The following is a 50108-nucleotide window of genomic DNA, read 5'->3' as shown; positions in this document are numbered from 1 at the left end:
GAAATAGCTAATTAACCAAGGTTTTACCCCACCCTAACCCTCCCCTTATAAAGGGGAGCAACTGCGTTGGGCGGCTTCGCCGACTTGAAGCATGTGGCGTGAGGGAACTAGATTTTCCGGTTTCCCCCCAATATATCGGGGGGATTAAGGGGGGTAATTCGATTTGTGTGTACACCGTAGGCTCTTCATGAGGGGAGACAAAGCTTCGCTTTGGCGGGGTGGGGTTCTTGGGGTGCAATGACTGTGGGAATCATAACTAATTATAGGGACATGATATCAAATCAAACGGTCGCTAGGAGACGGAGACGAAGATAAATAACTTTTGACTACAATCTTTAGTTTGCTTTTAGCGAGAGGCTTTTATGAATTTGGCTCTCTAACTCAAGAAAAATTTTCCAGAGATTGGATCTTGTTTGAGGGATTGAATAAAATCTCTCAAAGTCATCATGCTGCCGGTTAACGTGAACTTAGGAGTACCATTTTGAGCAACGATTCTCACCTCACTGTCTTGGATCTGAATCTTATTTTTAATAATATCCCATAGAGCATCGAAGCTCTCATCATCCTTACAACCATTCGCTTCCAGGAATTTTTGGCGTACTTCTGTTTTTAGTGCCAGTGCTTCTGCTGCTTGAGTACGCGCCTCAAAGTGCTTAACTACATCTTCATAGGTACTTTCTCTCAGAGTTTTGTTTTCAGCCAGAACTTGTTCTAACTGAGTTTTGATGGCTTTCAGTTGGGATGCTAAAGCGGCTGATTTTTGATATTCAACTTTTAGGGCTTGCTTTGCATTGGCTAACAAGGCTTTATAATCTAGCTGATCTTGATTTTTTTCGGATTGCATTTTTATCTCTCGATCAACACATTTTCGGCGATCAACTCTCGTCAGTTATATAACAAAACTGGCGAGAGCTTAGTAAATATTGTCTGTGTTATCTGAGCGTCAGCTATTGCACCAATAATGGTGATTCAGAGTGAGGATTCTCCTGAATACTACTCAAACTAGAACTAATGTGGGAGCGGATAGCTCGTTCATAAACACTAGTCTGCTGAGTGCGTACCCCTACAGCCTGATATATTAAGTTAACTTCCGGGAACTCAGACCAATACATCAAAAAGATGTCTTTAGCTGGAGTAATAATTTCATAATTATTCTCTTGTCTTTTCTTTCTAAGTTTACAATTATTTAGTTGTAATTTTTGTCTGAATAGTTTTTCAAATTCTAGAATTAAATCTGAAGTAGTTTTCATGGTTAATACACGTTAAAACGTGCTAATTATGCAAAGACTATCTGGTGATATTACTAAGTATGACACTTCAGATACCTCTTACAATATAGTGTATCAGTTATCGGGTATTTGAGAAGGGTATTCAGAGGCAGGGTAACTTGTTGGTGTAAACTCTCATAGAGAAGTCGGCTGTGCGATCGCTGCAACCTTTTAATCAAGATTTTTATGGTACAGATATACTATTTGCTAACTTATACTTACTAAAAGTTTAACCGCTTGTAATATTACGTCAGTATAGCTAGTACAGCAGGAAGTTTGCCTAGCTCTAACCAGTTGCTCAAAACAACTTGTCTGCCTATTGTCTGCTGAATTGAGATGGTAAGTGGATTTACGCGCTCACTGTACTAGTTAGTAGAAACACCTTGTATAATTACACCACTAAATCATTTTTTGAGTCAAACTTTACCAGGTATTCACTACCCAATACTGTTCGGTTAAGGCAAGAGACGCGATGAATCGCCGTCTCTACAATCTACCTACAGGCTACAGCCTGGGACTTCAAGACCCTCTGCAAAACTGATTAATTCTAAGTACTCTGGATTTTCCACCAGCTTTTTAGCAGCTAGCAATCCCGCAATGCTCCAAGTTTGATAAATTCGGGCTTCTTTGCCAATTAAACGACCATTGTTGCCATCGTAATATTCCGGGAATTTATCTCTAAATAAACGCCTTTCGGCAATAGCGATCGCTGCTTGAGCAAGTTCTGTTCGACCTGCTTTTAGTGCCGCACCAGCAAATAACCACAGCAAAACAGGCCAGTTACCGCCGTTGTGATAAGACCAAGCCCTGTTTTTAGAGTCACATCCTGTAACAATTCTCCACTCTAAACCTTCTAAAGCGGGAAAGCAAATTTTAACAGGCATATAGCCGATTAAGTCTTGCCAACGTTGGGCGAATAAATTCATAATGCTTTGAGATTCTTTTTCGCTTGCTAAGGAAGTTAAAATTGCCATCAGATTTCCCAGAGCAAAAAAGCGAAAATCTATCCGTCCCGGCCCCAGATTTCCAGCTAAATATCCTCCAGCTTCGGGCAACCACTCGGTCAACCAACTAGGAATTGATTCTGAGTTGATGTTGAATTTATTAACAATTTCTTTACCAAATTCGTTATCTTTGTAACGATAGATTTCCCCCAATCGCTTCAGGTCTAGCCAATAATAGTTGCGGATATGATATTTCAAAGATCCCAATCGCCTATTGACTTTGCCAAGGTAGCTATCGCCATTTTCATCTGGTAACAGCAATTCACCAGCAGCCCTCAAAGACGCGTAAAATAACACCTGAATTTCTAAAGGATGTTCGTAAACTCCCATGCGACGGTCAATCATAAACGCGCCATCGGGAACTAACATTGTTGGGTACATGGAAAACCGATGTACTAAGCAAAGATCCAAAATTAGTTTGATTCCGGCTTGAAAATCTGGCTGACGCGCTAGTGACAAATCGCCTGTAGATTTTTCATAAGCTCGTAACAAGAGAATCCACCACATACAAGAATCAATCGGGGGAACACGAGCGATCGCCAGTTCACCAAAATCAGCGACCAAAAATTCCTCATTCCCCTTAGAATGTACTTTGAAACTGGCAGGCATTAATCCCGCTCCTGGTTCAAAGCAGTCTATCTGCTTTTCATGACTTTGTAATTTCAGTGTTTCTACCAAGAAGTTACGCACAATCTCTGGTTTCCCATACATGAGAAACACCAAGGCAGAAGGGACAAAATCGCGGAGGAAGCACTGGTCATAATTGAGTGCATCTGCCTCCGCATCGTGGGCGGCTACAGTCCCAATGGGTTTTCCTTGGTAATAAATTACGGAATCTTCCAATAATTCCCAAGCTTCTGTTTCCATCTGACTGTTCTTATCGATCGCGCTAGTCATGGGCGTTTAATTCCACTAATGGTATGTATCGGCTTAATTGTGGAAAGTACGCAAGCCTTATCTCAACGGGGGGGCAGGGGAAAATCACCTCATCAGTAACTGCTGTAGAGCAGAGCCTCTCCAAGAGTTGGGTCGAAGTGTCGAATCCCCTTTCTGCTCCCTGCTCCCTGCTCCCTGCTCCCTGCTCCCTGCTCCCTGCTTCCTGCTCTATCCCCCTTGCCCCCTGCTCCCTGCTCCCTTGCCTCTTTTTCAAGCTGACCAAGATTCCCGGAAGTCAGCATATAGAGTCAATCCACCATCTACAAATAGCGTTTGTCCGGTGATGTAGGCGGCTTCATCCGAAGCTAAAAAAGCTACTGCGGCTGCCATTTCTTCAGAGGAGCCAGCACGCCCCATTGGGATGTGACTTTCCACGATCGCCTTTTTTTCAGGATCGTCTATCCAGGCTTGATTCATTCGCGTGATTGTTGCTCCGGGGCCAATGGCATTGACACGAATACCTTGGCTTGCATATTCCAAAGCTAAAGTTTTGGTTAGGTTTTCCATCCCGCCTTTGCTAATGGAATAACTGATATACATCGGTCGCGGAATAATTTCGTGAACGCTGGAAATATTAATAATCGCTCCTGGACGATTAACAGACAGGAGGTGTTTAATAGTTTCACGGGCGCAGAGATAAGCACCCCGGAGATTGACTGCAATTACCCGATCAAAGTCTACTGTGGTAACTTCGTGGGATGGACTTTCTGTTTGAATGCCAGCATTATTAACTAGAATATCTAAACTGCCAAATTCCTTTACTACGGTGTTGACCATCTCAATAATGTCTGATTCTTGGGAGACATCACCCTGAAGTAGCAGCGACTTCACACCACAATTTTCGATATTTCCGCAGGATTTTTGCAATACCATCTCTTCCGTGTCTGCCGCGGCATCAGGGTCTTTACGGTAATTGATGGCGATGTTGCACCCTTCTTGAGCGAGTCTGATAGCGATCGCCTGACCGATACCTGAAGTTGCACCTGTAATTAAAGCATTCTTTCCTTTTAAGCCTATCATATTTCCTCCCGAAGCTGCTTGATTTGAATTTGCACCAGTCAAACAATTGTGGATTTTAGATTACTCTTTTCCATATTTAAGGCTGGTACTGTCAACCCCCATTGGAGGGAATTTAAAGTTAAAAATAAGTATCTGATAATTTTGAATTTCTGAAAACAATTCTCAAAAATCAGGCTACAGATTCAAGAGATGGAAATTTATATTGCAAGAATAAGGCATAGGTAGGACTGCTCGGACGTTGTTGCCAGTGTCCCATAAAACCAAATAGCGAAAAATCCTGTCCCAGTGCGTAATTGGTACGCGCTCCAGTAAAGATTGTGGCGTTGGTTGCTCCCAAAGTAGCGATCGCAATCAGCACACTGATAAACAAAGCTCCCGGTTCACCCCAAAGAGAGCGCATTAAATCTGCCGCTACTGCTTCTGACTGTGCCATGTTTGCTAATCCCAGTCCCCGTAGGTAAGCCAGATTGATTAGCAGATAAATGGCAGTGATTATACCAATACTCCACATTAGCGATCGCACAATATTACGTCGTCCATCTTGAATTTCTGCGGAGATGTAAGCCGCCTCATTCCAACCACCGTAAGATAGCAACACAAAAACCATCGCTAGTCCCCAGGTTCCCGATGATGCAGATTCTACAGGAGTGGCAGAATTGGGAATGGCGGTAAGCCCAATAATTACTACCAGCAACAAACCTAGAACTTTCGCAACACTCAGCAAGTTTTGTGTCCACTTACCCTGTTGCAAACCAACGATGTTCAAAGCAGTTAAAAGTGCGATCGCTATGGCTGCATATATAGAAGACGAAAATGTGCCTAGCCGCCATAGTTGAGAAATATAATCACCAAAAACAAATGCCAAAAGAGCAATGGAACCAGTTTGAACCACTGTCATCCGCGCCCAGGCAAATAAAAAGGCGACTCCCCGCCCAAATGCACGTTTCAAATAATAGTAGACACCACCAACGTCGGGATAGACAGTGGCCAACTCTGCATAACACAGTGCTCCTACCAGAGATATCACACCACCCATTAGCCAAAAAAGCAGTACAGCAATATCGCTACCTGCTTGACTGGCCACTAAAGCCGGGGTTTCAAAAATCCCCGCTCCAATGACAATACCGACAATTAGAGCCACTGCGTCTGGTAATGTCAGGGATGGTTTGGGTGTTGCTACTTCATCTGATGTTGTCTGATCGAGCAAATTGAAGTTTTTACGTCTACTCACATTACTTCCTTATTAGTGTTGAGTTGGGACTTTTGGCTTTGTTTTACAGTCTTTGTTCAACAGAGGAATCATCTATGTACTCCAGATTTGGGAACTCACGATTCAATAAGACCTTAAATCACTGTTTTACCTGTACTTCTATGGTTAACAATAAATGTGACGAGAAAGTGACAGTCAGCAGTGATACAGCAGATTGCAAGTTATATTCATCTGGTTACATTAAGATTAACCTCCCTGCAATCGCTCTAAATTCTCTTGCTAGACAACATCATTCTGCAAATAGAGTAAGAAATCTGAATTGGTAAAACGTCTTCCACTAGTGAGATTTATAGTCATCTAAAGAATGATTGACTCATAAGGGGTAATCGTGCCTTGTTTGATTAAAAAACTGATACTGCTATGCGTAATTTTTATACCGCAAACGTTTCATTGATTTAAACCCTGCTGTACTACAGACAGCGATCGCTCCATAGTTTCGATTAAGTATGGATGCACATCTATGCGCTGTTAATTAATAAATAATGTATCAGCTTTTTAGCCCTAATTCTTTAGTATCTGCTACTGGGAAAAAGTAAAATATCTATTACTTCACCTACTACCAAACCCAATACAGCTAGAACAGTTATAATCCAAAATGAATCTAGTTTATTGCAGCCAGAAAATCGCATTTCCAAATCAGCTAAAAGCGTAGTGGCTAAGGGGATAATGAAGAGCCTTAATAATATCGACCAAGTTGCTACCAAAGCAATTGATATACTTAAAAACAAGATGACAACTAAAGTTTTCGAGCCAAACTCAACTAAACGCTCGAACCAAGAAAAGCTCTTTCGTACTACAGCTATAACCATAGCAACAACAAAAGCTCCTACTAACCAAATAATATGATTAGCAGCAAGATACCATCCCAGGAGAATGTAAGCCAATAAGAGTAATACTAAAGGCATCAAAGGAATCCTGTTAAAAAATTCCATATTCATACTGCCAAGGCTTGTAAAAATACCAGGTTAATCTCTTAATTCTATTCAAAAAATGTTACTACTAAAACTTGTAAATATACCAGCTTTGCTCAGGATATTTCTCTATCTATAGAGCCGTTCGCGTAGCGTCTCGCAGAGAAGTCCGCCTACGCGGACTCAAAGAATTTGAAACCCACGGAGGTGGGTTTTGTTTGTATAGCCAAGCCAGTGCGGTCTTCTCCCTTGGCGCTAGCCTCTCCCTTTAGGAGAAGGGGAGACGCCAAGGCGATAGCGAGTCCGCGAGCGTCTGGGGGTTTTCCCCATGAGCAACCGGCGCGCGAATTCCATTCGCCAGGACAGGTGTGTTTTTACACTCATTGAGATACTCCCGACATCAGGTCAATTGGAGTGCGAAGGGACTTCCAAAAAATAAAATCAGCAATAAATAGAATAATAATCAATTAAAAAAATGGGAGAAAGGAGCAATCAATGGCTGCTTCTCTCTCCCACAAGTTTCTACCAATATTTCTTTGTCGCTACTAAATTCAAAACATTTATCCTAAATCAAAGGGTTTAAGACCCCTACCTCTACAGGTAGCGCCAGTTTCAGGCGGGGTTTAAATCCCCGTCTAAAAATGTCTTTAATTTTGAATTTTGTTAGTGCAGCGTTAGCGAGTCCGCGTTCGCTTTTAGCGTCTCGTAGAGAGCGTCATTTTGAATTTTGAATTGTTAATTGTTTGTATGCTTTAGCCCAAGATTGAGTCTGAATCAAGTTCCCACTGATGTTTGAGCAATTCTTGATAAGTCGTTTCTCGAATTATCATCTGCTTATAGAGCATAAGCAAAAACTCTTGAGCTTGTTCGCGGGACATCTGCTCCACTTGGTCCGCAAAAGTTCTAAGGCTAAATTCTTGTTCTAAGGATAATGTAATGGGTTGATTCATCGCAGTGTCAATCGCCCAACTAGGCGAAAACTAAAGGGTCAATGTTGGCAATCTTGAGAAGAAGCTTTCATATCTAGCTGCCGTTAGCAGTAATACACTCATCAAGCGACCTACTGGGTATTCCCTTACTTAGCGGTGTCAAACCTAAATATGAACTTCTGTTAACAAGTATAACAAAATATTTACAAAACTGAGATGATGGCATATTAATGCTTTAGTACATTTTGTGTCACTGATCCCCCAAATATTCGAGTCATCATTTGTCATGAATCCTTACACTATCCTTAATCAGACCGGACTTCAGCGTGTTAGTGATGGCATGACCCGCCCCCTACTAGAAAATTGCGAGACTGCCTCATATATCCTTGTTTTAGTCTGGCCCCAACTTGGAGATTTTGATAGTCTTGAATATGCGTGGTGGTTACAGCGCGAAGCTAAGAAATTGTCAGATGAAAAACTCGCTATTCGTGCGGTGGGAATAGGTAATCGCGCCTCTGGAACAAGATTCTGTGAATATACAGGATTTCCACCTGAAAATTTATTTGTTGAACCTAATGGAGAACTACATCACCAACTCAAACTTTATTCAGGTCTCAATCTGACTCTGGCTGGACTTTCCCCCGCTCAAAAAGCTTGGCTAAATCTAGTGTTAATGTGTGCAGGGTTTGGAAGTCCTGGAACGCTAAGAGAAGTTTTTCGGGGATACAGAGGAGATCGTCAAGCCCCTCAACTCATTGAAGATGATGAAATTATTCAAGGTACTCCTCTACCTGCTTTTCAAGGCTCGTTTTTCAAATTAGCTGGCGGAAGTGGGTTTCAACGTCCCTTTGAATTAGCTACTCTACGGCTACGGAATATGGTAGAAGTTCTCAGCAATTGGCATACTTATGTACCTAATTCTGCCTACTTAACTCAGCGTGGTGGAACTTTTCTGTTTGATACCAAAGGCCAGTTACTTTACGAACATCGAGATCCAGGAATTCTGGGCTTTGCTGCTAATATGAGTCAGCCCCTATCATTTTTATCCTCGATCGAAACGGATAGCTTTACTTCAACTCACTAATTCCTAAACCTTGTCTACCTTGAGAACCGTAGTTTTGTAGGTTGGGTGCAGCGATAGCGTAACCCAACATAAAATTTGGTGGTAACGTTGGGTTGCGTTTCACTCCACCCAACCTACATAAATATATCTTTTAAAAAACTCTAGGTTTCAACATAGATCAGGTTTAATTGCTATAGCGGTTCTCAGTTGAGTGAAGTACAAGAACCCCACCCCCAACCCCCTCCCCGCTCTTGGAGAGGGGACTATGATGTACCTCATGTGATTAGTAAACGCTATATTTCAATAATATCTAACACAACAAAAGTTTGAAGAAGAATTCAGAAGCGGAGCCGGAAATGATCTGCCTCCGGTCAGAATCAAGACGCTTTGCATAGCTTGATTCTCTGTAATAGTACGCGGACTTACTACCGCTCCGCTACCAGTAGGGCATACCCTGCGGGATCTCGCTACAAACCCGCCATTGATTGAAAACAACTAAATCTTCTCTTTTAGAGACGCTGTTCGCGTTTGATTTAGTGGGGGTTTTAAACCCTCTTGTTCAGGCGCTACGCAAATAGCAGACTCAGGCTATGCTGAAAATCGAGATAAGTGAGGACTTTCTAACGAGGCTTGAATTTCATTTGTGCGAAGTGGTCTTCCAGTAGGAAAATAGATGAAGGAGTAGTAACCATCAAGCTATATGTTTGAAATTATGGTGTTAAATCATTTCTTGTTAAAAGAGCCTGCTTCGGTATCTCATCAACACTCCGAGCACATCAATCTACTTTTGTAAATCTAAAATCTGCTCTAAAAGAAGCTCTAATGGGTGTAAAAGTCATAATAATTCGTAATTGATAATGACGCTTGCTGACTCGCTAACGTAATTCGTAGTTGTAATCACTGCTTGCTCTGTACTCTTAATTACGAATGACAAATATAGCAAGTAAGGATAAATAAAATGTCATTTATTATGCAAACTTCTGGAACTCTTACTGGTTTAGATATCTTGGTAGTTGAGGATGATGATGATACTCGCTTTTTTATCACTACTGTCTTGGAAATGGATGGAGCAACAGTTATAGCAGTGATATCAGCAGCAGATGCACGTAATGTATTGTCCGAATTGCAACCCGATGTTTTAATTAGTGATATCGGGTTGCCTGGGGAGGATGGCTACACTTTCATTTCCAAACTCCGTGCGCTTAAACCAAATAATTCTGGACGAGTCCCGGCTATTGCTTTAACAGCCTTTGCTGATAGTGAGGCTCGTATTCGTGCCTTGGAAGCTGGCTTTGACACTCATATATCTAAACCCATCGCTCCAGAAGAACTAGTTGAGATAGTAGCTAATTTGGTTGCTTCTTGTCATTGGTAATTATTCTCATCGGTCTTGATAATCTTCAGAAGACTTTGGATCTAACTCCCAGCGATCGCCATCACGATCCTCTAAAATATCGTTGGTATGCAGAAACTCAGAATCAGCCATTTCTAGCCCCACTGCTGCTTCTAAGTCCTCTGTGACATTTTTATCGGGAGTGGAAGTACTACCACCAACAGCTTCATCTCCAACTGCATCTGCATCTTGCCAATAAGCATCAACATCCCCACCAGTCAGTTTCGGACTAGTTTCTGTGTACTCGTCTCTTTCATCCTGCATGGAGCGTCCGCCAATATTGTATCCCGGCAAGTCTTTTACACCAGTACCGTAGGATTCGGTAATCTCTTGTGGCAAATCATTACTTTTAATTTTGTCATTATGATTTTTTTCTGCCATGATACTAGCCCTTTTCTGCATTCTCACAATAACGTTTTCTTGTCAGCAATTTGTCTAACTAGAGATGTATAACTTATAAAATAATCTATCCCCTGGGTACGACGCTAAACTAGCGATCGCGCCATAAGATTGTAGCTATGAATTCATGGTCAAGGAACTTGTAGTTGAAGTTATGAGTTAGAAGTTATCCAACCGAAATTATTCATTAGCGAAGTTTTAACTCATAACTATTTTTTGTTCGGCAAAAATAAGCAAACACAAACAAAATTTTAAGTTTAGTATTTTAGATTAGTATTCATATTTCTAATTACCTAAATGCTAAACAATAGAACACTCAAAATTATTTGAGTAAAAGAGGCAGATAATGCGGATAAGTAATTCAAAATCATTTATTCAGTAAAAATTCTGGCTGTTTAACTGTCTTCATCGAGAAATATTTTTGTAACTAGTTAGAGACTAGAGAAATAAAAACGTAATACCATTTATGACTGAACATAACAATCACTCCGGTAATAAAAAAGTCGCTATCCTCATTGAACAAGCAGTAGAGGATGCAGAATTTACAGTTCCATATAATGGATTCAAACAAGCAGGAATGGAGGTAGTAGTCCTTGGTTCCCGAATGAATGAAAAATATAAGGGTAAACGCGGCAAACTTAGCATACAAGCCGACGGTACCACAACGGAAGCGATCGCAGCTGAATTTGATGCAGTAGTGATTCCCGGCGGTATGGCTCCCGACAAAATGCGACGGAACCTTAATACAGTACGTTTCGTACAAGAGGCTATCCAACAAGGAAAATTAGTCGCTGCTGTTTGTCACGGGCCACAAGTTTTGATTGAAGGTGACTTGCTCAAAGGCAAACAAGTCACTGGGTTTATTGCTATTGCCAAGGACATGATTAACGCTGGCGCGAATTATTTAGATGAGCCGGTAGTAGTTGACGGGAATTTGATTACATCTCGCGAACCTGGAGACTTGGCAATTTTCACCACAGCTATTTTGAGCCGTTTGGGTTATGGTGGCAAAGATGCTGCATTACCAAATGAGAAAGACACAAGTGCTGAATGGTGGAAGCTTGCAGATGCTTGGGGTGGCTCAACTAAAGGTGATATCACCAGAGGCTTAAATAATGCTCTTGCTGGTGAACGTTATTCGCTAGAAGCATTTGAAAACTACTTGCAAAAGGAATCAGATAACGAAGTTAACTTAGTCTTTCAAGAAATAATTACTAATAAACAGCGCCACATTCAAAAACTGGAAACCTATCTTCAGTTATTGGGCGAAAAACCTTCTTTAGGTGCAAATATTGCCAATCAGTATGCCAAAGTCAAAACTGCCATGACCGGAAGTGATGACATATATCAGTTACGTTCTGCTTTAGGTGATGTGCAAACTGGTATCGGCGATATTGGCAATTTGTCTGCGATGTTTACCGACCCAGTAGCAACTGCTATTTTCAAAGAAATTTACCAAGATTTATTGAAATACGAACAGCGATTAGCACAGTTATATCGGGCACGGATAGGCGGTCAGATTCAGCCTCCTAAGCCGACTACAGGGGCTGCTGTGTCAATGTAAGGTTTTTTGAATGTAGACGGCTACCGAAGAGGCGCAAATAACACACAAATAAAAAGAAGAGGGTATTTGCGCCTCAATGGTGAATTTACAGTAATGGAGATAAAAAGAGTGACTTCAACATCAGGGGATAAATCAAGTACAAACCAGCCAGAAGCTAGTGAAGTAGAGCGTTGGGCATCCCTTATCGGTGGTGGTGCGATGGTGCTGATGGGTTTAAGGCAAGGTTCATTGCGAGGAGCGCTGACGGCTTTAGCTGGTGGCGGTTTGGTTTATCAAGGTGCAACCAAGCAAAGCACAATCCAGAAAGCACAGGAAGCAATCGGTCTAAACCAGCCCATCAAAGTTGAAAAGACGGTAACTATCAATAAATCGGCAGAAGAATTGTATCGCTTCTGGCACGACTTTGAGAATTTGCCTACATTTATGAAGCATCTCAAATCTGTCAAGGTGTACGACGAAAAACGTTCTCATTGGATTGCCAATGCACCTTTGGATAATACAGTAGAATGGGATGCAGAGATTCTCGAAGACCGAGAAAATGAATTTATTTCTTGGGCTTCTGTAGAAGGTGCAGACATAGATAATTCTGGTTTTGTTCGCTTCAAAAAAGCACCAGGCGATCGCGGCACTGAAGTTAAGGTGGTTTTGGAGTATAACCCTCCCGGTGGAGCGTTGGCAGCTACCGTAGCCAAACTTTTTGGTGAAGAACCAGAACAGCAAATTGGCGATGAATTGCGCCGCTTCAAGATGCTAATGGAAGCAGGCGAAATTGCCACAACCGAAGGTCAACCTTCTGGACGCAGCTAGTTATATGCCCAATGCCCAATAACTAATAACTATGAAAGCAGTCTGCTGGAACGGTGCTAATGATGTGCGGGTACAGTCGGTACCAGATCCGACAATTCTCAACCCGCGTGATGCAATTATTAAAATTACTTCCACGGCGATTTGTGGCTCCGACCTACATATTTATGGCGGCTATATTCCCACGGTGCAACAGGGTGACATTATTGGTCACGAATTTATGGGAGAAGTCGTGGAAGTTGGTAGAGGAGTCAACAATTTAAAAATAGGCGATCGCGTTGTTGTTCCTTCCACCATTGGCTGTGGTAATTGCCATTATTGCCAACGTGATATGTGGTCTTTGTGCGATAATTCCAATCCCAAAGGTTGGATTGAAGAAAAATTATTTGGCAATATTACCTCAGCCATTTATGGCTACTCCCACATGTTAGGTGGTTATGCAGGCGCACAAGCAGAATATATCCGTGTGCCTTTTGCTGATGTGGGTGTCGTCAAAGTTCCGCCAGACTTGCCGGATGAGATGTTGTTATTCATCTCCGATGCCATTCCCACAGGTTATATGGGCGCAGAATTATGCGATATTCAACCGGGTGATACTGTAGCCGTTTGGGGTTGCGGTGCTGTTGGACAATTTGCCATGATTAGCGCCTACATGATGGGAGCCGAAAAAGTGATCGGTATAGATCGCTTTCCCGAACGCCTGGAAATGGCGAAAAAGTTTGCCAAAGCAGAAGTGATTAACTACGAAGAAGTTAATGCTGGCGAAGCGTTGAAAGAGATGACTGGTGGTCGTGGCCCCGATGCTTGCATTGATGCCGTTGGTTTAGAAGCACACGGTGTTGGTTTAGAAGACTTCTACGACCAGACAAAACAAAAGCTCAGATTGGAAACCGACCGTCCCCACGTTCTGCGGGAAATGATGGTCGCCTGTCGTAAAGGCGGGACTCTTTCAATTATGGGTGTTTATGGTGGTTTTGTTGATAAAATGCCATTTGGTGCAGCTTTCAATAAAGGTCTAACTTTTAGGATGGGACAAATGCATGGACAAAAGTATATGCACTTGTTATTGCAGATGATTTTGGATGGAAAACTCGATCCATCCTTTGTTGTCACCCATCAATTGCCTCTAGAACAAGCACCCCACGCCTACCATATCTTTCAACAAAAACAGGACAACTGTATTAAAGTTGTTCTTAAACCCTGAATGGCAAATAGTCATTTAATGTTTTGAATTGTACACCCAACATAATGCAATTGAGGTTTTTTATGAATCGAGTAATTTCATGGCTGCGGAATATTCGCATTTCCCAAATCCTTGTAGTTTTCCTAGTAGGATTTATGTTTTTACTGGGTCAGGCTTTTAGCTACGTTGATGTAGCCCAAGCTGATGTGACAACTCCAGAGGGTACTTATTATAAAGGAGTACCAGATGGGAAAGGTGAGATTAGAAACGATACCACTACCCAAATCAAAAATACCCAAAATCCCATAAAAGGCGCTGTTGATAATATCCGCGAAAAGTTAAACTTGGATGAAAAACCTCCTGAAGCGACAAAAGAGTTTCTTAAGTCTGCAACAAATAAAGTTGAAGAAACAGTTGAGCCAGTGACTGGAGAGAAACAAGGTTATTACCATAATTCTCCTAAAAAATAACTGAGAAATAGAACCTGAGCTTCTAACAACTTTTGAGTCTCAATTTTTGATCCTTCGGCTTACCTCGGCTCCGCTCGGCACGAGTCGCTCAGGGTCAACAGTGAGCGAAGCCTAACTGTTGACTAAATAGATTGTCGAAAAAGCTTTAAAAAGTTACTAAGACGCGATAATTATCGCGTCTTAAAATCAGGCTAAGTCGAGTATTTATCTTGATATTAACGAGCCAGAAATCATCACTAAGGACTAAATAATTATGAAAGCAGTTTGCTGGCATGGAGCAAACGATGTGCGGGTTGATACAGTTCCCGACCCCAAAATTATCAATCCACGCGATGCCATTGTTAAAATTACTTCCACGGCAATTTGTGGTTCAGATTTGCATATTTATGACGGCTACATTCCCACCATGCAAAAGGGCGATATCCTTGGTCATGAATTCATGGGGGAAGTCGTGGAACTGGGAAGTGCAGTTAAAAATGTGAACGTAGGCGATCGCGTCGTTGTTCCTTTCACCATCTCCTGCGGTAGCTGCTTTTTCTGTAATCGGGATTTATGGTCATTGTGCGATAACTCCAACCCCAATGCTTGGTTGGTAGAAAAGCAAATGGGTCATTCGCCAGCTGGTCTATTTGGCTACTCTCATTTATTCGGCGGTTACGCTGGTGGTCAAGCAGAGTATGCACGAGTGCCTTTTGCCGATGTCGGCTTGTTCAAAATCCCTGATGGTTTAACGGATGAGCAAGTACTATTTTTAACAGATATTTTCCCCACAGGCTATATGGCAGCAGAAAACTGCAACATCCAACCCGGTGATATTGTCGCCGTTTGGGGTTGTGGCCCTGTCGGACAATTCGCTATCAGAAGCGCATATATGCTAGGTGCGGAACGGGTAATTGCCTTTGACCGCGTTCCTGAACGTCTGCAAATGGCTAAAGAATACGGCAAAGCTGAAGTTCTCAACTACGAAGAAGTCGATGTAGGCGAAGCACTTAAAGAAATGACTGGCGGTCGTGGCCCCGATGCTTGCATTGATGCAGTAGGAATGGAGGCACACGGCACAGATTTTATGGCGATGTACGACCAGGTAAAGCAAGCAGTACGTCTAGAAACAGATCGACCGACGGCATTACGGCAAGTAATAGTATCTGCTGCTAAAGGTGGTCACGTATCCATTGCGGGTGTGTACGGTGGCTTTTTAGATAAAATCCCGATGGGTGCTGCCATGAACAAGGGATTAACCTTCAAGATGGGACAAACGAATGTCCACAAGTATCTAAAACCTTTGCTAGAACACATCCAAAACGGTGAAATCGATCCAACGTTTATTATCACCCATACTTTACCTCTAGAACAAGCGCCCCACGGCTACGAGATTTTTAAGCACAAGAAAGATAACTGCATCAAAGTTGTACTCAAACCGTAGTGGGGAATGGGGAATAGCACTTCTCTACGAGACGCTGCGCGTAGCTTGCTTCCCCGGAGGGGTACGGCTACGCTCTGTTACCGAGGGGCAGGGGAGCAGAGGATAGTAATCAATGCTTAATGCCCCATTCCCCATGACCAAAGTTAAAACTATAAAGAGGCAAAAAATATGTCTGATAAAACCGTTATCAAAGTAGACTCTAGTCATTCTCCTAAAGGTGAACTTGGTCAGAAATATCTTGCATCTGGCAAAACCATTTCCATGCGCCTATGGGAAAATGAGGAACCGAACGAACCTAAAGAGCCAACAGCACGGGAATATGAAACTGTAGGTTATGTAATTACTGGTCGTGCAGAATTGCATATTGAAGGGCAAACGATTTTACTAGAACCTGGGAGTTCTTGGGTAGTAGCAAAAGGAGCTAGTCACAGCTATAAAATTTTAGAATCATTTACTGCTGTTGAAGCAACCAGTCCACCTGCTCAAGTTCACGGACGAGACGAAAACTGATTTGCAGTTATTTGAAATTTGGCGATCGCTAAAAACTTATAGCCGCTTTCAATTGCATAGAATATAAAGCGTTCGTAGGGGAACAATATTATTGTTCTCCTTTTTCCTGTGCTTTGCAGCTTAGAAAGCATTGCAATAAATTTTTCTGCTGGCTTATTTAGTGGTAGCAAGAAACACCACACTAAATATACTTTATTTAGTGTGGTGTTTCACTGTTTATTCATTCGCCGGTCGAACTCAAACTCATGGCTTTATACCAATTCAATTAATGATTGCAACACATCCTTGGGTAAAGACGCGATGAATCGCGTCTCTACAAAGGGTCTATTTGTCGCATTCTTTTTTCCAATTGGTATTATTCTGACGACTGACGTCTTAATTCTATTTTGATAATTCTAGATAATACTTATGGCATAAACCTTCTGATAGAGAGACATAACAAGATGAAATTGTATTCTATTAACAATGTCTTTTTAGAGAAAAGGCTTGTAAGGAAGCATGGTTTTTTATCAATTATTTTAGTAGAGATAATTACTCAATATTTTTAACAAAAACAGAATGGAGCGAACAAATGAGGTTTGTCTTAAGACGCCGCAAGTTGGGTCAATTGATGGTCTTCAGTACAGTAGCGGCGACGATCGCTAATTTTGTAGAGAAAGCTGTAGCAGAAACTCAAGTCAAAAAAACTACTCCAATACTGGCAACTTCGACATCTGAAACTGTGAAGGTGACGCTGCAAGTGAACGGAACACCACATAGTTTGCAGATTGAACCGCGTGTTACCTTACTTGATGCACTTCGGGAATATCTAGGACTAATTGGTACTAAAAAAGGTTGCGATCATGGTCAGTGCGGTGCTTGCACGGTGCTGGTTGATGGGCAACGAATTAATTCGTGCCTGACATTTGCAATTATGCACACCGATGCAAAAATCACAACTATTGAAGGGTTGGAGCAAGGAAACAATCTGCACCCGATGCAAGCCGCGTTTCTGTCCCGCGATGCGTTTCAGTGCGGCTATTGCACACCAGGGCAGATTTGTTCGGCAGTGGGTTTGGTGAACGAGGGACACGCTAAATCGGATGCCGACATTCGCGAACTGATGAGCGGCAATATCTGCCGTTGCGGTGCTTATCCAAATATCGTGGCTGCTGTCCGCGATGTCTTAGAGGGAAAAAAAGATGCAGCCGTTTAGCTATAAAAAAGCCGGACAAGCAGAGAATGCCGTGGCTTTGGTGACTCCAGAGGTGCAAGCTGCTTACTTGGCAGGGGGTACGAGCTTAATTGATTTGATGAAGCTGAATGTACAAACGCCAAAACAGTTAGTTGACATTAACTCACTACCGCTAACCAAGATAGAAGTACAGGGTAATGGCGTGCGGATTGGAGCAATGGCAAGCAATAGCGATGTTGCTTATAATCCGATAATTCAGGAACGTTACCCGGTGCTGTCGGAAGCGTTGCTATCTGGGGCATCACCGCAACTGCGAAACATGGCAAGTGTGGGCGGCAATTTGCTACAACGTACCCGCTGTTACTACTTCCGCGATACCGTCTTCCCCTGCAATAAGCGCGTTCCTGGTTCAGGTTGTCCGGCAATCGAGGGTTATAACCGCATTCATGCGATTCTTGGCGCTAGCGATCGCTGTATTGCCACCCATCCTTCTGATATGGCGGTGGCAATGATTGCACTCGATGCCGTTGTGCAAACACGCGGGCCGAAGGGAGAGCGCAGTATTCCGCTGGTAGATTTTCATCTTGTACCGGGTAATACGCCAGAAAGGGAAACAGTTTTAGAACACGGAGAGCTAATTGTTGCCGTTGATTTACCTGCTTTAAACTTCGCAAGGCGATCGCACTATTTAAAAGTCCGCGATCGCGCCTCCTATGCTTTTGCGATGACATCGGTTGCGGCGGCACTAGATATTCAAAATGGCATTATTCGCTCGGCACGCATTGCCCTTGGTGGCGTAGGCACAAAGCCTTGGCGCGCCTTTGAAGCGGAAAAAGTGCTTCTGAACAAGCCGGCAAACCAGGCAACATTTCAAGCAGCAGCATTGGCTGCGATCATCGGAGCTAAACCTCAAAAATACAACGGCTTTAAGATCGAACTCGCTAAACGCACAATTGTTAAGGCGCTGACAACGGTGGGAGGGATGGCATGAATACTGGGGATAAAAATATAGTTGTCGGCAAACCGCTAAATCGAGTTGATGGACGGCTAAAGGTAACTGGCGGCGCACGTTACGCGGCTGAGTTTCCGGTCGCAAAAATGACTTATGGCGTGACAATTCAAAGTACGATCGCTAAAGGGAAGATTGCCCAAATCGATACCAAGGCGGCGGAGCAAGTACCGGGTGTATTAGCAGTAATTACCCACCTTAACGCGCCCAAAGCTTCTGGAGAAAAGGGCGGCGGTCATAAGGTGCAAGTCCTGCAAGATAACATTGTGCTGTATAGCGGTCAGCATATTGGTGTCGTCGTTGCCGATACCTTTGAACGAGCGATGTATGCTGCCTCGCTGGTGCAAGTTCGCTATGACGAAGAGAAACCAACCATTAATATGCGGGAGAATCTCGCTAAGGCATACTTACCTAAAGGTAAAATCCCTAGAGATGAGCCGCCCGATTTAGCGCATGGCAATGTCAACCAGGGACTAGCGCGGGCGGCTGTCCGCGTCGAGCAAACCTATACCACCCCAGTAGAAAATCACAATCCGATGGAGCCTCATGCTACAACAGCAGTTTGGCAAGGCGATGAACTGCTGCTGTATGACGCAACTCAGGGAATTTTTTCGACTCAAAAAAAAGTTGCAGAGGTATTAGGAATTGAGCCTGAGAAAGTCCGCATTATGTCTTACTTTGTGGGCGGTGGCTTCGGTTGCAAAGGCTCGGCTTGGTCGCACGTGCCGCTAGCGGCGATCGCCGCAAAGCAAGTTAATCGCCCAGTGAAATTAGTTTTGGGACGGATACAGATGTATGGCCCTGTGGGCTTTCGACCAGAGACAATTCAACAGGTTTCTCTCGGTGCAACCCGTGATGGCAAATTGACTGCTTTGCGACACGCCGGCACTTCGCAGACTTCAACTTTCGATGAATTTATCGAACCTGTTGGTAAAAGCGCGCGGATGCTTTACGCTAGCCCGCATATCGAAACTAGCCACCGTCTGGTTCAACTCGATCAAGGAACACCAACCTATATGCGGGCCCCAGGCGAAGCTTCTGGGTCCTTTGCCTTAGAATCGGCAATGGACGAACTGGCTTATGCGCTCAATATCGATCCGGTGGAACTGCGTCTGCGTAACTATGCTGAAGTCGATCCTAGTAAAGGACTGCCTTGGTCGAGCAAGTCACTGAGAGAGTGTTACAAATTGGGGGCAGAAAAGTTTGGCTGGCAAAAGCGCAATCCTCAGCCTCGTTCAATGCGAGACGGTAATTATTTGATTGGTTGGGGTATGGCGACAGCTACTTATCCTACCAACCGTTCTCCAGCATCAGCGATCGCTCAAATTATGGCAGATGGTACAGCCGTTGTACAGAGCGGTTCCCAAGATATTGGTACGGGAACTTATACTGTGATGACTCAAGTTGCAGCTGAGGCACTCGGTTTACCAGTTAACAAAGTTCGCTTTGAACTAGGGGATACCAAAATGCCAGCAACCCCCGTTTCTGGTGGTTCGCAAACCGCCGCCAGTGTCAGTTCAGCCGTGCATCTAGCGGGAAATCAAGCACGCAGTCAGCTTTTGCAACTAGCACTTGCCGATCAAAAATCGCCCCTTTATAGTTCAAAGGCTGAGGATGTGATTGCCGAAAATGGCAGCTTTTTCTTAAAAAATAAATCCTCCGCCAGCGAAACATATCAGGCAATCTTGGCACGACATGGGATGAAAATGCTCGAAGCGCGTGCAGATGCCAAGCCTGGAGAGGAACAAAAGAAGTTCTCAATGCACTCATTTGGAGCGCAGTTTGCCGAAGTGCGCGTTGAGCCTGATTTGGGTGAAGTGCGAGTAACCCGCTGGGTGGGGACTTTTGGCGTGGGACGCATCCTCAACGCTAAAACAGCCAACAGTCAGCTGATCGGTGGGATTGTTTATGGCATTGGCATGGCGTTAATGGAACATACGCTAACAGACCCCAACCGAGGACGCGTTGTCAACCATGATTTAGCTGAGTATCACGTACCAGTGAATGCAGACGTTCCTGATATTGAGGTGTTGTTTGTGGATGAACAAGATCCACATATTAACCCACTTGGTGTCAAAGGAATTGGTGAAATTGGCATTACCGGAGCTGCGGCAGCGATCGCTAATGCTGTCTATCATGCCACCGGTAAGCGCGTCCGCGATTTGCCAATTACCTTAGACAAACTGCTGTAGATATGGCGATCGCTACATTACCAGTATGAGCAAGAAGTTCATACGCATACACTTGTAGAGACGCGATTTATCGCGTCTTGAATTTATCGCGTCTTGAATTTATCGCGTCTTGGATTTATCGCGTCTTGGATTTATCGCGTCTTGGATTTATCGCGTCTTGAAATACCAATCAGTAGAAGACTCAGGACTGATGATCGCTAAAGTAAAATTTGGTACTCTTAACTCGGAATCACTGTAATTACGTCCGTGACCGAGATGAGTCGTCCAACAGCCCGATCCTACGCTTTCTTATCGATTGCAGCAGCAATCATCACTATTGCCCTAAAATTTGGCGCTTACCTGCTAACCGGGTCAGTAGGTTTGCTTTCAGATGCGATTGAATCAATTGTAAATCTCCTAGCTGCATTGGTTGCTCTATGGGCATTGACCTATGCTGAGAAACCAGCCGATGCCGAACACGCCTTTGGACATTCTAAAGCCGAATACTTCTCCAGTGGTGCAGAAGGTGCGTTGATTATAGTCGCAGCCATTAGCATTGCTGTTGAAGCTTGGGGACACTTGTTGCATCCAGAACCGTTAACACAACTGGGATTAGGGTTGGCACTCTCCCTATTTGCAACCGCAATCAACGGCGTTGTTGCCTTTATCTTGCTACGAGCAGGGCGACGTTTACGTTCCATTACATTAAAGGCTGATGCTCACCACCTGTTTACTGATGTAGTAACTTCGGGTGGTGTGGTAGTTGGAATCTTACTCGTCAAGCTAACAGGCACTCTCGTACTCGATCCAATTGTCGCGCTGATAGTAGCAGCAAATATTACTTGGACAGGATTTCGTTTGCTACGGGAAACCAGTAGCGCGTTACTGGATGCAGCTTTGCCTAAAAAAGAAATTGACGCGATCAAAAGCATCCTTAACGAGTACAAACGTGAGGACATCCAGTTTCATGCCTTGCGAACCCGCACTGCTGGAACCCGCCGCTTTGTTTCCTTTCATGTTCTTGTACCTGGATCTTGGACAGTGCAACAAGGGCATGATTTGTGCGAAGCAATTGAGCTTGCTATTCTTCGGGTGCTACCTTCAACCCACGTTACAACTCATTTAGAACCTGTAGAAGATCCAGTTTCTTGGGAAGATTTGGAGTTGGAGCGTTCGAGCAATCAGCAAATGCAAGATATAGGGACTTCCAAATAATAAAAATATCCCATCGCTTTTAGGGCAGGGAGCAGGGGGAGGAAAAGTTGTTTTGATTCCAAAAATTGGATAATTTATTTTTTGGAGTTCCCATAAAATAAGAGATTAATTGCTGCCGTTAAGCTTTCAGGAATGACGCGATCGCATCTCTCATCAACTGCAACGCTAAATACTGCAAATGCGTAAGCATAGCCAGCCGTAGGCATCGCCAATTTTCAAACTCAAACAAGTTGATTAACTTGCGATTGCAACTGTCTTTTTCCGCGAACGACGCTTGCGGTCTGATTTTTTCTTCAGTCCCACAGCTTGAGCTTGATCGCTATCTGAGCCATATTGCCCGCGTACAACTTCTTTCATCGCTAATACGGCATTATGAAATTCCCACTCTGCTAATCGAGCAGCATCAGCAGCCGCACGATATAAAGCTAGTTTTTCAGTTTCGGTTTGCTGAGAAATCAACATTGCCTGATAAGCTTCCTGTAAATTAGCAGATGAGGCATCAGCACGAGTTGTGTTGTAGGTGCTGACGGTTTGTAAACCGTGGAATGAGTCAATATCTTGACTAATCAGTTGAGGGCGCAAACGGTTTGTTGTATTTTGGGGAGGCATACATGAATATTTAGTAAATTGTACATTTAATGTACCCATTGCAACAAAAAAAGTTAACAGTAAGATGAAATTTTTAGATAGGGCAAGGTTAGAAAGGATAGTTTAAGATAACAGGTCGATGTATTGGCATAACAGACCGATGTATTAACATAACAGGTCAATGTATTGGCATAACAGACCGATGTATTGGCATAACAGACCGATGTATTAACATAACAGACCGATGTATTGGCATAACAGACCGATGTATTGGCATAACAGACCGATGTATTGGCATAACAGACCGATGTATTGGCATAACAGACCGATGTATTGGCATAACAGACCGATGCAATTACAAAACCGTAAGACGACACTAATTAACAAGTAGCGCGATCGCAATTGCGCTCTTTAAACCACGAGGGGCATTAAAATTTCTAACACTCTAAAGCTGAAGTGTCACTAGTCGGAATACAATTAAAAAATTATACAGTTTTGTTAGTAGAGGCTGCACTAGAAAATAAGGGAGGTTAAAGCAATGGATGAGCGCGATCGCTACTTACGAATTGCTCTTATTCTTGTTGGAATAGCTTTTCTACTTATCTATCCGCTAACTCAAGTCTGGGCATCAGGCTGGTTATGGCAACCAGGTCAGCACGAATACGAACAGATGATCGTTGGTGTTTATGCGACACTTGGTATCTTTTTGCTGTTAGCTTCAAAGCAACCAGAAGCTCACCTCAGTTTAATTTGGTTCACCGTCATATCAAGTGCAGTCCACGGGCTGATCATGGCGGTACATGCAGTAATTGACCCTGTTGAACAGGGACACCTGTTTGGTGATGTTCCAGCATTGTTCTTGGTAGCAATTGTCCTTGGCTTTTTAGCGCCCCGCAAAGTGGGTCAAGTACATGAACGAGCGTAGAATGTCTATCTATCTAAATATACGGTGTACACACAAGTCTGAAATAGCTGATTAACCAAGGTTTTACCCCACCCTAACCCTCCCCTTATAAAGGGGAGGGAACTAGAGATTTCTTGTTTCCCCCCTTTATAAGGGGGGATTAAGGAGGGTAATTCGACTTGTGTGTACACCGTAGCCTTTTACGAGAGAGAAATAGAAGTTAGGTTTTCCAGATGCCGTGAAAAGTCAGTTATACAAAAAGTAATTAATCCTAACTCCAGATAGATATCAGGGGGTAAGAATGAGTGCTATTTGTAACCAAAGCATTTATTCAATTTAGTGAGACTTCAACAGCCAGTAAAAGAAGCATGACTACAGAACAGCCGTTAATACTTGACGCTGCCAGCGACGAATTCATTTCAAAAATTGGTTCAAGTGCGCCTGTTCTTGCTAGTCAAAAAGGATTCTGGAATGGAGTCAGAGTTAGCTATTACGAATACCACAATGCCGTTGAGACCCCTGAGCATTGTTTCTCGCAGCATTTGATTACTATTCATCTCAATCACGCCGTCGCGATCAAAGAGCAATTGCTGAATGGTCATCTACGATGCGATCGCTTCAGAAACGGCGATATTTGTTTAACCCCTGCAACTGCTCCTGTATCAGTCCGTTTACAAGATGCAAGCGAGTGGATTGCTCTACACCTTGAACCCACGTTTATCGAGCAAATCGCGGCGGAAGTGGTCGATCCGGATCGACTTGAGATTGTACCCCAATTCAAGTTAAACGACCCATTAATTTATCAAATTGGGATTGCTTTAAAAGTAAATCTTGAATCTGAGAATGCCTGCGATCGCCTCTACACCGAGTCAATGGCAACCGCACTTTCTGCTCATTTACTACGGCACTACTCGACCAAAAAGCCCAAAATTGCAAGCTATTCTGATGGATTATCACAGGCTCGATTACGACAAGTGACTGAATATATTCATCAGCATTCGGCGCAGAATCCTAGCCTGACGAGCATGGCTGAAATGGTGCAGATAAGTCCTTATTACTTTAGCCGTTTGTTTAAACAATCGACCGGGTTAACACCACATCAGTATTTACTCAAATGCCGCACAAAAGAGGCGAAACGGCTAATCAAGACTACAAATCTCTCGATTGCTAACATTGCAATTCAAGTAGGCTTTGTCGATCAAAGTCATCTTAACCGCCACTTCAAGCGCCATTTTGGTGTTTCACCCAGCCAGTTCCGCGCTTAGAGCAAGAATGTACTGTTAAAAAGCAAGATCGTCCAAGACAGTCAAGCTTCATTTCTCTTACGATTTCTAGAGATTGGTCAATCAAGGGATGAAAATTAAGCTTTTTCCACCATAAATTACAACTAATTGAAATAAAGGATTTATACATGAACGCACAAAACAAGCCACAAGCTTTTCAAGTTAATAGTGCCGAAGGTCGCGCTTACTGGGGTATGGGCATTCTCTGGATTATGCTGGCAACTGCTGAAGATACGGATGGACAGTATTCTTGTATAGAACAGTTGGTGCCGCACGGCCCTGCTGCTGGGCCTCATATCCATGAGGCAGCAGATGAAACCTTCTACATTATGGAAGGCGAAGCCACCTTTTTTGTCGAAGACCAGCCAATTAAAGCAACTGCTGGATCGTTTGTCTCAATTCCACGAGGCACAAAACACGCTTTTCAAATCGATTCTGAAATGGCACGATTACTCAATACTTATGTCCCCGCAGGTTTTGAGTACACCATTATAGCCACAACAGTGCCCGCAGAGGCGCGTACATTGCCTCCTGCTTCACTGCCTTTTCCCAATCAAGAACAAGCCAATCAAGCGCTTGAGCAAGTCACCCAGAAGTATCCTGCGGCTAAAACCAAATTCTTACAAGGTTTCGCAAGCTAAATTACCCGACATACGAATGGTTGCAGAAGAAGTGCGCGGCGGCACAATGCCGCATTGTGGTCATTGGTTGGCTTCGGAATGCCCAGACCATTTGACTCAACAATTGTTGACTTTCTTCGGATAAATCGCTATCGCCACATCAAATCCCTGATAGTTAAACAATTTCTCTGCAAAGGAACTATGTAAAACAGCAGTTTGCATAGGAAAGCAATGTGTTCTTCGATTAAGGCTTACAAGTTCATTACAAGGAAAATTATGACTACAAAATTAACGGTTTTGGTTGCTGGTGCTACTGGAATGCTGGGTTCTAAGATTGTTTCGGCTCTACTCGACAAAGGCAACCTTAATGTTCGAGCAATGGTGCGGTCAATCAACGACAGTAATCCAGAAAATCGTAAAAAGATCGACGCAATGAAAGCCAAGGGCGCAACGATAGTCGAAGGTGACGTGATGCAGCCTGAAACCCTACTGCTAGCCTGTGCAGGGGTTGATGTTGTCGTATCTGCGATCGGCAATAATGAAGTGACTGTGCCAGGGCAGAAAAACCTGATTGATGCGGCGAAACAGCAGGGCGTGAAGCGGTTCATTCCCTCCGATTACTCCGTGGACTACCGCAAGCTGGACTACGGCGACAATGATAACCTGGATATGCGGAAGGAAGTGTTTGAGTATCTCCAGCACAGCGGTTTGGAATATACCTTAGTTCTCAACGGGGCATTTATGGATATCATCACCTATATGCCGCTGTTTGACCTAGAACATCAGACATTTCAATACTGGGGCGATGGTGAAACGCTGCTCGATCTCACCACTACTGATGATACCGCCAAGTATGTGGCTGAAGCGGTGAGCGACCCAAGCTTAGGAAACACGGCATTGGAAGTCGCGGGTGACACTCTAACCCCGAAGCAATTGAAAGCCACTTATGAAGAGGCAACGGGCACTAAATTAACCGAAAAATCATTGGGCAGTATCGCCGAGATGAAAGCTTGGATTGCTAACAAAAAAGCGTCAGCCAGTTCCCTTGAAGAGTACGTTTACCACCAGTATATGTACGCGATGGTATCGGGTAAAGGCAAACTCGATCGGATTGGGAGCGATCGCTATCCCCACATTAAACCCAAGACGGTTAAGCAATTTCTAAGCAAAGGAAATTTGTAAAATGGCAGCTTTGGTGGAAATCGGCTTGCATTGTGAATGCCTCAGCTTGCATTGGGAATACATCAACTTGCACTGTGATGCATCTTGCGAAGTATATTTAAAAACACACCTTAGTTAGAGTCTCTGTGCTAGAGAGCCGTGATACTATACGGCTCATTCCTGTTGTTGCTTGTAGGAGACAATTATGGAAATCAGTAGACGCAGCTTGTTAAAAACTGCTTCTGCTTCAGGATTCGTTGCACCGTAGTGCCATCGATCATCTTTAACCAGTTTTATTTATGGAAACAGCGATGTCTACCACGGACTACGCCTACAGAATTGCGTAGGTGGTAGGTGTGAGTTACATCTATTGCTGAGTCTGTCGATTGGAAGATGTATTTATCCTCAAAGCCTTGAAATGTTATAGGAAGGTACAACTGTGCGATCGCGCTTATTTTTCATTCAACGTTTCAAAATATAGCTTTATCCAAGGAGAACACTAATTATGTCCAATTTCAAAATACTCTCTACTGGTTTAGTAGCGATCGCCTTATCTCTGGCGACTGGTTGCACACCGACTACGCCTCATGACGATAATATATCTGAAGCTCCAGTTGCTGTACCTGTACAAGGAACCGAAAGCCCATCCCCAACTGTATCACCAACTGCCTCATCAACTCCATCAGCGCAAAATAACCTCAGTTCTTTAGACAGACAGTTTATGACTGAAGCTGCTCAAGGTGGTTTAGCAGAAGTCGAACTAGGAAAACTAGCATCACAACGTGGAGCTAGCGATGCGGTAAAACAGTATGGACAGCGTATGGTTCAAGATCATACCCTAGTGAACGATCAACTTAAACAGTTGGCGACTCAAAAAGGTGTAACGCTGCCAACTAGTCTCAACAGCAAAAATAAGCAAGTCCAGCAAAGCTTATCCAAACTTTCTGGTGCTAAGTTTGATCGCCAATATTTGAATCACATGCTTCAAGATCATGAAAAAGATGTCTCTCTATTTCAAACTGAAGCTGAACAGGGACAAGATCCAGATGTGAAAGCATTTGCGGCTCAAACTCTACCAATCCTCCAAGAACACCATCAACAGGTTCGTTCCCTTGTTAATCCTGGAAGTACAACTAGCACCCCAACTCCAACGAGTACCCCAACTACTACTCCGTAAGGCAATACAGTTGAGTTAAGTATTTTTTCTTCTTTCCCTTTCTATCCGCTACGCGTACTTCTGCAAAGAAGCAAGCTACGCGTAGCGTTTCGCTGTATTAAGTCCAAAATTTCATCATTAAGGAGAATTTTAAGGAACCGCGATGTCTAAATTGTTTAAAAGAAAAATTTCTCGTCGTCAGGTTCTGACTACAGCTGGGTTAGGAGCCGTTTCAGCCGCCGCAATTGGTAGTGTGGGCGAAGAGGTTACTGCCCAACAGCCAACTGCACAAGCCACTCCACGCGGAGGCTCGTTGCCGCCTCAGATTGAGTTTCCGCCCATCTCAGAAAAAACTGAGGTTGATACGGGTGGGCCACCAACTGCATTACCTCCAGAGCGACGCTTAGGATTTGCGATCGTTGGACTTGGCAGACTGACATTGGAAGAAATCATGCCTGCCTTTGCAGAATGTAAACTAGCAAAGCCAACTGCATTAGTTAGTAGCGATGCTGCCAAAGCAAATCTTGTTGCCCAGCAGTATGGCATTAAACCGCAGAACGTTTACAACTATCAGAATTACGACAATCTCCGCAACAATCCAGACGTTGATGTGATTTATATCGTATTGCCTAACAGTATGCACCGGGAATATACGGTGCGTGGTGCGAAAGCTGGAAAGCATATTCTGTGTGAAAAGCCAATGGCAACCACAGTCGAAGATGCTCAACAGATGATCGACGCGTGCAAACAAGCCGATCGCAAGCTGATGATTGCTTATCGCTGCCAATATGAGCCGCACCATCGCGCCATGATTCAGATGATCCGTAGCAAAGAATTGGGAACTGTGAAGGTGATTCAGGCAGATAACGGACAAAACCAGGGAGGTGACTTAAATCAGTGGCGATTGAAACGCGCCTTAGCTGGAGGTGGCTCTTTACCGGATGTGGGAATTTATTGCTTGAATGCAACTCGCTATCTAACGGGAGAAGAACCGATCGCAATTAGCGCCCAAATCTTCAGCACTCCTGGCGATCCCCGCTTCAAAGAAGTTGAAGAAAGTGTCACCTTCCAGCTGCGGTTTCCCAGTGGAATACTAGGGATTTGCTCCACTAGCTACGGCTTCCACGAAGCGCGTCGGTTTCGTGTCTTTGGCTCTGATGCTTGGGCGCAACTCGATCCTGGGTTCTCCTACAACGGTTTGCGAATGATGATTTCGCGCAAATCGCCCACCAACAGCATGGCAGAAAATATTAGCGAAGTGCGGATAGGTGAGAAGAATCAGTTCGCCTTAGAAATGGATCACATGGCAGATTGTGTGATTCAAAATAAACAACCCCATACTCCTGGTGAAGAAGGTTTGCAAGACCAAAAACTAATCGCGTTGATTTACGAAGCGGCACAAACAGGCAAAACGATCGCTCTACCTCGTGTGTCAGGATTAGATACCACTCGTGGCCCTGCTCCTCGAATGCTGAAGTGATATGTGCATACCGCAGTCATGACAACCTCTGCTTGCAGTCCGCTGCATAAATCTTTGTTTTGCGATCGCTCAATTGCTTCAATTGTCTCCAACATTGGGTGTTGGCTGGAGGATACAGAGGGAGCTTGGTTAATAAGTTCTATCACCATATCTCCCCTGTTTCCTCAACTCTACAATCCAGTTCTTTTCTTACCCAATATTTCTAGAACTGATATCATGTCCGGCTAAATACTTGTCATTACGAACGCAGCGATAGCGGAGTGATTCTATATTTTTCAAATCAACCCCTTGCACCCGTGACATAAGCTGCTGTTAAGGGATGTTGAGGGTACTCAAAAATTTGCTCTACTGAACCTGACTCAATCAATTGCCCAACACCTGACTGCACCCAGAATAAAGCAATTCGATCCGCGATGCGCTTGGCTTGCGCTAGGTTATGCGTCACAATCAGCAAGGTATAACGCTGACGCAAACTAGTAATTAAGTCTTCAACTATTCCACTGGCAATTGGGTCGAGGGCGCTACAAGGTTCATCCAATAACAGGATTTCTGGTTGCAAAGCCAAGGCTCTAGCTATGCACAACCTTTGCTGCTGTCCGCCAGAAAGTGCTAAGGCAGAGGTTTGCAGTCGGTCTTTGACTTCATCCCAAAGTCCAACATCTTTCAGGCTTGTCTCGACGATCGCATCGATTTGTTCTTTATGGATACCATGTTCTCGCAAAGGTAATTCCAGATTCTTCCAAATTGATAAAGGAAAAGGATTAGGCTTTTGGAAAATCATCCCAACTTGCCGCCGCAGCGCGTTCGCATTAGTTTTGGCATTTAGCACTTCTAAACTACCGATGCGAATCCGCCCTTGGACTCGACACTGGGGAATCATATCTGTCAACCGATTTAAGCAACTCAAAAAGCTAGTTTTTCCACAACCAGAAGGCCCCACCAATGCCAAAATTTCCCCCAGATTCACACTCAAATTGACATTAGCAAATGCGGTTTTTTGACCGTATTGCAGAGTTAAGTTCTCCGTTTCAATCAACGGTTCAACAATTCCAGTAGCGATATTTGCCGATTTCATCCAGAAAAAATTCTCCTGTGCAACCAATTATCTGCAATCCATGTTGCTGTACCATTAATTACCAGCAGTGATACCAGCAAGACTAATGCTGAAGCGTAAGCATTGGCATCTCCGCCAGAGACGTTCATTGATAAATCAAAAATATGAATCGAGAGGGCACGCCCGGAATCCAGCAGTGATTCTGGCATTCTATCTACGTAACCACTAGTAAAAATTAAAGCCGCAGTTTCTGCGATCGCTCGACCAATACCCAGCACCAATCCCACAACCAAACCAGGGACAGCAGCAGGTAACAACAGTTGAAATAGGGTTGTCGTGCGGGAAAAACCAAGAGCTGCGGCTCCTAATCTATACTCATTGGGAACAGCGCGAAATCCTTCTTCTGTAGAGCGAATCAAGATTGGTAACACCATACATCCCAAGGTCAATCCTCCCGACAAAATAGAAAATCCCAGCCCCAAAACTTGGCAAAAGAAGACGTTGCCAAACAACCCAAAGACTATAGAGGGAACTCCTGCCAGTACATCTAAACTACGCCGCACCAACCCACCAAACCAACTATCCACGGGGGTGAATTCTGCCAGTAAAACGGCTGTACCAACACCAATGGGGATAGAAACCGCCATACACACTGCCATAATCAGAAAAGTGGAAACAAGAATGCTGGCAATTCCCCCTTCTCTGCCAGCATTTTCTGGCTCAGTTGTCAGAAATTTCCACGTCAAGTGTCCTATACCGTGCCAAAGGATATCACTGAGTATCCAAAGGAAGATACCAGTAACTAGGGCAGCAATTGTCCAAACAATGATTGTTGGCAACCAATCTTTAGGACTTACAACAGGTTCACCCATATATTTTTCCTTGACTGATGACTTCCGCAACCGCAACTAATAGCACAATCATTCCCATCAAGACTAAACCGCTAACAAACAACGCCGAACGGTGATCTCCTGTGGCATAAGCCATTTCCAGAGCAATATTAGCTGTCAACGTGCGGATGGGGTCAAATATACTTTTTGGCATTTGTACCACATTGCCGCACACCATCAAAATAGCCATTGTTTCGCCAACTGCTCGACCTGTTTCTAAAATTAAGCCTGTGAACAATCCAGATTTGGCAGCAGGAAGCACGACTCTAGAGATAGTTGCCCAACGGGATAATCCTAAAGCTGCTGCTCCCCGAAGATAGGAAGTTGGGATTTTCGCTAAACTGGCATCGGCTACAAGCGCTATTGTGGGCAAAATCATCACTGTGAGAATGGCAATAGCCGCTAATAGACTTGGCCCCGGTGGATGTATCCTACCAATCATCGGAACCAGCACCACCAATCCCCAAAAACCGTAGACTACAGAAGGAATTCCTGCTAAGAGTTCAATTAAGCGACGGTATAACCGAGCCATTTCTGGTGGGGCGTAGAATTGACAAAAAACCGCAGATAGAATTCCTATCGGTGTCGCGATCGCTACTGAGCCAACCATTGCCAAAAATGTACCCAATAACATCGGGAAAAGATTATATAATCCGGCGGTTGGGTTCCAGGAAGAGTCTGTAAAAAAACGTGTTATTCCGACATGATTGAGGACTGGTAGAGACTCCAGAATCAGAAAGCCGATAATTAAAAGTGCGATCGCTCCGGCGATCGCCGCTAAAAAACGCAGTATCCAAATTAACCAAAAGTCATTTAGAGACGACGACAAAGTTTTGCTTTTGAACAATGTCATTTACCTGTTGTGATTGCGCGAAATCAAGAAATGCTTTTGTCAATCCTTGAGGTTGGGTTTTGGTTACTAAGTTAAGTGGACGAGAAATCGGAAAAGTCCCATTCTGGACGTTGGCTGTTGTTGCAGCTATACCATTTACAGGTAGCAGCTTAATAGCTACTCCATTGGCTGCACTATTTTCTGCCGATCCGATCGATACATAACCAATTGCATTCGGGTTTCCTGCAACTGTCTTAATTCCCTGCTGATTGTCACCAATTACTACTTGGGCTTTGATGTCTGTATTTTTCAGTTTGAAATAATGGGTAAATAATTCTAAAGTGGAACGTCCTTCGGCTTTGTTAACAACTGTAATCGCTCCATCTGTACCTCCCACTTGTTTCCAGTTAGTCACCTTCCCTGTGTAAATATCTACAACTTGCTTGTTGTTGAGCGATTTTACTGGATTGTCTTTGTGGAGAATTACTGTCACTCCATCACGAGCGATAGAAAATGCTTTTAAATCGTTTTCTTCTGGCTTCAACAAGGCACGGGAAACCATGCCAACATTAGCGACACCTTGACGAGCATCAGAAACCCCACGCGAAGACCCTCCTGATTGCACATCAACTCGCGCACCTGGATGCTGAGATTCAAAACGCTTGCCAATTTCAGCCGCTAACGGGGCAATTGTACTGGAGCCAGTAAGTACTAGTTTTCCCTGAAGCTGATTTGTATTATTTGCATCTCGATTTGCCCAAGAACAGCCTTGTAACCAAACGCAGGTAGCCAACCCAATCGCCAGAGGTAAAATTTGAGAATTTTTCATTATTACTTTTCAACCCGAAATTGGGTTTTTAGTTAAAACAGAGGACACAACAGCCAAGATTCAAAGCTTTGCCAGTAGTTACTTCCACTTCTGGAGCCAGGCGGTAGAGAACTGCTTTCCCATGACGCGAGGTCACAACCAACTGGGAGCGACGCAAAACTTGTAAATGATGGGAGAGCAGGCTTTGTTCCAAGCCCAAGATTGCATTCATCTCTCCCACGTGTTTGGGACTGTCGATCAAAAGTTCTAATACTGCTAGACGAGTTTCATCTGCCAGTACCTTCAGCTTTTCTACGCAGTTAACCTGCTTCTCGCTGCTGTTTTTCATTGCCTCTAAAGGAATAGGTTTTTCTTGTTTCCGAAGTTACTTGGCAGCGAATGCTCTCGTGTTCAGCGAAAATTAACAACTGCTGCGATCGCAAATAAATAGCAATTCATATGAAATTTGATTCATATTTTAAAGTAGAAAGTGTCACGCTCTACAATTAAAATTAAATTTTTTAACCAAAGCTTAATGTTTATCCTATTTACTGAGATTTAATGAGTTTTCATTGGTATAAACTAGAATCAATCGTAAGGGTTTCACCTTTTCTTCATGACATTCTGCCTAGAGGCACGCAAGAGAGAAAAGCAATCGCTCAGTTGCTGGAAAATTATCGTTTTTCCTAAACACTTATAGCAACCGCCATCGCTCTTAGCGTCTCCCCTTCTCCCAAAGGGAGAGGCTAGCGCCAAGGGAGAAGACTGCGACTCTCTCACCGCTTTGCGTCTACGCTTTGTATTGGTTCAATTCTTGCGTTCGCCCTTGCGAGAGTTATTGGAATTTGTCTTGGTTTGCAGCTAATTGCTGATGTTTTAAGTAAATAATTGCTGCAAAAGTATGAACACACACAAATCATCACACTATACTACAAGTGCAATACAAGTCGTTAGACAAACTTCTTCATGTTTACACGTTTTGAGCAACTACCTAGACGTGCATCAGAGTTAACAACCTGCTCGCAATTTATTTGCTATCAGGTAGAGTGTGGCATAAAGCTATAAATTGAGGCAGCAACTTTAGGCTAGAAGTATGACTACTGTAGCAATTTTACCAACAAGAGACGCTAGCGGTGAGAAATCCTATCGTGCGATTGCAGGAGATAAACATTCGGTTGGCAAAACTGCGGGGCAAGCTTTAGATGCGTTAACTGCCCAGTTGGGTGAGACTGAGTTTAGTGCGCTACTGGTCATTCAAAGCTTTCGTCCTGACGCATTCTTTAGTGCCCAGCAACAAGAACGGTTATCAGAGTTGATGAGATTATGGCGATCGGCACGGGATCGGGGACAAGAATTGCTACCAGAACAACAGGCACAGCTGGATGACTTGGTTGAGGCTGAATTGAGAGCGGCGACGGCCCGCACTGCTGCGTTGATGCAGCCAGAGAATTCATGAATCCGTACTATACTGCGATCGCTGGGCGTGCCAACCATCGTTGTGAGTACTGCCAAGCTCCTGAAGTCGTTTTCAATTTTCCGTTTGAGGTGGAGCATATTATTCCAATTTCTCGACAAGGTGCAAATCATAAAGCAAATCTAGCCCTTGCGTGTCGCTCCTGTAATCTCCGTAAAGGAACTCGCATCAGTGGCACTTTGCCTGATTCCAATACTGAAGTTCGGTTATTTCATCCAAGAGAAAATCAGTGGAGTGAACATTTTCAGGTTGATGTTGAATCTGGCAAAATTAGGGGAATGACTCCAGTCGGAGAAGTTACAGTAGAGTATTTGGCGATGAACAGTCCTGCTCAGGTAGCAGCACGGCAATTATGGATTCGATTGGGGTTGTTTCCGTAGTCATGCAGCACAACAACACCTATGCACTTAATCGTTGAAAGGTTATCTGCGGGGGTGTCAGCAACGCCATTTTTTCTAAACAAAATGTGCATCTTTCGGATTGAATGCCAGCTAAATGTTCAAACTAAATTCAGCCTGTAGATAGATATTTTAAATTAACACAATAGACTTCTTATAAAAATAAAGAGTCTCAAATTAAGACTTTTGCAATAAGTTTAAAGTACTCTGCCAAAACTGTATTTTAGGGAAAATCAGTATTCCGTGCTAACTCTTGTGATAGATAAATGACTAAAGTTGACAACTATCCTGTGGGGCATGATTTCAGTGGTGTTTTCGCTTATCTTGGATAGCAGAACACCGCGAGCGCACCTCAATCTAACGTATATACTGTAATCGTTAAAGGGCAGCAAATCGAAGGAGTGTTTGAGACTAGCAGCAATGCACAATGGCACAGTCATCACATTGTTTCCATTGAGACTGCCTACTCAAGTTTATAAACTGCTAGAAACAGAAAAATCAGCAAGCAAATGAACGAATTACAAGCAATTTTAGAAGGCTTCCAGTCAAGTCAAAAAAATGGTGAAATTACTTTTCTTGCTACTGTAGTCAAAACTCAAGGTTCAACCTATCGCCGACCGGGTGCCAAAATGTTGATGACAGATACAGGTCGGATGATTGGAACAATCAGCGCTGGTTGCTTGGAAAATGACGTATTTGAGCATACTCAACAACGAATGTCGGACGGCGAACCAATTGTTGTGACTTACGATAACACCGCCTCAGAAGATATTCTTTGGGGCTTTGGTTTGGGGTGCAATGGGACAGTGCAAGTTCTCATCGAACGTCTTGAAAAAGAAAATTTACCGAATGCGATCGCTTTTACGCAAGAGTGCTTCAATCAAAAACATTTGGGTATTATTGCTACAGTCTTTGCCTTTGAAGGCGAGGTAGATGTGAAACTTGGGTCGCGCTTACTGCTGTATCCTGATGGTAAAACGATCGCTGACATCAAAGATCCAAATTTAATTCAATCTCTGCAAGTAGATACTCAAGCAGCTTTTACTAATCAAAAGTCTAGTGTAAAAAACTATCAGTTACCTTTAGGCAGTGCAGAAGTTTTTATTGAAGTCATCCAACCACCCACGCCTTTAGTAATATTTGGTGCAGGTTATGACGCTATACCCGTAGCACAGTTTGCTCAAGCATTAGGTTGGGACGTTACTGTAGTCGATTGTCGAGCTAATGAGGCAACTAAAGCGCGATTTCCAATAGCTTGTGATGTGATTCTGACTCGGCGAGAAATTTTACAAAAACAGGTATTTATAGATGTCAACACAGTTGCTGTAGTGATGACGCATAATTATCTTGATGACCTAGAAATTTTGAAAACGTTGCTGCCATCTCCTGCGCGCTACATAGGGGTTTTAGGCCCAAAGGCGCGTACTGAAAGATTGCTTGAAGATTTAGGTTCGCAAGGAATAGATTATACTACTGAACAATTAACCAGACTGCATGGCCCGATTGGGATTGATATCGGAGCAGATACACCAGAAGAAATAGCGATCGCTATTATTGCAGAAATTCAAGCAGTGCTAACAAACCGTAATGGTGATTTTTTAAGAAATCGCAATCAACCAATTCACCAATGTTATGAAAGCAACTCAAACTTGCTACTTACCACATAGTTTTTATGTATGACTGCTATAGACAACGAGAAATCAAGCATAGCCATTATGATTCTTGCTGCTGGTGCATCTACTAGGATGGGTACACCGAAACAACTATTGTTTTACCAAGGGCGTAGTTTTTTACAATATATTACAGAAATTGCGATCGCTTCAGTTTGTCAACCTGTGGTAGTAGTACTTGGAGCCAACGCAGAACAGATTCATCCCCAAATTAAACAACTTCCCGTTAGAGTAGTTAAGAACTCGGATTGGGCTTGTGGAATGAGTACTTCAATCAAGAGTGGTATTGAATTGTTAAATAATCTTCCGCAAAAAATAGAAGCAGTAGTTATTACACTTTGCGACCAGCCATTTGTTTCTCCCCAAATTATCAATCAACTTGTTGATACATATTATTTGACAAAAAAACCGATTATTGCTTGTGAATATGGAGACACATTAGGTGTACCTGCTCTATTTAGTCAGACATTTTTTTCAGAACTTGCCGCTTTAAAAGAAACTTCAGGAGCGAAAAAAGTTATTAATCATAACCTTAATGAAGTGTTTTCTATTCCGTTTCCACTAGGGGATATAGATATTGATACACCAAAGGATTACGAACAATTGGTATCAATTAATAGAGGAGTTTCTGGAGTATCTTGAACAATATCGCTAAAAGTGAATAAGTAGAGAAGAGGGCGCTGGCTCCAGAATACGGTGTCTCCCCGACCTACACAGATAGAAAAATAGAAAAAATTGGGTTAGTATTTTAAGGCTAGAATTTATTTCCTAGCCTTTTGTCTTTAAAGCATTTTAGCAATGAGGATATTAGTAAACTATTTTATTTAAGAGCGGCTAAAGTCCGATGTCCAATTATTCCGTCTGCTCTTAATCCTTTAGATTTCTGAAATTTGATCGCAGCGGCACGAGTCTTGTTATCAAACACACCATTCACACTTCCTGTATAGAATCCTTGTTGCTTTAAAGAATTCTGAACAGTTTTCACTGTCTCTCCTCTGCTGCCTACCGTCAGTACAGTACCAGTACTACGCTTTGCCAGATGATTAGACTTGTGCTTGGCACTAAGCTTTGGTACAGCATTAGCTTTTTTCATAGTGTTGCCTTGCTGAGTACTTTGGGCAATGTGGGTAGCAGTAGCCGAATTTTGGCTTTTATTATTAGTTAAAGAGTAAGCAGGCACGGCAGTAGCTAGAGTCAAAGCAGGGAGCAAAGCAAGTACTTTCCAATTCATTTTCTTGTTCCTTACAACTGTATGAGATTTTGCAATTTCTATTTGAAGAGTCATCTTCATAAGGTACTGTGCCTTAAGTGATTCTCTTCTGTAGATTCTGGTGTGTGGGTTTAGTCTGAGACTATTTCCGAAGCCAGAGCTATAGCATCACACGTTGTATTGACAAAGCTATTGCGAAATTGTGACAAAACCATGACTAAATGTATTAAAATTTATGTCGCACGAAATTGCGCTAGTAATAAAGAGTTTGTAGTAAGGACTTTAGTCCTTATTTTCTAAGCACTAAAGTCCTTATCGAACGGGTTCGTTAGTTTTATGCGAACGCGAAGCGTCTCGTAGAGAAGACCGCCCTAACTCACTACGAACTTGTTTACTCATCAATTTAAACTTGATAGATTACTAATCCCTAGTACAACACGGCGGAAATAAACATACTATTTCAAATAGTGCAAGAGCTTGGAATACAATTCTTTTGACTTTTGACACTTCGACTCCGCTCAGTGTTAACTTTTGACTTCCGCCTTGCGGTACTAGTCTCTTTTATCCTCCGAACCCAACATTTTCAATAATTTTCTGGCAGCTAAAACACCCATAACTCCTGCACCAACCACTTCCACTGCTTGAACAACTTTTTTGCCCACATCATGAGGATCGAGGTGGTGATGAAAAATCTCTTCATCCACCCATTCAGTTGTTGCTTTAAAGTCATGAATTGGTGTTGGTAATAGTGTTAAATAAGTTCCTTGACGAATTAAATGCCCGGATTCGCCTGCAACTTCAAAAATATTGAATAAGTTAGCAGCAGCATCATTTAAACCTAATTTTAAGAGAGTTCCGCGTAGATTTACCTTTGCTGGTTTGAGGTCTTCGCCTAAAGCTAATGCTTTCAAATTTTGGGCAATATTGGCTCCTTGCTGATAAGCAACTTGGGCTGTTGGCGGTAGTGAATTATCTTGAACTGCTACACAATCCCCGCCTGCAAATACTTCTGGAAAGTCGAGTAGTTGCATTGTAGGAGTCACTAGAAGGCGGTTATGGCGATCGCGATGTTCTTGAGAAATTGGTAAATCTTTAATTAGTGGGTGAATAGAAGTGCCAGCTGTCCAGATTGCGGTATATGTTGGCAATGTCTCAATTTGCTCATTGCGCTTATACTCAATGGCATTGGCATGAATAGTAGTGGCTTCTGCTCCCGTAAGTATTTCAACTGGAATCGTGCGTTTTTGTAATTCTTTCTCAGCGATTGGACGCAGAGGATTGTTAATATCACCATTGAGAATTTCTTGTCCGTGATTGAGCAATACCACCCGGATTTCACTAGAATTTCCTCCCATAGCGCTATACCAATGTGGGAGTAAATCAGCTAAGGTAGCTGCCATTTCTACACCACTTGCACCACCACCAACTACAACTACTGTTAGCAGTTGGCGACGTTGTTCTGGATCTTCAGTTTTGATTGCTTTTTGCAAACAGTCGCCTAAATGCCGATCGAGAGCGATCGCATCTGCTTCTGTCCAAAAAGGGAAAGCGTATTCTTTAGCACCTTCAAGATGATGATAAGCAGTAACACTACCCAAAGCTAAGACTAAGTTACTGTAGTTGTAGGAGTTTCCTGAAGCTAATTTGACCTGTTGTTGATGCAAGTCTATCGATTCCACTGCATCTTGAACAAAAATTACACCACTACCTTTAAGCAATTCTACAAAACGCGGTACTACTTGAAAAGCATCCATCTCGCCACTGAAATATTCGTAGAGTAATGGCTTAAAGCAAAAGCTTTCATTTTGATCGATCAAAATCACAGAGCGAGGATAATGTTCGTGAGCTAGGTGTAAGGCTGTAAATAAGCCGGTGAAGCCACCACCAAGAATCACAGTTTGGTAAACTGGGCTATTCATAAAATACCTCCAAAGTCTCAGAAATTTTCTAGGATGTTACGCATTTAAATTCAGATTTTTTGGTTTCACGCAAAGGCGCAGAAGTGGAAAGTAAAAGTCTAAAATTAAGACTTTTACGAAAATACTAATGACCAATGACAAATGACAAATGACTAATTAGTTATATGAATAAAAATAACGCAATTAAAAAGACGCTGAGGAATAAAGCAAAAGCAATAGCGTATTCGACTCTGCGACTAAAAAATCCCACAGCAGCGATTAGAGCGATCGCTAGCCCAATAATGCCAATATATTGCTCTTTTTGTAAACCTTGTGCAATTAGCGGATCTTTACCTGGTGCGGGAGTTTCTTGAACTGCTTTTGGGGCGAGTTCTGATGCTGGTAATTCTTGGATGAAGAAATTCATAAAGTTACTCCTGAAAATACTTGGTTAACTGAAAATCTTTATGCCCGCCAAAGGTAGAGAAGCGAGAAGAGGAAGACCCAAACTACATCAACAAAGTGCCAAAATAAAGTTGTTGCACTTGTACCGAAGTGAGTTTTATTATAATTGCCTGGAATGAATGAGCGAATCAGCATAATTATCTGAAGCACAACACCCGCCAGAACGTGTAACCCGTGGAAACCTGTCAGCAAATAGAATGTGGAACCAACTAATCCCGTAGTGAGCTTGAAATCGAGATTTTTCCACTCAATTAATAGACCAATTAAAAAGTAGATTCCCATTGCGATCGTTATCAACCATAGCCCGCGAAATTTACCCAATTGATTACGTTTGAGGGCATTTTCTGCTGGTTGAATCACAAAGCTACTAGAAAGTAAAACTACCGTATTAATAATCACGAGCTTAGACAATTCTGGCCCAGAAATACCGGGTAGTAGCCAGTTACTAGTATTCAGTCGCAGAGCAACATAAGTAAAGATAAAACTCAAAAAGATGATACTTTCCGACAACAGGAATACAGTAAACCCAAACATTCCTTTGCCATGATGATCTTCATGACTTCCGCCACCACTTGGCAGAAAGCGCTGTAACCAATTCGGTAAGCGTCGCCGCCACCGATCGAAACGGATCGGACTTTCATCTAAATGGATGCTGCGATGTTGCATGATTCGTAATTCGTAATTCGTAATTCGTAATTAATAAATTCAGGTTCCATCTGATTTTTCAGACATAGCGAATTATCTTTAAAAAACCTCCGCTTACCTTTGCGTTAAAAAAAAAGCTAGGATTTAGCGCAGCTTTATAAAGAAACGAAATTACTCACCATCATCAGAATTTTCCACGAATGAATATTTTGGATCGCCATAATCGTAAGGAGGTCTTTTAACAATAGGAATCTCTTCAAAGTTATCTCGCGGAGGTGGTGAAGAAGTTGTCCATTCCAATCCTGTAGCGTGCCAAGGATTATCAACTGCCTTCGCTCCATATAGCCAAGAACCGACAATGTTAGCAATAAAGGGCAGTGTAGATGCTCCAAGCAAGAACGATCCCAGGCTAGCAATAACATTCCATCCCTGATACTGAGGATCGTAGGAAGAAATTCGGCGTAGCATTCCTTGCAAACCTAATGGGTGCATGGAGAAAAAGGTGATATTGGCAGGAATAAAGGTCAACCAAAAATGCAGTTTACCCCAACCCTCAGCGTACATCCTGCCAGTTATTTTGGGAAACCAGAAGTAAATTCCGGCGAAGATTGCCATCGTAATGGTATTAAAAACGATGTAGTGGAAGTGACCCACGACAAAGTAAGTATTATTGACATGGATATCAAATGGCGTGGCAGCAAGCATCACACCAGTGACACCGCCAAAAATAAACATCGCTGCACCTCCCATTGCAAATAACATTGGTGTCTCTAGGTGCAATTTGCTCCTCCAGATTGTGGCAGTCCAAGCGAATGCCTTCACACCTGTGGGTATAGCAACTAACATTGAGGTGGCCATGAAGGTCATCCGCATCCAGCCGGGGGTTGCACTGGTGAACATGTGATGCACCCAAACGAAGATGCTGACTACAGCGATACCTAAAGATGCAAGAGCTACTGACCGATAACCAAATAGAGGATTGCGAGAAAAGGCTGGCAGAACTTCCGCAATAATACCGAAGGCTGGTAGCGCCATGATATACACTGCGGGGTGTGAGTAGAACCAGAATAAGTGTTGGTAAATAATGGGATCGCCACTTCCTTCAGGTTTAAAAAATTGTGTACCAAAGGAAAGGTCAAGTAATAGGAGTATTAATGCAGCCGTCAAGGAAGGCAAATTAATCAGCTGCAACAGCTGGGCGCTAAAAACTGACCACACAAAGACGGGCATCCGAAAAAATGTCATCCCTGGCGATCGCATCCAAAAGATAGTGGTAACAAAGTTAACAGCCCCCATAATTGAAGAGATGCCGATTAGTACTAGGCTAACTATCCAAATAAATTGACCGTTAATCAACTGACCGGCTGGAACTTGCAGACTAACTGGTGGATAAGACCACCAACCAGCTTGTGCAGTCCCGTTAGGTAGCAAGAAACTAGACAGTAGTAGAAGACCGGCTGGTGGTAGAATCCAAAAAGAAATGGCATTGAGTACGGGAAAAGCCATATCCCGCGCTCCAATCATCAGCGGTACTAAGAAGTTAGAAAGACCTGCATTGAAGGGTATAATCCACAGGAAAATCATGATTGTCCCGTGCATGGTGAATAAACCATTGTAGAGGGGGCGGTCAACTAAATTTGCTTCCGGGGTGAGCAATTCAGCCCGGATAATCATCGCCAACAGCCCACCGAGAAGAAAGAAAATGAAGGTCATCACCATGTACTGAACACCGATTACCTTATGGTCGGTGCTGAAGCTGAAATATTCCCGCCAGTTGTTCTGAGGTTCTCTATCTTTGGCTATAGCTCCACTCAAATCATGTGTCATTATTTATCTTCCTTTGATTCGCTACAGCAGGTTGAGCCGGTGCGACTGTGTACCAGCCGCTTTTGAATAATGTCTTTGGTGGTTGAATATTTTCGGCAACTGCCTGATTTGGAGCATTCCCACTTTCGCTAGAGATTGTTTGCGCGAGCCACTGGTTATACTTCTCAAGAGACTCAACGTATACATCTGCCTCCATCAAGGCAAAATAAGCACCACTGAATTGAGAATCTTTCAGCCGATATTTACCTGGGCGAATGGGTGTTAGCACAATGTCAATGTTCCGCCCTGGAATAATATCCTGCTTTAAGCGAAACTCAGGAACATAGAAACCGTGGATTACTTTCTCTGCTTGCATCTTTAAGCGAGTGCTGCGATTGATCGGCAAGTGTAATTCCTTACTGGTAAGATTATTTGGATAATGGAAAGACCAATCCCATTGCCTAACGAAAACATCAATTGTTTCAGACGCAGGCTTGGGGACATCGCTAACGGTTGCGGCGTAGGCGGGTGCAGATTCTAGGGGCGCGTGCAAATGCACAATTTGGTTTAGACCGAGAATATTTAATTGTTGATAAATATTGAAGCTTTGAAAGGCAATCCATACTACTAACAAAGTTGGCGTCGCTGTCCACAATATTTCTAACTTTCCATTACCTCTAGAAGGGTGTCCCTCGCTGTAGTCTTCCGGGCGGGCACGATGGAAGGCGATCGCATACACAATAACACCAACCAGCCCCAGCAAGATAAATGCTCCAATTGAGACTAAAAAGCTAAATAAATCATCTACTCGTTGTGCTTCTGCTGTCGCCTGGGGAGGCATCCAAGAAAATGCCTGTTGTCCAATCCACCGACTGACAATTAGCAGCCCTGCTACATAAAACGCTATTAGTATATATTCCCAAAAACTAAACATATTAACAATTCAAAATTCAAAATTGAAGAGAGTGCTTCCCGCTTGATTATTTGAGTAGTAAATTTGGGTTTTTACCTTCTTGGAGTAACTTCGCAGCAGTAACGTGAATGCCGAACTCTTCTCCCAATTGCGCCCCCAAAGTTCCATGAACGAATAATATTGCCAATATTCCCATACCTGCTAACAAGTAACTCCACTGCACTTGCCTGGAAGCATCCTTACGCCAGCGATAACGTTGCAAACCTCTCCATATTGTCATGGCTGCGATCGCTCCCAACAGCAAAATACCACCCAAACCATGCAAAAGCATCGTCCAACCAGCAGTTAACCCCCAAACGCTCTTTTGATCGATTGGTGGATTTGCTAGCAGTAGCTCAAAAAAACCTGCTGCAACGGTGAAAAAGGTGATAGAAGCTGCTCCTATGAGGTTATACCAGCCAACATCAAAAAAACCAGAACGGAGGGTAGGCAAACCCAAAAATTTGAAGATTGGTTTTTCTAAAGCAAAAAGCGCTCCGGCAATATCAAAAATAATCGCAAGAATGAACAACCCCAATGTTAGATGCACCAGTTGCGGATGTATGGGAATCTCATAAGGTAATCCGTTAGCATTCAGCCTCAATCTCAACTGGTCAATGAGTTGCCAGTTCATGGCGAAACTCCCTGCTTCATCGCTTGCACAACTGGCTCGATGTGTAACCCATACACCCAAACTAGCTTGCTTCCTAGATAGACTTGCAAGCACACTAAGCAGACTAAAAACGTTGCAGCACCAAGGTAAGCAGGCGGAACTTTCCGTGGAGTGCGTTTGCGAATCACGAAACGCCAAGCTGTAATGCCAACGACAATAGCCGCCAACGACCAACCCATCACTGTATGAAAATTTAAGGTTGGTTGGACTGCTGGATAGATGTTTGCTAGACCTGCTTCAAACTGACCAAGAATTACCGCTAAAAAGATAGCTGCTGAGGCCACAAACATATTCCAGAAACTCACCTCAAATAACCGCACATTGCGGGTGAAATAGCCCAGCACATCGCACACGAAAGAAAAAAGCACCATCGCGATTACGAAGTGGACAATGATGGGGTGTAGAGGGTCAGGGTATGGTAAATTTTGGTTATTTAGAGACAGAGCAGGCATCGCTTTCTCCTTTATGGATCTAAATATGTAGATGCGTTGTATGGAATTGCCATCCGTTTAACGTACCATTCATATTTTCAAGAATACTGTTTTAATGCCACAGAACTACCAATCAAAAATATGATGTACTGAAATTTATCAAGTAAATTTTGAAACAAAAAATACATATTTACTATTTTTTAGTAATTATTTTTTCTCAATGTCAAAACTCACTAAAATAACTATATTTTTGCTTAATATCAAATTTTAATTGGCATTTACAATAACTAAAAAATGCTTATTTTTGATTAGATAGGATTGATAATAGCCAAGCTAATAAGACGGTTTAGAGTCGGCTAAAAACTCTTTAACGTCTTAACATGGTTCTCTTTTTGAGGTCATCTTAGATTTGAGATTGATTAACTAAAAAATTTACTTTAACTAATAACCCAACTTGCTTTGAATATACCATAAATCTTTCTTGAGATTGATATAAACTTTAAAATTACATTTTTACAAATCTTAAAAAGAAAAACATACTATTGTCACATAAATGACAAATGATTTAAATATCTTTAATTCAAAAATATGCTATTTATCTTTCTCTGGATAGATTAGAAAAATACTAGAAATTTTTAAAATAACGTTTTGGTACAATGTCGAACCAACCCAATGGGAAGTTACCCATCTGGATAGTGAATTAGAAGTTTCTGCATAATTGTGATTTACTCTCATGGCGTCTGATTCATCTCATAAAACTATATTTGCAGCGATGGGCGCTAACTTAGCGATCGCTATTACTAAATTTATCGCCGCCTCCATTACTGGCAGTTCCGCCATGATATCTGAAGGGATTCATTCGGTGGTAGATACTGGCGATCAACTAGTACTTTTGCTGGGAATTCGGAGAAGCCAAAAGCCAGCAGATGATAGCCATCCCTTTGGTTACGGTCAAGAACTTTATTTCTGGACTTTCATCGTTGCTATCCTCATCTTTGCCCTTGGCGGCGGGATGTCAATTTATGAAGGAATAACTCATTTAATTAAACCTAGTCCTTTAGAAAACCCAATGTGGAATTATATTGTGTTAGGTATGGCAATATTATTGGAGGGTTATTCTTGGACTGTAGCTTTAAAAGAGTTTTTGCCGACCAAGGGTAAACAAAATTTCTGGCAAGCAATCAAAAACAGTAAAGATCCCACGGTATTTACAATATTATTTGAGGATACTGCTGCAATTTTAGGTTTATTCGTTGCCTTAATCGGAATCTTCTTAGGACATTTATTTAATAATGTTTATTTTGATGGCATTGCCTCAATTATTATTGGCATTATCTTGGCTATAGTAGCAGTGGTATTAGCAAGAGAAAGTAAAGGATTGTTACTTGGCGAAAGTGCTAATCCTCAAACCATAGCCAATATCCGCTCTCTGTCCAAAACAGAACCAGGAGTGCAAGAAGTTGTACGTGTACTAACAATGCAGCTTGCTCCACAGGAAGTATTACTCAACTTAGAAATCCAATTTTCTAAAAATCTTACAGGTGAGGAAATAGCCTTAACTGTAGAAAGTTTAGAAGTAAAAATTAGCCAAAAGCATCCTGAAATCAAACAAATTTTTATTGAAGCAAAATCCTTAACTGCCGCTCGTAAATTTTCGCAAACTTCTCAATAAATTTTTAATCGCATAAATATAGTAGTTGCCAGGTAGATTAAGACATAATTACAAGCGTAAATCTCAGGAATAGCAAGGTTTTTACCTCCTGCCTCCTGCCTCCTGCCTCCTGCCTCCTGCTATATCAAACACAGCATTTTCAAAATGCACTCAAAGCTTATCGGCACAACAATGCAGTATGGTAAAGATTATTGGTCAAGCAGAAGCTTTTGGCTCACCAGGTATTGAGCCTCGATGGACTCATGCCAATAAAGATGGAGTCGGAACAGCTTACTCTACCTCTAGTAACATTTGGTTTACTCTTTGGAACGGTATTGTCACTGAAATCTACCATCCCACAGTAGACAAACCCCAAATTCGGGATTTGCAGTATCTAATTTCTGATGGAAAAAGCTTTTTTCACGACGAGAAACGCGATCTCGAATCAAAAGTGGAACGGATGTGGACTCATGGTTTAGGATACCGCATCACTAATTCCGATCCACAAGGACGTTATGCCGTAATCAAAGAAGTGATTGCTGACCCACATTTCCCCTGTATCTTACAGCACACCACATTAACAGGAAAGAGCGATTTTATTTCCCAACTTCAGTTATATGCTTTGTGTGCGCCGCATCTGGAAGTTGAAGGTATGGGTAATAATGGTTACGCTGTAGAGGTTGCTGGGCATCGTATTCTGATAGCCGAGAAACAAGGAACATGGCTAGCACTGGGTGCAACAGTTCCCTTTAACCGCCTTTCCTGTGGTTACGTCGGTAAAAGTGATGGCTGGACAGATTTAGTTGACAATTTCCAAATGGATTGGGAGTTTGATAGTGCTGTAGATGGCAATCTTGCTTTGACTGGAAAACTAAATTTAGATAGTACTAAAGAGTTTACTTTAGGACTGGCGTTTGGTACAAACTTACATAATGCAATTTCCACGTTATTTCAGTCGCTTAATATTCCTTTTGAACAGCAGAAGCAGCAATACAACGAACAGTGGAAGCGATCGCGCCGCAATATCCGACCGCTAGAATGTGTTTCATACAATGATGGGAAGTTGTATCACAACAGCATTAGTTTGTTGTTAGCACATGAAGACAAAACTTATCCCGGTGCGTTGATTGCATCCCTGGCGATTCCTTGGGGTGAAGCCAAAGACGACCAAGAACAAGGAGGATATCACCTTGTCTGGACGCGGGATATGGTTAGCAGTGTATCAGGTTTAGTGGCTGCTGGTGAAACAGAAACAGCAGTGCGATCGCTAATTTATCTTGCAACCAGCCAGCAGGAAGATGGCGGTTTTGCCCAAAATTTCTGGGTTGATGGTAAACCTTACTGGGAAGGTATTCAACTAGATGAGGTGGCGTTTCCGATTCTTCTAGCATGGCTATTGCACCAAGAGAAAACTTGTTTAAAATTCGATATTTATCCGATGGTTTTGCGGGCGGCGGGTTATTTAATTCGTCACGGCCCGGCTACCCAACAAGAACGCTGGGAAGAAAACAGTGGTTATTCACCATCAACACTAGCATCCAATATTGCCGCCTTAATCTGTGCTGCTCAATTTGTTCGCGAACGTGGGGATGAAGCAACAGCAAAGTTTATAGAAGAATACACTGATTTTTTAGAATCTCACATTGAAGCTTGGACAGTAACTACTGAAGGAACTTTAGTTTCTGGGATCGAACGGCACTATATCCGAATTACTCCTTCAGATATTAATAATCCTCACCCCAACGAAAATCCTAACCAAGGAACTCTTTTAATCAGCAGTCAGCCAGCTGGTGAACCAGCTGAATTTCCAGCAAAGGAAATTGTCGATGGTGGATTTCTCCAATTAGTACGTTATGGAATTCGCAAACCTGATGACCCGATTATTGTTGATTCTGTCAAAGTAATTGATGCAGTTTTAAAAGTAGATACACCTGCTGGGCCTTGTTGGCATCGTTACAACCACGACGGTTACGGGCAGCAAGAAGACGGCAGTCCTTATACTGGTTATGGTAAGGGACGCGCTTGGCCTCTTTTGACAGGAGAACGAGGGCATTATGAACTAGCCGCTGGCGGCGATGTCAAAACATATATCAAGGCGATGGAAGGATTTGCTTCAGACACTTGTTTGCTACCAGAACAGGTTTGGGATGAGGCAGATATCCCTGATATCTATATGTATTTAGGAAAACCAACAGGTTCAGCCATGCCTTTGATGTGGGCGCACGCAGAGTATATCAAGCTGCTACGGTCAACTCATGACGGACAGGTGTTTGATTTTATTCCAGAGGTGGCAAATCGCTATCTAGGCGAAAGAAAGCAGTGTAAGTCATTGGAAATTTGGAAGTTTAACCGACAAATCAGCCAAGTCAAAAAAGGTCAAATATTGCGCATTCACGCCTTAGCATCTTTTCAATTGCACTGGTCAGATGATGATTGGCAAACCACACAAGATACGCTTTCTACTTCTACAAAGTTAGGAGTGAATTTTGTAGATATTTCTGTTTCTGATAACCAGTACCAGCCAATTAGCTTTACCTTTTTCTGGAATGAAAGCAGTAAATGGGAACAACGCAATTATACTCTTGCAGTTGATTAGTGGCAATTATAGCTAAGTGCTGAGTGCTGTACATGGATAGCGGGGCGTTTAGCCCGTGCTGAGTGCTGAGTCAAAACCCAGTTGTTTCAAAACTTTGAGCAATCAATACTGTCCTAATCTGTGTGACTACGGCTATATAAGTCACCAGTCCCGTAAGGTCATAAAGGTCATACCATTTCTTTGTGAGGCTGCGCCAAACCCTTTTAACTTCTTTCTTTGTGTCCTTCTCCGACGAGACGCTGCGCGAATGCGGTTCGTTTCTCTTTCTTATTTCTTGTACTTCAATATGATTTAGCGCACCTTCATACAGAATTGGTATCACTTATCTGGAACAGTAGGCGATGTACCAGCTGTTCTGATAATGGTACAACTCGCACAGACTCCGACTGAATATAGAGCAATCCTGTCGCTTTAGGTAGTGATAGGGGCAGTTAACTGACAGTTCAGAACCGCTACCTCGATCTAATTAAATAGTAACGAAAGATTAAGCATAGCAAATGACTGTGTGCCATCACTCAAAGTAATCTTTCTTAAGGCAAATAGATAAAAGTGAAGCTAGGGAGTAAAATATTTGAACAAATTAAAACTGATTTAATTCAGAACAAATATATGTTCAGTATACTTTGGGGTATTGTTGTTATACTGGTTGCCTTTTGGGCATTAGGACTGACACTTCATATTGCCGGAAATCTCATTCACGCAGTGTTGCTTATAGCTATTGGCCTTGCTATCTATAATTTTTTCAAAGCGCGTGATGTGTAAATAAATATAGCGTTTCCTAATCATAGTAAGGTACATCATAGTCCCTTCCTTGCTTCTGGGGAGGATGTTAAGGGGGGATTTTTGTACCTCACTCATTATCTTTCACCCTTTAACTCGACTTTATCGGCAATTATAAACAAATAATCTCAGTGATTGTTTTCATACTTTTTGACAATCTCACTAATGCGTCCTGTATTTATATCTGCTGCTAGCCTTTGACACCCTACGGCGATTTCATCAGCAGAAGCTAGCAAGTTTCTCAAATTACTCGAACACTGAAGATTAGTGACTGATAACTGATATTGGTGTGGTATTTCACCAATAATGAAATCGATAACTGAGGAATTTATAACAAATAAATTATCCATTTTTGTCAGGCGGGCAAGATGCCATACGTGTCAACTTAACGCTAAACCCGCTTGGTGACAACGTTTTGCCCTCACCCCCAGCCCCTCTCCCAAGAGAGAGGGGAGCTAGACATTCAATTCCCCTTCTCCCTTGGGAGAAGGGGTTAGGGGATGAGGGCGTGAGGGATTTGCAAAACGCCTGTCCGATATAGTTTTCGGCTTAAGTTTACACCAATGGCAAGATGCCCACCCCACAAGAAGTAATTGGATATTTTTTATTTGGAAGTCCCTCTGAGAACAGTTAAACCAACGCACCTGTTGCTTTTAATGTAAAAATCTTCTCAATTACATCTTCTACCACCTTATCTGGCGTAGAAGCACCAGAAGTAATGCCTACAACAATTTCTCCATCAGGCAACCAATTTTCTGTAGTTATTAACTGCCCATTTAATTGCCGATGTTCAATAGAATATGCTGATTTCAGGCGTTCAACAGTATCAATATGGTAAGAAGGAATTCCTCGCTCAAAGGCAATTTGTTGCAGCTGAGTAGTATTCGAGGAATTAAACCCACCAATTACTACCATCAAATCTAAATTATGTTCCACTAATTCCAGCATGGCATCTTGCCGCTCTTGA

50 protein-coding genes and 1 pseudogene (1 of these 51 running past the window's edge) are annotated in these 50108 nt (G+C 42.8%); 26 read left to right on the top strand and 25 right to left on the bottom strand.

All coding sequences use genetic code 11. The features are described 5' to 3' along the window. Nucleotides 1-376: 376 nt before the first annotated feature. The 7 genes and pseudogenes from CDG76_RS20630 to CDG76_RS20595 all read right to left on the bottom strand — a co-directional run bounded on the left by CDG76_RS20630 (nt 377) and on the right by CDG76_RS20595 (nt 7359). Nucleotides 377-844 (bottom strand): hypothetical protein, encoded by a 468-nt coding sequence (locus CDG76_RS20630; RefSeq protein WP_094350803.1) that lies wholly within the window; start codon nt 842-844, stop codon nt 377-379. A gap of 103 nt (nt 845-947) precedes the next feature. Further along, the gene (locus CDG76_RS20625) at nt 948-1250 is read right to left on the bottom strand and encodes a hypothetical protein (protein ID WP_094350802.1); all 303 of its coding nucleotides are present in this window, start codon (nt 1248-1250) and stop codon (nt 948-950) included. A 515-nt stretch (nt 1251-1765) separates the two neighbouring features. Next, a complete protein-coding gene (locus CDG76_RS20620; RefSeq protein WP_223265308.1) occupies nt 1766-3169 on the bottom strand; it encodes a glycoside hydrolase 100 family protein in 1404 nt (467 codons plus the stop codon). Nucleotides 3170-3418: 249 nt separating this feature from the next. After that, the gene (locus tag CDG76_RS20610) at nt 3419-4228 is read right to left on the bottom strand and encodes a glucose 1-dehydrogenase (protein ID WP_094351066.1); all 810 of its coding nucleotides are present in this window, start codon (nt 4226-4228) and stop codon (nt 3419-3421) included. A 202-nt stretch (nt 4229-4430) separates the two neighbouring features. Beyond that, nucleotides 4431-5459, bottom strand: a pseudogene (locus tag CDG76_RS20605) (APC family permease); the annotation flags it as partial. A 548-nt stretch (nt 5460-6007) separates the two neighbouring features. Continuing rightward, nucleotides 6008-6436, bottom strand: a complete 429-nt coding sequence (locus CDG76_RS20600; protein WP_094350800.1) for a hypothetical protein — start codon at nt 6434-6436, stop codon at nt 6008-6010. A 725-nt stretch (nt 6437-7161) separates the two neighbouring features. After that, the gene (locus tag CDG76_RS20595) at nt 7162-7359 is read right to left on the bottom strand and encodes an NblA/ycf18 family protein (protein WP_094350799.1); all 198 of its coding nucleotides are present in this window, start codon (nt 7357-7359) and stop codon (nt 7162-7164) included. Nucleotides 7360-7624: 265 nt separating this feature from the next. Here CDG76_RS20595 and CDG76_RS20590 point away from each other — a divergent pair, with 265 nt between their 5' ends. Then, nucleotides 7625-8422: a peroxiredoxin-like family protein gene (locus tag CDG76_RS20590; protein ID WP_094350798.1), complete on the top strand. Its 798-nt coding sequence runs from the start codon at nt 7625-7627 to the stop codon at nt 8420-8422. Nucleotides 8423-9359: 937 nt separating this feature from the next. Then, nucleotides 9360-9776 (top strand): response regulator, encoded by a 417-nt coding sequence (locus CDG76_RS20585; RefSeq protein ID WP_223265307.1) that lies wholly within the window; start codon nt 9360-9362, stop codon nt 9774-9776. A 6-nt stretch (nt 9777-9782) separates the two neighbouring features. On the opposite strand, the gene CDG76_RS20580 is transcribed toward CDG76_RS20585, so the two are convergent. Beyond that, complete coding sequence (locus tag CDG76_RS20580; RefSeq protein ID WP_094350796.1) at nt 9783-10175, bottom strand: DUF6335 family protein; 393 nt, start codon at nt 10173-10175, stop codon at nt 9783-9785. A gap of 484 nt (nt 10176-10659) precedes the next feature. On the opposite strand from CDG76_RS20580, the gene CDG76_RS20575 reads away from it, so the two are divergent. The 10 genes from CDG76_RS20575 to CDG76_RS20530 all read left to right on the top strand — a co-directional run bounded on the left by CDG76_RS20575 (nt 10660) and on the right by CDG76_RS20530 (nt 21716). Next, the gene (locus CDG76_RS20575; protein ID WP_094350795.1) at nt 10660-11757 is read left to right on the top strand and encodes a DJ-1/PfpI/YhbO family deglycase/protease; all 1098 of its coding nucleotides are present in this window, start codon (nt 10660-10662) and stop codon (nt 11755-11757) included. Nucleotides 11758-11865: 108 nt separating this feature from the next. Next, the gene (locus CDG76_RS20570; protein WP_094350794.1) at nt 11866-12564 is read left to right on the top strand and encodes an SRPBCC family protein; all 699 of its coding nucleotides are present in this window, start codon (nt 11866-11868) and stop codon (nt 12562-12564) included. A gap of 31 nt (nt 12565-12595) precedes the next feature. Beyond that, on the top strand, nt 12596-13765 hold the full coding sequence (locus CDG76_RS20565) for a zinc-dependent alcohol dehydrogenase (protein WP_094350793.1): 1170 nt from the start codon (nt 12596-12598) through the stop codon (nt 13763-13765). A 62-nt stretch (nt 13766-13827) separates the two neighbouring features. Then, nucleotides 13828-14214 (top strand): hypothetical protein, encoded by a 387-nt coding sequence (locus CDG76_RS20560; protein ID WP_094350792.1) that lies wholly within the window; start codon nt 13828-13830, stop codon nt 14212-14214. Nucleotides 14215-14467: 253 nt separating this feature from the next. Next, on the top strand, nt 14468-15637 hold the full coding sequence (locus CDG76_RS20555; protein WP_094350791.1) for a zinc-dependent alcohol dehydrogenase: 1170 nt from the start codon (nt 14468-14470) through the stop codon (nt 15635-15637). A gap of 168 nt (nt 15638-15805) precedes the next feature. After that, on the top strand, nt 15806-16147 hold the full coding sequence (locus CDG76_RS20550) for a cupin domain-containing protein (RefSeq protein ID WP_094350790.1): 342 nt from the start codon (nt 15806-15808) through the stop codon (nt 16145-16147). Between the two features lie 571 nt (nt 16148-16718). Beyond that, nucleotides 16719-17342 carry a (2Fe-2S)-binding protein gene (locus tag CDG76_RS20545; protein ID WP_094350789.1) on the top strand — a complete coding sequence of 208 codons (624 nt, stop codon included), beginning with the start codon at nt 16719-16721 and terminating at the stop codon, nt 17340-17342. After that, nucleotides 17329-18312 carry an FAD binding domain-containing protein gene (locus CDG76_RS20540; protein ID WP_094350788.1) on the top strand — a complete coding sequence of 328 codons (984 nt, stop codon included), beginning with the start codon at nt 17329-17331 and terminating at the stop codon, nt 18310-18312. The genes CDG76_RS20545 and CDG76_RS20540 overlap by 14 nt, the downstream gene beginning before the upstream one ends. Continuing rightward, nucleotides 18309-20522, top strand: a complete 2214-nt coding sequence (locus tag CDG76_RS20535; RefSeq protein ID WP_094350787.1) for a xanthine dehydrogenase family protein molybdopterin-binding subunit — start codon at nt 18309-18311, stop codon at nt 20520-20522. The genes CDG76_RS20540 and CDG76_RS20535 overlap by 4 nt, the downstream gene beginning before the upstream one ends. Nucleotides 20523-20777: 255 nt before the next feature. Then, nucleotides 20778-21716 (top strand): cation diffusion facilitator family transporter, encoded by a 939-nt coding sequence (locus CDG76_RS20530; protein ID WP_094350786.1) that lies wholly within the window; start codon nt 20778-20780, stop codon nt 21714-21716. Nucleotides 21717-21790: 74 nt separating this feature from the next. Here the strand turns inward: CDG76_RS20530 and CDG76_RS39170 are convergent, their stop codons facing one another. Next, the gene (locus CDG76_RS39170; RefSeq protein WP_262984349.1) at nt 21791-21922 is read right to left on the bottom strand and encodes a hypothetical protein; all 132 of its coding nucleotides are present in this window, start codon (nt 21920-21922) and stop codon (nt 21791-21793) included. Between the two features lie 28 nt (nt 21923-21950). Continuing rightward, complete coding sequence (locus CDG76_RS20525) at nt 21951-22325, bottom strand: hypothetical protein (protein ID WP_094350785.1); 375 nt, start codon at nt 22323-22325, stop codon at nt 21951-21953. 517 nt (nt 22326-22842) lie between these two features. Between CDG76_RS20525 and CDG76_RS20520 the strand changes: the two genes are divergently transcribed. From CDG76_RS20520 to CDG76_RS36330, 7 genes are all read left to right on the top strand, one after another. Next, a complete protein-coding gene (locus tag CDG76_RS20520) occupies nt 22843-23229 on the top strand; it encodes a DUF6632 domain-containing protein (protein ID WP_094350784.1) in 387 nt (128 codons plus the stop codon). Nucleotides 23230-23576: 347 nt separating this feature from the next. Beyond that, nucleotides 23577-24473: an AraC family transcriptional regulator gene (locus CDG76_RS20515; RefSeq protein ID WP_094350783.1), complete on the top strand. Its 897-nt coding sequence runs from the start codon at nt 23577-23579 to the stop codon at nt 24471-24473. A gap of 146 nt (nt 24474-24619) precedes the next feature. Continuing rightward, entirely contained in the window at nt 24620-25132 is a 513-nt protein-coding gene (locus tag CDG76_RS20510; RefSeq protein ID WP_094350782.1) for a quercetin 2,3-dioxygenase, read from the top strand. Between the two features lie 255 nt (nt 25133-25387). Then, nucleotides 25388-26293: an NmrA family NAD(P)-binding protein gene (locus CDG76_RS20505; RefSeq protein ID WP_094350781.1), complete on the top strand. Its 906-nt coding sequence runs from the start codon at nt 25388-25390 to the stop codon at nt 26291-26293. Between the two features lie 484 nt (nt 26294-26777). Beyond that, entirely contained in the window at nt 26778-27449 is a 672-nt protein-coding gene (locus CDG76_RS20500; RefSeq protein WP_094350780.1) for a DUF4142 domain-containing protein, read from the top strand. 142 nt (nt 27450-27591) lie between these two features. Next, a complete protein-coding gene (locus CDG76_RS20495; RefSeq protein ID WP_094350779.1) occupies nt 27592-28908 on the top strand; it encodes a Gfo/Idh/MocA family protein in 1317 nt (438 codons plus the stop codon). A gap of 18 nt (nt 28909-28926) precedes the next feature. After that, a complete protein-coding gene (locus tag CDG76_RS36330) occupies nt 28927-29136 on the top strand; it encodes an MFS transporter (RefSeq protein WP_143854128.1) in 210 nt (69 codons plus the stop codon). Nucleotides 29137-29188: 52 nt separating this feature from the next. Here CDG76_RS36330 and CDG76_RS20490 read toward each other — a convergent pair whose 3' ends face one another. From CDG76_RS20490 to CDG76_RS20470, 5 genes are read right to left on the bottom strand one after another with little or no spacing between them, the layout of a single operon-like run. Continuing rightward, the gene (locus CDG76_RS20490) at nt 29189-29983 is read right to left on the bottom strand and encodes a phosphate ABC transporter ATP-binding protein (RefSeq protein WP_094350778.1); all 795 of its coding nucleotides are present in this window, start codon (nt 29981-29983) and stop codon (nt 29189-29191) included. After that, nucleotides 29980-30834 carry a phosphate ABC transporter permease PstA gene (pstA, locus tag CDG76_RS20485; protein ID WP_094350777.1) on the bottom strand — a complete coding sequence of 285 codons (855 nt, stop codon included), beginning with the start codon at nt 30832-30834 and terminating at the stop codon, nt 29980-29982. The genes CDG76_RS20490 and pstA overlap by 4 nt, the downstream gene beginning before the upstream one ends. Further along, on the bottom strand, nt 30827-31705 hold the full coding sequence (gene pstC / locus CDG76_RS20480; RefSeq protein WP_094350776.1) for a phosphate ABC transporter permease subunit PstC: 879 nt from the start codon (nt 31703-31705) through the stop codon (nt 30827-30829). The genes pstA and pstC overlap by 8 nt, the downstream gene beginning before the upstream one ends. Then, the gene (locus tag CDG76_RS20475) at nt 31662-32513 is read right to left on the bottom strand and encodes a phosphate ABC transporter substrate-binding protein (RefSeq protein ID WP_094350775.1); all 852 of its coding nucleotides are present in this window, start codon (nt 32511-32513) and stop codon (nt 31662-31664) included. Before CDG76_RS20475 ends, pstC begins: the two co-directional genes overlap by 44 nt. A 28-nt stretch (nt 32514-32541) precedes the next feature. Beyond that, entirely contained in the window at nt 32542-32841 is a 300-nt protein-coding gene (locus CDG76_RS20470; protein WP_094350774.1) for an ArsR/SmtB family transcription factor, read from the bottom strand. Nucleotides 32842-33585: 744 nt separating this feature from the next. On the opposite strand from CDG76_RS20470, the gene CDG76_RS20465 reads away from it, so the two are divergent. From CDG76_RS20465 to CDG76_RS20450, 4 genes are all read left to right on the top strand, one after another. After that, nucleotides 33586-33948 (top strand): hypothetical protein, encoded by a 363-nt coding sequence (locus CDG76_RS20465; RefSeq protein ID WP_094350773.1) that lies wholly within the window; start codon nt 33586-33588, stop codon nt 33946-33948. Next, entirely contained in the window at nt 33945-34346 is a 402-nt protein-coding gene (locus tag CDG76_RS20460; protein ID WP_094350772.1) for an HNH endonuclease, read from the top strand. Before CDG76_RS20465 ends, CDG76_RS20460 begins: the two co-directional genes overlap by 4 nt. A 527-nt stretch (nt 34347-34873) precedes the next feature. Continuing rightward, a complete protein-coding gene (locus CDG76_RS20455; RefSeq protein WP_094350771.1) occupies nt 34874-36031 on the top strand; it encodes an XdhC family protein in 1158 nt (385 codons plus the stop codon). Between the two features lie 9 nt (nt 36032-36040). Then, nucleotides 36041-36676, top strand: a complete 636-nt coding sequence (locus CDG76_RS20450) for a nucleotidyltransferase family protein (protein ID WP_094350770.1) — start codon at nt 36041-36043, stop codon at nt 36674-36676. 178 nt (nt 36677-36854) lie between these two features. Here the strand turns inward: CDG76_RS20450 and CDG76_RS20445 are convergent, their stop codons facing one another. The 8 genes from CDG76_RS20445 to CDG76_RS20410 all read right to left on the bottom strand — a co-directional run bounded on the left by CDG76_RS20445 (nt 36855) and on the right by CDG76_RS20410 (nt 44135). Next, nucleotides 36855-37265: a peptidoglycan-binding domain-containing protein gene (locus CDG76_RS20445; RefSeq protein ID WP_190240912.1), complete on the bottom strand. Its 411-nt coding sequence runs from the start codon at nt 37263-37265 to the stop codon at nt 36855-36857. A 530-nt stretch (nt 37266-37795) separates the two neighbouring features. Then, the gene (locus tag CDG76_RS20440) at nt 37796-39163 is read right to left on the bottom strand and encodes an NAD(P)/FAD-dependent oxidoreductase (RefSeq protein ID WP_094350768.1); all 1368 of its coding nucleotides are present in this window, start codon (nt 39161-39163) and stop codon (nt 37796-37798) included. 160 nt (nt 39164-39323) lie between these two features. Next, nucleotides 39324-39569, bottom strand: a complete 246-nt coding sequence (locus CDG76_RS20435) for a hypothetical protein (RefSeq protein ID WP_094350767.1) — start codon at nt 39567-39569, stop codon at nt 39324-39326. A 38-nt stretch (nt 39570-39607) separates the two neighbouring features. Then, entirely contained in the window at nt 39608-40273 is a 666-nt protein-coding gene (locus tag CDG76_RS20430) for a cytochrome c oxidase subunit 3 (protein ID WP_094350766.1), read from the bottom strand. Nucleotides 40274-40423: 150 nt separating this feature from the next. Continuing rightward, complete coding sequence (locus CDG76_RS20425; RefSeq protein ID WP_094350765.1) at nt 40424-42079, bottom strand: cytochrome c oxidase subunit I; 1656 nt, start codon at nt 42077-42079, stop codon at nt 40424-40426. Beyond that, nucleotides 42069-42992, bottom strand: coding sequence for a cytochrome c oxidase subunit II (locus CDG76_RS20420; RefSeq protein ID WP_094350764.1), 924 nt, complete (start codon nt 42990-42992; stop codon nt 42069-42071). Before CDG76_RS20420 ends, CDG76_RS20425 begins: the two co-directional genes overlap by 11 nt. Before the next feature lie 46 nt (nt 42993-43038). Next, a complete protein-coding gene (locus tag CDG76_RS20415) occupies nt 43039-43644 on the bottom strand; it encodes a DUF2231 domain-containing protein (RefSeq protein ID WP_094350763.1) in 606 nt (201 codons plus the stop codon). Beyond that, nucleotides 43641-44135 (bottom strand): DUF2231 domain-containing protein, encoded by a 495-nt coding sequence (locus CDG76_RS20410; RefSeq protein ID WP_094350762.1) that lies wholly within the window; start codon nt 44133-44135, stop codon nt 43641-43643. The genes CDG76_RS20415 and CDG76_RS20410 overlap by 4 nt, the downstream gene beginning before the upstream one ends. Nucleotides 44136-44847: 712 nt before the next feature. Between CDG76_RS20410 and CDG76_RS20405 the strand changes: the two genes are divergently transcribed. From CDG76_RS20405 to CDG76_RS20390, 3 genes are all read left to right on the top strand, one after another. Then, the gene (locus CDG76_RS20405; RefSeq protein WP_094350761.1) at nt 44848-45786 is read left to right on the top strand and encodes a cation diffusion facilitator family transporter; all 939 of its coding nucleotides are present in this window, start codon (nt 44848-44850) and stop codon (nt 45784-45786) included. Nucleotides 45787-45964: 178 nt separating this feature from the next. Continuing rightward, nucleotides 45965-48361 carry a glycoside hydrolase family 15 protein gene (locus CDG76_RS20400; RefSeq protein ID WP_094350760.1) on the top strand — a complete coding sequence of 799 codons (2397 nt, stop codon included), beginning with the start codon at nt 45965-45967 and terminating at the stop codon, nt 48359-48361. A 549-nt stretch (nt 48362-48910) separates the two neighbouring features. Further along, complete coding sequence (locus CDG76_RS20390) at nt 48911-49123, top strand: lmo0937 family membrane protein (protein WP_223265306.1); 213 nt, start codon at nt 48911-48913, stop codon at nt 49121-49123. Nucleotides 49124-49269: 146 nt separating this feature from the next. On the opposite strand, the gene CDG76_RS20385 is transcribed toward CDG76_RS20390, so the two are convergent. Both CDG76_RS20385 and CDG76_RS20380 read right to left on the bottom strand, forming a co-directional pair. After that, nucleotides 49270-49491, bottom strand: coding sequence for a hypothetical protein (locus CDG76_RS20385; RefSeq protein WP_094350758.1), 222 nt, complete (start codon nt 49489-49491; stop codon nt 49270-49272). 280 nt (nt 49492-49771) lie between these two features. Next, nucleotides 49772-50108, bottom strand: partial view of a 4-hydroxy-3-methylbut-2-enyl diphosphate reductase gene (locus CDG76_RS20380; protein WP_094350757.1) — the end only. It continues 872 nt past the right edge of the window; 337 of the gene's 1209 nt are visible here — the last part of the coding sequence; its start codon lies beyond the right edge, outside the window; the stop codon is at nt 49772-49774.

It is taken from the genome of Nostoc sp. 'Peltigera membranacea cyanobiont' 210A, assembly GCF_002246015.1.
Classification (GTDB): domain Bacteria; phylum Cyanobacteriota; class Cyanobacteriia; order Cyanobacteriales; family Nostocaceae; genus Nostoc.
The sequence above is the reverse complement of the archived record's forward strand: the minus strand, read 5'-3'. Positions and strand labels throughout refer to the sequence as shown.

Bases quoted from the DNA above. Each gene is read 5' to 3' on its own strand.
- CDG76_RS20630 (WP_094350803.1), bottom strand. From the start codon at position 844: ATGCAATCCGAAAAAAATCAAGATCAGCTAGATTATAAAGCCTTGTTA.
- CDG76_RS20625 (WP_094350802.1), bottom strand. From the start codon at position 1,250: ATGAAAACTACTTCAGATTTAATTCTAGAATTTGAAAAACTATTCAGA.
- CDG76_RS20620 (WP_223265308.1), bottom strand. From the start codon at position 3,169: ATGACTAGCGCGATCGATAAGAACAGTCAGATGGAAACAGAAGCTTGG.
- CDG76_RS20610 (WP_094351066.1), bottom strand. From the start codon at position 4,228: ATGATAGGCTTAAAAGGAAAGAATGCTTTAATTACAGGTGCAACTTCA.
- CDG76_RS20600 (WP_094350800.1), bottom strand. From the start codon at position 6,436: ATGAATATGGAATTTTTTAACAGGATTCCTTTGATGCCTTTAGTATTA.
- CDG76_RS20595 (WP_094350799.1), bottom strand. From the start codon at position 7,359: ATGAATCAACCCATTACATTATCCTTAGAACAAGAATTTAGCCTTAGA.
- CDG76_RS20590 (WP_094350798.1), top strand. From the start codon at position 7,625: ATGAATCCTTACACTATCCTTAATCAGACCGGACTTCAGCGTGTTAGT.
- CDG76_RS20585 (WP_223265307.1), top strand. From the start codon at position 9,360: ATGTCATTTATTATGCAAACTTCTGGAACTCTTACTGGTTTAGATATC.
- CDG76_RS20580 (WP_094350796.1), bottom strand. From the start codon at position 10,175: ATGGCAGAAAAAAATCATAATGACAAAATTAAAAGTAATGATTTGCCA.
- CDG76_RS20575 (WP_094350795.1), top strand. From the start codon at position 10,660: ATGACTGAACATAACAATCACTCCGGTAATAAAAAAGTCGCTATCCTC.
- CDG76_RS20565 (WP_094350793.1), top strand. From the start codon at position 12,596: ATGAAAGCAGTCTGCTGGAACGGTGCTAATGATGTGCGGGTACAGTCG.
- CDG76_RS20560 (WP_094350792.1), top strand. From the start codon at position 13,828: ATGAATCGAGTAATTTCATGGCTGCGGAATATTCGCATTTCCCAAATC.
- CDG76_RS20555 (WP_094350791.1), top strand. From the start codon at position 14,468: ATGAAAGCAGTTTGCTGGCATGGAGCAAACGATGTGCGGGTTGATACA.
- CDG76_RS20550 (WP_094350790.1), top strand. From the start codon at position 15,806: ATGTCTGATAAAACCGTTATCAAAGTAGACTCTAGTCATTCTCCTAAA.
- CDG76_RS20545 (WP_094350789.1), top strand. From the start codon at position 16,719: ATGAGGTTTGTCTTAAGACGCCGCAAGTTGGGTCAATTGATGGTCTTC.
- CDG76_RS20540 (WP_094350788.1), top strand. From the start codon at position 17,329: ATGCAGCCGTTTAGCTATAAAAAAGCCGGACAAGCAGAGAATGCCGTG.
- CDG76_RS20535 (WP_094350787.1), top strand. From the start codon at position 18,309: ATGAATACTGGGGATAAAAATATAGTTGTCGGCAAACCGCTAAATCGA.
- CDG76_RS20530 (WP_094350786.1), top strand. From the start codon at position 20,778: ATGAGTCGTCCAACAGCCCGATCCTACGCTTTCTTATCGATTGCAGCA.
- CDG76_RS39170 (WP_262984349.1), bottom strand. From the start codon at position 21,922: ATGCCTACGGCTGGCTATGCTTACGCATTTGCAGTATTTAGCGTTGCA.
- CDG76_RS20525 (WP_094350785.1), bottom strand. From the start codon at position 22,325: ATGCCTCCCCAAAATACAACAAACCGTTTGCGCCCTCAACTGATTAGT.
- CDG76_RS20520 (WP_094350784.1), top strand. From the start codon at position 22,843: ATGGATGAGCGCGATCGCTACTTACGAATTGCTCTTATTCTTGTTGGA.
- CDG76_RS20515 (WP_094350783.1), top strand. From the start codon at position 23,577: ATGACTACAGAACAGCCGTTAATACTTGACGCTGCCAGCGACGAATTC.
- CDG76_RS20510 (WP_094350782.1), top strand. From the start codon at position 24,620: ATGAACGCACAAAACAAGCCACAAGCTTTTCAAGTTAATAGTGCCGAA.
- CDG76_RS20505 (WP_094350781.1), top strand. From the start codon at position 25,388: ATGACTACAAAATTAACGGTTTTGGTTGCTGGTGCTACTGGAATGCTG.
- CDG76_RS20500 (WP_094350780.1), top strand. From the start codon at position 26,778: ATGTCCAATTTCAAAATACTCTCTACTGGTTTAGTAGCGATCGCCTTA.
- CDG76_RS20495 (WP_094350779.1), top strand. From the start codon at position 27,592: ATGTCTAAATTGTTTAAAAGAAAAATTTCTCGTCGTCAGGTTCTGACT.
- CDG76_RS36330 (WP_143854128.1), top strand. From the start codon at position 28,927: ATGACAACCTCTGCTTGCAGTCCGCTGCATAAATCTTTGTTTTGCGAT.
- CDG76_RS20490 (WP_094350778.1), bottom strand. From the start codon at position 29,983: ATGAAATCGGCAAATATCGCTACTGGAATTGTTGAACCGTTGATTGAA.
- pstA (WP_094350777.1), bottom strand. From the start codon at position 30,834: ATGGGTGAACCTGTTGTAAGTCCTAAAGATTGGTTGCCAACAATCATT.
- pstC (WP_094350776.1), bottom strand. From the start codon at position 31,705: ATGACATTGTTCAAAAGCAAAACTTTGTCGTCGTCTCTAAATGACTTT.
- CDG76_RS20475 (WP_094350775.1), bottom strand. From the start codon at position 32,513: ATGAAAAATTCTCAAATTTTACCTCTGGCGATTGGGTTGGCTACCTGC.
- CDG76_RS20470 (WP_094350774.1), bottom strand. From the start codon at position 32,841: ATGAAAAACAGCAGCGAGAAGCAGGTTAACTGCGTAGAAAAGCTGAAG.
- CDG76_RS20465 (WP_094350773.1), top strand. From the start codon at position 33,586: ATGACTACTGTAGCAATTTTACCAACAAGAGACGCTAGCGGTGAGAAA.
- CDG76_RS20460 (WP_094350772.1), top strand. From the start codon at position 33,945: ATGAATCCGTACTATACTGCGATCGCTGGGCGTGCCAACCATCGTTGT.
- CDG76_RS20455 (WP_094350771.1), top strand. From the start codon at position 34,874: ATGAACGAATTACAAGCAATTTTAGAAGGCTTCCAGTCAAGTCAAAAA.
- CDG76_RS20450 (WP_094350770.1), top strand. From the start codon at position 36,041: ATGACTGCTATAGACAACGAGAAATCAAGCATAGCCATTATGATTCTT.
- CDG76_RS20445 (WP_190240912.1), bottom strand. From the start codon at position 37,265: ATGAATTGGAAAGTACTTGCTTTGCTCCCTGCTTTGACTCTAGCTACT.
- CDG76_RS20440 (WP_094350768.1), bottom strand. From the start codon at position 39,163: ATGAATAGCCCAGTTTACCAAACTGTGATTCTTGGTGGTGGCTTCACC.
- CDG76_RS20435 (WP_094350767.1), bottom strand. From the start codon at position 39,569: ATGAATTTCTTCATCCAAGAATTACCAGCATCAGAACTCGCCCCAAAA.
- CDG76_RS20430 (WP_094350766.1), bottom strand. From the start codon at position 40,273: ATGCAACATCGCAGCATCCATTTAGATGAAAGTCCGATCCGTTTCGAT.
- CDG76_RS20425 (WP_094350765.1), bottom strand. From the start codon at position 42,079: ATGACACATGATTTGAGTGGAGCTATAGCCAAAGATAGAGAACCTCAG.
- CDG76_RS20420 (WP_094350764.1), bottom strand. From the start codon at position 42,992: ATGTTTAGTTTTTGGGAATATATACTAATAGCGTTTTATGTAGCAGGG.
- CDG76_RS20415 (WP_094350763.1), bottom strand. From the start codon at position 43,644: ATGAACTGGCAACTCATTGACCAGTTGAGATTGAGGCTGAATGCTAAC.
- CDG76_RS20410 (WP_094350762.1), bottom strand. From the start codon at position 44,135: ATGCCTGCTCTGTCTCTAAATAACCAAAATTTACCATACCCTGACCCT.
- CDG76_RS20405 (WP_094350761.1), top strand. From the start codon at position 44,848: ATGGCGTCTGATTCATCTCATAAAACTATATTTGCAGCGATGGGCGCT.
- CDG76_RS20400 (WP_094350760.1), top strand. From the start codon at position 45,965: ATGGTAAAGATTATTGGTCAAGCAGAAGCTTTTGGCTCACCAGGTATT.
- CDG76_RS20385 (WP_094350758.1), bottom strand. From the start codon at position 49,491: ATGGATAATTTATTTGTTATAAATTCCTCAGTTATCGATTTCATTATT.